37 protein-coding genes and 1 pseudogene (1 of these 38 running past the window's edge) are annotated in these 46,331 nt (G+C 44.5%); 21 read left to right on the top strand and 17 right to left on the bottom strand.

What is annotated here, in order from left to right; genetic code table 11:
• From AAA943_RS21895 to AAA943_RS12750, 3 genes and pseudogenes are all read left to right on the top strand, one after another.
• Window positions 1-163, top strand: a pseudogene (locus AAA943_RS21895) (IS30 family transposase); the annotation flags it as partial.
• A gap of 96 nt (window positions 164-259) precedes the next feature.
• Window positions 260-1,354, top strand: a complete 1,095-nt coding sequence (gene hisB / locus AAA943_RS12755; RefSeq protein ID WP_338224642.1) for a bifunctional histidinol-phosphatase/imidazoleglycerol-phosphate dehydratase HisB — start codon at window positions 260-262, stop codon at window positions 1,352-1,354.
• A gap of 85 nt (window positions 1,355-1,439) precedes the next feature.
• Window positions 1,440-2,237, top strand: a complete 798-nt coding sequence (locus AAA943_RS12750) for a tetratricopeptide repeat protein (protein ID WP_338224641.1) — start codon at window positions 1,440-1,442, stop codon at window positions 2,235-2,237.
• Between the two features lie 2 nt (window positions 2,238-2,239).
• Here AAA943_RS12750 and AAA943_RS12745 read toward each other — a convergent pair whose 3' ends face one another.
• Window positions 2,240-3,121, bottom strand: coding sequence for an ATP-grasp domain-containing protein (locus AAA943_RS12745; RefSeq protein ID WP_338224640.1), 882 nt, complete (start codon window positions 3,119-3,121; stop codon window positions 2,240-2,242).
• Window positions 3,122-3,221: 100 nt separating this feature from the next.
• Here AAA943_RS12745 and AAA943_RS12740 point away from each other — a divergent pair, with 100 nt between their 5' ends.
• Complete coding sequence (locus AAA943_RS12740) at window positions 3,222-3,968, top strand: polyprenol monophosphomannose synthase (protein WP_338224639.1); 747 nt, start codon at window positions 3,222-3,224, stop codon at window positions 3,966-3,968.
• Here AAA943_RS12740 and AAA943_RS12735 read toward each other — a convergent pair.
• Window positions 3,952-5,169 (bottom strand): ABC transporter permease, encoded by a 1,218-nt coding sequence (locus AAA943_RS12735; RefSeq protein ID WP_338224638.1) that lies wholly within the window; start codon window positions 5,167-5,169, stop codon window positions 3,952-3,954. The two genes, AAA943_RS12740 and AAA943_RS12735, sit on opposite strands and share 17 nt — an antisense overlap.
• A 44-nt stretch (window positions 5,170-5,213) precedes the next feature.
• On the opposite strand from AAA943_RS12735, the gene AAA943_RS12730 reads away from it, so the two are divergent.
• From AAA943_RS12730 to AAA943_RS12695, 8 genes are all read left to right on the top strand, one after another.
• Complete coding sequence (locus tag AAA943_RS12730; RefSeq protein ID WP_338224637.1) at window positions 5,214-6,392, top strand: exo-beta-N-acetylmuramidase NamZ family protein; 1,179 nt, start codon at window positions 5,214-5,216, stop codon at window positions 6,390-6,392.
• A 50-nt stretch (window positions 6,393-6,442) separates the two neighbouring features.
• Window positions 6,443-7,327 carry a protein adenylyltransferase Fic gene (gene fic, locus AAA943_RS21890; RefSeq protein ID WP_420915604.1) on the top strand — a complete coding sequence of 295 codons (885 nt, stop codon included), beginning with the start codon at window positions 6,443-6,445 and terminating at the stop codon, window positions 7,325-7,327.
• A 114-nt stretch (window positions 7,328-7,441) separates the two neighbouring features.
• Entirely contained in the window at window positions 7,442-8,386 is a 945-nt protein-coding gene (fmt, locus tag AAA943_RS12720; RefSeq protein ID WP_338224636.1) for a methionyl-tRNA formyltransferase, read from the top strand.
• A 69-nt stretch (window positions 8,387-8,455) separates the two neighbouring features.
• Window positions 8,456-9,298 (top strand): DUF4412 domain-containing protein, encoded by an 843-nt coding sequence (locus tag AAA943_RS12715; RefSeq protein WP_338224635.1) that lies wholly within the window; start codon window positions 8,456-8,458, stop codon window positions 9,296-9,298.
• A 103-nt stretch (window positions 9,299-9,401) separates the two neighbouring features.
• Window positions 9,402-9,905, top strand: a complete 504-nt coding sequence (locus tag AAA943_RS12710; protein ID WP_338224634.1) for a dihydrofolate reductase — start codon at window positions 9,402-9,404, stop codon at window positions 9,903-9,905.
• Window positions 9,902-10,687, top strand: a complete 786-nt coding sequence (locus AAA943_RS12705) for an SDR family oxidoreductase (RefSeq protein WP_338224633.1) — start codon at window positions 9,902-9,904, stop codon at window positions 10,685-10,687. Before AAA943_RS12710 ends, AAA943_RS12705 begins: the two co-directional genes overlap by 4 nt.
• An 89-nt stretch (window positions 10,688-10,776) precedes the next feature.
• Window positions 10,777-12,033 carry a competence/damage-inducible protein A gene (locus AAA943_RS12700; protein ID WP_338224632.1) on the top strand — a complete coding sequence of 419 codons (1,257 nt, stop codon included), beginning with the start codon at window positions 10,777-10,779 and terminating at the stop codon, window positions 12,031-12,033.
• An 87-nt stretch (window positions 12,034-12,120) separates the two neighbouring features.
• The gene (locus tag AAA943_RS12695; RefSeq protein ID WP_338224631.1) at window positions 12,121-13,422 is read left to right on the top strand and encodes a dihydrolipoamide acetyltransferase family protein; all 1,302 of its coding nucleotides are present in this window, start codon (window positions 12,121-12,123) and stop codon (window positions 13,420-13,422) included.
• A 194-nt stretch (window positions 13,423-13,616) separates the two neighbouring features.
• On the opposite strand, the gene AAA943_RS12690 is transcribed toward AAA943_RS12695, so the two are convergent.
• The 5 genes from AAA943_RS12690 to AAA943_RS12670 all read right to left on the bottom strand — a co-directional run bounded on the left by AAA943_RS12690 (window position 13,617) and on the right by AAA943_RS12670 (window position 21,839).
• Window positions 13,617-16,472 (bottom strand): response regulator, encoded by a 2,856-nt coding sequence (locus tag AAA943_RS12690; protein ID WP_338224630.1) that lies wholly within the window; start codon window positions 16,470-16,472, stop codon window positions 13,617-13,619.
• Window positions 16,472-17,476: a hypothetical protein gene (locus tag AAA943_RS12685; RefSeq protein WP_338224629.1), complete on the bottom strand. Its 1,005-nt coding sequence runs from the start codon at window positions 17,474-17,476 to the stop codon at window positions 16,472-16,474. The genes AAA943_RS12690 and AAA943_RS12685 overlap by 1 nt, the downstream gene beginning before the upstream one ends.
• A gap of 26 nt (window positions 17,477-17,502) precedes the next feature.
• The gene (locus AAA943_RS12680; protein WP_338224628.1) at window positions 17,503-17,742 is read right to left on the bottom strand and encodes a hypothetical protein; all 240 of its coding nucleotides are present in this window, start codon (window positions 17,740-17,742) and stop codon (window positions 17,503-17,505) included.
• The gene (locus tag AAA943_RS12675) at window positions 17,742-18,161 is read right to left on the bottom strand and encodes an OsmC family protein (protein WP_338224627.1); all 420 of its coding nucleotides are present in this window, start codon (window positions 18,159-18,161) and stop codon (window positions 17,742-17,744) included. The genes AAA943_RS12680 and AAA943_RS12675 overlap by 1 nt, the downstream gene beginning before the upstream one ends.
• Before the next feature lie 300 nt (window positions 18,162-18,461).
• Entirely contained in the window at window positions 18,462-21,839 is a 3,378-nt protein-coding gene (locus AAA943_RS12670; protein ID WP_338224626.1) for a methylmalonyl-CoA mutase family protein, read from the bottom strand.
• 257 nt (window positions 21,840-22,096) lie between these two features.
• Between AAA943_RS12670 and AAA943_RS12665 the strand changes: the two genes are divergently transcribed.
• Complete coding sequence (locus tag AAA943_RS12665) at window positions 22,097-23,440, top strand: sugar porter family MFS transporter (RefSeq protein WP_338224625.1); 1,344 nt, start codon at window positions 22,097-22,099, stop codon at window positions 23,438-23,440.
• A complete protein-coding gene (locus AAA943_RS12660; RefSeq protein WP_338224624.1) occupies window positions 23,433-24,311 on the top strand; it encodes a carbohydrate kinase family protein in 879 nt (292 codons plus the stop codon). Before AAA943_RS12665 ends, AAA943_RS12660 begins: the two co-directional genes overlap by 8 nt.
• Window positions 24,312-24,315: 4 nt before the next feature.
• On the opposite strand, the gene AAA943_RS12655 is transcribed toward AAA943_RS12660, so the two are convergent.
• Window positions 24,316-24,783 (bottom strand): SixA phosphatase family protein, encoded by a 468-nt coding sequence (locus AAA943_RS12655; protein ID WP_338224623.1) that lies wholly within the window; start codon window positions 24,781-24,783, stop codon window positions 24,316-24,318.
• Between the two features lie 156 nt (window positions 24,784-24,939).
• On the opposite strand from AAA943_RS12655, the gene topA reads away from it, so the two are divergent.
• Window positions 24,940-27,267 (top strand): type I DNA topoisomerase, encoded by a 2,328-nt coding sequence (topA, locus tag AAA943_RS12650; RefSeq protein WP_338224622.1) that lies wholly within the window; start codon window positions 24,940-24,942, stop codon window positions 27,265-27,267.
• 1,006 nt (window positions 27,268-28,273) lie between these two features.
• On the opposite strand, the gene AAA943_RS12645 is transcribed toward topA, so the two are convergent.
• The 9 genes from AAA943_RS12645 to AAA943_RS12605 all read right to left on the bottom strand — a co-directional run bounded on the left by AAA943_RS12645 (window position 28,274) and on the right by AAA943_RS12605 (window position 38,945).
• Window positions 28,274-30,607: an OmpA family protein gene (locus AAA943_RS12645; RefSeq protein ID WP_338224621.1), complete on the bottom strand. Its 2,334-nt coding sequence runs from the start codon at window positions 30,605-30,607 to the stop codon at window positions 28,274-28,276.
• A 4-nt stretch (window positions 30,608-30,611) separates the two neighbouring features.
• Window positions 30,612-31,781 carry a hypothetical protein gene (locus AAA943_RS12640; RefSeq protein WP_338224620.1) on the bottom strand — a complete coding sequence of 390 codons (1,170 nt, stop codon included), beginning with the start codon at window positions 31,779-31,781 and terminating at the stop codon, window positions 30,612-30,614.
• Between the two features lie 6 nt (window positions 31,782-31,787).
• The gene (locus tag AAA943_RS12635; protein WP_338224619.1) at window positions 31,788-33,266 is read right to left on the bottom strand and encodes a hypothetical protein; all 1,479 of its coding nucleotides are present in this window, start codon (window positions 33,264-33,266) and stop codon (window positions 31,788-31,790) included.
• A gap of 233 nt (window positions 33,267-33,499) precedes the next feature.
• Window positions 33,500-34,288, bottom strand: a complete 789-nt coding sequence (locus tag AAA943_RS12630) for a hypothetical protein (RefSeq protein WP_338224618.1) — start codon at window positions 34,286-34,288, stop codon at window positions 33,500-33,502.
• Between the two features lie 546 nt (window positions 34,289-34,834).
• Window positions 34,835-34,963 carry a hypothetical protein gene (locus AAA943_RS12625; RefSeq protein ID WP_338224617.1) on the bottom strand — a complete coding sequence of 43 codons (129 nt, stop codon included), beginning with the start codon at window positions 34,961-34,963 and terminating at the stop codon, window positions 34,835-34,837.
• A 1,389-nt stretch (window positions 34,964-36,352) separates the two neighbouring features.
• Window positions 36,353-37,156, bottom strand: a complete 804-nt coding sequence (locus AAA943_RS12620) for a GIY-YIG nuclease family protein (RefSeq protein WP_338224616.1) — start codon at window positions 37,154-37,156, stop codon at window positions 36,353-36,355.
• Window positions 37,157-37,178: 22 nt separating this feature from the next.
• Window positions 37,179-37,814 carry a hypothetical protein gene (locus tag AAA943_RS12615; protein WP_338224615.1) on the bottom strand — a complete coding sequence of 212 codons (636 nt, stop codon included), beginning with the start codon at window positions 37,812-37,814 and terminating at the stop codon, window positions 37,179-37,181.
• A gap of 535 nt (window positions 37,815-38,349) precedes the next feature.
• Window positions 38,350-38,763: a hypothetical protein gene (locus tag AAA943_RS12610; protein WP_338224614.1), complete on the bottom strand. Its 414-nt coding sequence runs from the start codon at window positions 38,761-38,763 to the stop codon at window positions 38,350-38,352.
• A complete protein-coding gene (locus AAA943_RS12605) occupies window positions 38,760-38,945 on the bottom strand; it encodes a hypothetical protein (protein ID WP_338224613.1) in 186 nt (61 codons plus the stop codon). The genes AAA943_RS12610 and AAA943_RS12605 overlap by 4 nt, the downstream gene beginning before the upstream one ends.
• A 174-nt stretch (window positions 38,946-39,119) precedes the next feature.
• On the opposite strand from AAA943_RS12605, the gene AAA943_RS12600 reads away from it, so the two are divergent.
• The 6 genes from AAA943_RS12600 to AAA943_RS12575 form a co-directional block, all read left to right on the top strand.
• Window positions 39,120-39,818, top strand: a complete 699-nt coding sequence (locus tag AAA943_RS12600; protein ID WP_338224612.1) for an SIR2 family NAD-dependent protein deacylase — start codon at window positions 39,120-39,122, stop codon at window positions 39,816-39,818.
• A 517-nt stretch (window positions 39,819-40,335) separates the two neighbouring features.
• On the top strand, window positions 40,336-41,676 hold the full coding sequence (locus AAA943_RS12595) for a flavin-containing monooxygenase (RefSeq protein ID WP_338224611.1): 1,341 nt from the start codon (window positions 40,336-40,338) through the stop codon (window positions 41,674-41,676).
• 4 nt (window positions 41,677-41,680) lie between these two features.
• Window positions 41,681-42,793, top strand: coding sequence for a serine hydrolase domain-containing protein (locus tag AAA943_RS12590; protein ID WP_338224610.1), 1,113 nt, complete (start codon window positions 41,681-41,683; stop codon window positions 42,791-42,793).
• On the top strand, window positions 42,790-44,124 hold the full coding sequence (locus tag AAA943_RS12585; protein WP_338224609.1) for a YfcC family protein: 1,335 nt from the start codon (window positions 42,790-42,792) through the stop codon (window positions 44,122-44,124). Before AAA943_RS12590 ends, AAA943_RS12585 begins: the two co-directional genes overlap by 4 nt.
• A gap of 22 nt (window positions 44,125-44,146) precedes the next feature.
• Window positions 44,147-45,166: an L-glyceraldehyde 3-phosphate reductase gene (gene mgrA / locus AAA943_RS12580; protein ID WP_338224608.1), complete on the top strand. Its 1,020-nt coding sequence runs from the start codon at window positions 44,147-44,149 to the stop codon at window positions 45,164-45,166.
• On the top strand, window positions 45,166-46,331 hold the 5' portion of the coding sequence (locus tag AAA943_RS12575; RefSeq protein ID WP_338224607.1) for an MFS transporter. It continues 10 nt past the right edge of the window; 1,166 of the gene's 1,176 nt are visible here — the first part of the coding sequence; the start codon lies at window positions 45,166-45,168; the stop codon falls past the right edge of the window. The genes mgrA and AAA943_RS12575 overlap by 1 nt, the downstream gene beginning before the upstream one ends.

Raw genomic sequence — 46,331 nt, 5'->3', positions numbered from 1 at the left:
GATTAGAGCTTTCTTACCTAAAAAAACTGACCTCAATGAAATCTCAACAGAACAAATACAAGCAATCGAAGCTAAAATCAATAACAGACCCGTTAGAAAGTTTAATTACCTTAGTCCAATACAAAAACTCAAACAAAAATTAGGTGTTGCACTTATAAGTTGAACATGGCAATTATTTTCCTTCTTGTGATAGACTAAAAGTATGGGAAAAGGCCTGACCTCCAAATCCAGGTCGTAAATCGAAATTCTTAAATCGTAAATGAAAAAAGTACTCTTCATAGATCGGGACGGTACGATCATCAAGGAACCCCCTACCGACTTTCAGGTAGACAGCTTGGAAAAATTGGAATTCCTCCCAAAAGCCATTTCCAACCTTCGGAAAATTGCTGAGGAAACAGACTACGAACTCGTCATGGTCACCAATCAGGACGGTTTGGGCACGGATTCCTTTCCAGAAAAGGACTTCTGGCCGGCACAATACAAAATGCTCAAAACTCTGGAACAGGAAAATGTCTTTTTCAAGGCTATTCACGTGGACCGGACATTTGAGCATGAAAATGCTCCTACCCGCAAACCACGTACGGGGCTTTTGACCGAATACTTTAACGATGAATATGATTTAGCTAATTCATACGTGATAGGGGATCGGTTTACCGATGTGCAGCTTGCGCAAAATTTGGGAGCCAAAGCCATCTTTATCGGAGATCCAAATCCCGATGCCGCACTTTCCACCAAAGACTGGGATGAGATCTATTCATTCCTAAAAATGCCTCCTCGACAGGCAGAAGTCAAAAGAACCACTTCTGAAACAGACATCTACATCAAATTGAACCTCGACGGAAGTGGAAAATGCGACATTTCCACAGGCTTGCATTTCTTCGATCACATGCTGGAGCAATTGGGCAAGCATGGAAGTACTGACCTGGAAATCAAGGTGAAAGGGGATCTACACATTGATGAGCATCATACGATTGAAGACACGGCTTTGGCTTTAGGTGAAGCCTATCTAAAGGCTTTGGGAGATAAAAAAGGCATTTACCGCTATGGATTTATGCTTCCAATGGACGATGCTTTGGCACAGGTAGCTATTGATTTCGGAGGACGCCCCTGGATTGTGTGGGATGCCAAATATACCCGCGAAAAAGTTGGAGATATGCCCACGGAGCTCTTTTTTCACTTTTTCAAATCCTTCACTGACACAGCAAAGTGCAATCTGAATATCAAAGTGGAAGGAGACAACGAACATCACAAGATCGAGGCTACCTTCAAAGGTCTCGCACGAGCCATCAAAATGGCCGTAATGCGGGATGCAAGGAATATCAACCAACTCCCAAGTACCAAAGGAGTGCTGTAAAAAAGGAAAGCTGCCAAGGCAGCTTTTTTTGTGTCTTTTAAGTAATTTTTATTCCATTTTTGAAATTGTTTTTGTTTATTTCGTTATGAAACGATTTCATCATATTCTTACGGGTTTAGCTATTCTTTTACTGATCTCCTGCAGTGCCGACCCTGCCGAGATTGAGGCCTTGTACCAAAGCGGTCAATATGAAAGAGCAATTGAGGCCATCAATCGTAGGCTATTCCTCCATGTCAACGAAATCAAATCCATTCATATCCGGGCTAGGTGTTATGAGGAATTGGGAAAAACCAAAGAAGCCATAGCAGACTACGAAACGATCATTTCCATCGATCCAGCTTATGCTCAGGCTCATGCAGGGATCGGAAAAATCCTTTTCGAAAAAGAATACTATAGACAAGCAGAGCTCCCAATACTCAAAGCTTCAAGCCTGGACCCGGAGGACTTTGAAATCCTGTATTTGGCAGGCAGATCTCAGCTGATGGTCAAAAACTGGGAGAGGGCCGAAAATTTCCTCAAACTGGCCCAAACTATGAATCCGGACTTTGCAGAAACCTACTACTACATGGGAATGGCAAGAGCAGGTCGAGGAGACATCTATGGAGCAGCCGCCTCCTTCAACACCTATTTGAAGAAGGAACCTGACAACATTACTGCACGATATAACCGGGGTTTTGCTTTGCTCAAGATCGGTTATTTGTCATGGGCTTTGGAAGATTTTGACTTTGTGCTCAAAAACCGTCCTGACCATATCGAGGCTTTGGGCAAAAAAGGAATTTGCATGGCAAGAATGGGAAACCCAGAAGGATGTCAACTAATCAAAGAAGCTGCTGATAAAGGAAGCGACTATGCTCTGAATAAAATGGAAGAGTATTGCTCTTGAACTTAACTCAAAAGTCGCTCCCGGACCGCTTTTTTATAGTTTGATAGGGCATCCTTGGTCAAACCAAGAAACAAATAAGGCTCGATCAATTCGAGTTCCATCAAATGAAAAACCCCTTCAATTAGGACTCCATCCACTCGCCCGTAGAGGGTATTTTTCCCAAATTCATCGATCAGTTTTTGGGCTGGATTCAGCAAATCCGGACCCGGGTGAACCACTTGAATCGTACCTCCAAAATAATGCTGTACCCGGAAATCTTCCTTAGCTGGAGTCTTTAATACCGCATGCGAAAAAGCACCATTGAAGAACAGTAAGGAATACTCTCCCACCTCAGCCACTTCTTTCACAAAAGGTTGAGCCAAGAATTCTTCCTGCTTCAGGAGTTGGATCACCTGATTCTCAAAATCAGCCCATCTGTTAACAGGAATCTTCAGTGTATTTTTCGCTCCTCCGCTTACCACAGGCTTAATGACCAAGGTATCTGTCTTGATTTTTTGCATGATCCTACCCACATCTGGCTTTGAACCTTTTTCCAACAAAACACCTGCGATTGTAGGAAACCCCTTGGACTCGATCTCCATAAGATATCTCTTGTCGGAATTCCAACGGATCAGATCCAAATCATTTAATACCGGAAGCCTTAAAGCCTGTATTTGATCCATCCAAGCCAAAAATTCGGGATAATAATCAAAGTAATCCCAGACAGATTTGATCAATAAATGGGAAAAATTGGACCAATTCACTTCAGGGTCAGACCAAGCGACGATTTGATGAGAAAGCCCTAATTTCTTCAAAACTTGAGAAAGAAGTTGGTCTTCATCGATGGTATTGGCATCATAAGCACCGATGGAAAAATAGCTGACTATGGCAATATGGGGGTTCATAAGGGTAAATTTTGCCGCAAAACTAGATGATCTCCAAGATTCAAGTCCACCACTCCTCAAAAAATCCACCTGAACTCTTACTTTTGAGCTTTGAAGCACTATGAACCACCGAAAACTCGTCATCATTCCCACCTACAATGAACTGGAGAATATCCGGGAAATGGTGCTTGCTGTAATGGGACTTGAGGGAGAATTTGAACTCCTGATCATTGACGATGGATCTCCTGACGGAACCGCAAGTGTGGTAAAAAATCTTCAACAAGACTTTTCAAACAGACTTCACCTTTTGGAGAGAAAAGGAAAGTTAGGCTTGGGAACGGCTTATATCACCGGATTTAAATGGGCTTTGGATAGAGAGTACGATTTCATTTTTGAAATGGACTGCGATTTTTCCCACAATCCAAAAGATTTGATCCGACTATACGATGCCGTAAAAGATCGAGCTTTTGACCTTGCTATTGGATCACGCTACATCACGGGAGTAAATGTGGTCAATTGGCCGATAGGCAGAGTTTTGATGTCCTATTTCGCCAGCGTATATGTCAAATTTATTACAGGTCTTCCTATCAAAGATGCCACGGCTGGTTTTAAGTGCTATCACAAAAGTGTCTTGAAAGGAATCAATTTGGACGAAATTAGATTCATTGGCTATGCCTTCCAGATCGAAATGAAGTTCACAGCTTGGAAACTGGGATTCAAGTTGATCGAAGTTCCGATCATTTTCACGGACCGAACCAGAGGAGAATCCAAGATGAGCCCAAAAATCTTCAAGGAAGCGGTTTTTGGCGTGATTTGGATGAAAATCAAAAGTATTTTTTCCCCCTTTCGCCTCAATCAAAGCGAATAGACTTAATCGGGTCAACTCTGGAAATCACCAAAACAGGAATCCATAGTACCAAAGCAGTTAAAATCGCAATCCCAATATTCAACAGAATAAATACTGGCCAATTCCAATCAATGGGAACATAGCTCATATAGTAATTGGTCGGATCTAGTGGAATCAAGCGAAAGGTATCCTGCAAAAAGCCGATCCCTAAGCCAATAACATTTCCAATCACGAGCCCTCTTCCCAAAATCTTCATCCCATTCCAGAAAAATATTCTCCGGATTTGGGCATTTCGGGCTCCCATGGCCTTCAGCAATCCGATCATTTGAGTTCGCTCCATGATCAGGATAAACAAAATTGCTCCCATATTGAAAATGGCCACAAAGCCAATCAGAGAGATAAATACCACTACATTGGTATCAAGAAGGCTTAGCCAGTCAAAAATTTCCAGAAACCGATCCCGGCTATCAATCAACTTTAAGTCAAAATCCAATTTATTTTCTATCAAGGGCAAATATTCATCAGCCTTCAATGCATCATCCACAAAAATCTCCAGACCGCCCACTTGGTCCCTGTTCCATCCGTTGAGATTTCGGATAGTCTGAAGCTCCCCAATGACAATCTTTTCATCAAAATTCTCCAGATACGTCTCAAATATCCCAACCACTTCCACTCTTCTGAAGCGGGGAGGATCTTGGACAAAATAAAGGGTCACCCGATCACCTACATTCAGCAAGAGCTTATTAGCTACCAACTTACTCAGCATGACCTCATTACTAACACCGGAATCCGGAATAGTCAGTATCCGGCCTTCAACCAAGTATTTCTTAAATTCAAGCGTATCAAAATCCTTCCCTACCCCTTTCATCAGGATTCCTTCCACCTCTTCCTCTCCTTTCATCAGGGCTGCTTTATGTCCAAAGGACTGAATTCGCTGAATAAAGGGAAATTGATCTGAAGATTGAGTGAATTCTGACTGAAAAGAAAAAGGCGCCTCCTCAAAGGCATTGCTCATCTGAAAGCGCTGCACCTGAAAGTGTCCGGTAAAACTATACACCCGATCGGAAACGGTCTTTTGAAAGCCGCCCAAAATCATAAAGGCCAGAATGGCCACTCCTAAGCCCAAACCTAAACTGCCGACTGCAATGCGATGAATGGTCCCAGAAAAACCCCCGGCCTGTTTAAAACTGATTCTTTTGGCAATGAAATAGGAAAGGTTCAAGGGACTCGGTTAAATTTGTTTTTCACAACTCCCCGCAAATTAGCATGAAGCAAGCGAAAAATTCACTTCTGATCGGTTTTTTGGCCTTTTTTACTCTAACCCTGTTTACCCAAACTACCATTGCCCAGCAAGTTCTTGTAGGAGCTGAGCAATCCCACCTATACCTTCCCATACTTCAGGGAAAAAAGGTGGGATTGGTCGGCAACCAAACCTCCATCCTTCCCCAATCAGCCAATAAACATGTGGTAGATTTTCTTCTGGAAAATGGAATCGAGGTCAAAAAAGTATTTGTGCCGGAGCATGGATTCCGAGGCACGGCTGATGCGGGAGAAAAAGTAGACAACAGCGTAGACCAAAAGACCGGACTGCCTATCATTTCCCTATATGGAAACAATAAAAAGCCATCTGCTGAGCAGATCAAAGATCTGGACGTGGTGATTTTTGACCTTCAGGACGTGGGAACCCGCTTTTTCACTTACATCAGCACCATGCACTACGTGATGGAAGCCTGTGCAGAACAGGGAAAAAAGGTCATCATCTTTGACCGACCCAATCCCAACGGAGGCTACGTCGATGGTCCGATGCTGAAAAAAGGCTTTGAGTCCTTTGTGGGAATGCACCTTATCCCTGTAGTCCATGGACTTACCGTTGGCGAATTGGCTCAGATGATCAATGGGGAAAAGTGGCTCAAAGGAGGTTTGACCGTGGACTTGGAAGTGATTCCGGTTAAAAATTGGATCCATGCTCAAGCTTACAGCCTTCCCGTGAAGCCTTCACCAAATTTGCCGAGCGACTTAGCAATCAAACTCTATCCCAGCACCTGCTTTTTTGAGGGCACGGTGATGTCTTTGGGACGGGGCACCTATGATCCATTTCAGATGTACGGCTATCCCGATCCCAAATTCGGGACCTTCACCTTCACTCCTGTGAGTATCGACGGCATGTCCAAAACACCTCCTCACCAGGACAAACTTTGCTACGGTGTGGACCTTCGAGGAGAGTCTTTGGACCATCAATTCACTTTGAAATACATTCTTGATGCATATCAGAAATCAGGAATGAAAGAGAAGTTTTTCAATAATTTCTTCAATACCCTTGCTGGCACAGATGAGTTGAAAAAGCAGATTTTGGAAGGAAAAAGCGAAGCAGAAATCCGGGAAAGCTGGAAAGCAGGTTTGGAAGAATTCAAAAGGAAAAGAGAAAAGTATCTGATTTATAAGTGATTTCAAAATCAGAATTATAAACCCTAATCTCTGAACTAACGAATTTCCCCATGACAAATCCTCAAAAAATATCCATTCGATTTTTTGACGACCGGGAAGTGCGTGCCCTTTGGGATGAGACGAATTCCAAATGGTGGTTTTCTGTGTTGGATATCATTGCGGTACTGACCAATCAGGACGATTACAACAAAACCCGTAACTACTGGAAATACCTGAAATCCAAACTCAAGAAAGAAGGAAGTCAAGTGGTTAGTGATACTACCCAGTTGAAATTACTTGCACCTGATGGAAAAAAGCGACTTTCCGATATGCTTGACTACGAGGGAATTATTGCTTTGGGAAAAACCTTTCCTGGGACAAAAGCCAATCGATTTATCGAATGGTTTACCTACAGCGAGGAGACCATCGACGGCAAAAGCAAAACAAAAGCCTATGCCCTTTTTGGAAGTTCATTCATCAATGGCATCGAAGTAGGTACTACGAAGGGTCTGCAGCAAATCCATGCCTATCTGTTTGGAGGATTATATGATTTTGCAGGACAAATCAGACAAAAGAATATCTCCAAAGGCGGATTCCAATTCGCTATGGTGCAGTTTCTGGAGGCCACTTTGAAGCGAATAGATGAGATGCCCGAGCGTACCTTTGATGAAATCACAGACAAATACGTAGAAATGAATGTGGCCCATCCTTTCATGGAAGGTAACGGCAGAAGCGCACGCATTTGGCTGGATTTGATTTTGAAAAAACGTCTAAAAAAATGCGTGGACTGGAGTAAAATCGGAAAAACAGAATACATAAGCGCCATGATACTAAGTCCTGTCGATTCCACCCCTTTAAAAAACCTGCTTGAAAACGCCCTGACCGATGAGATTGACAGCAGAGAGATGTTTATGAAAGGAATTGATTACTCCTATTACTATGAGGAAATTGATTGACAAAGACTGCCTGAAAATTTGAATCCAAGCAGACAGATAAATTTTAATATTAACTACTATTTGGATTGAGGTCTTTTGAAAATCCAAAGTCCAAGATCCAACACCGAACTCCGAATGTCGAATAAAGAAGTAAAGTCAAAAGAAGACCTACGAATCATCTACATGGGCACGCCCGAATTCGCTGTGCCTGCATTGGAAAAACTGGTCAAAGCTGGATGGAATGTGGTCGGAGTCATTACAGCTCCAGATAAGCCTCAAGGCAGAGGCCAGAAACTAGTAGGTTCCCCAGTCAAGCAAGCTGCCGAGCAACTCGGACTTCACATCCTCCAACCGACCAATCTCAAAAATCCGGAATTCCAGCAGGAATTAAGAGACTTGAAAGCTGACCTTCAGATAGTAGTTGCCTTCCGGATGCTTCCTGAGTCCGTATGGAATATGCCGCCCTTGGGGACTTTCAATCTTCATGCTTCTCTTCTCCCTGATTATCGGGGTGCCGCTCCGATCAATTGGGCGATTATCAACGGAGAAACAGAAACCGGCGTCACTACCTTTTTCCTCAAGCATGAGATTGATACCGGAAGTATTATTTTTCAGGAAAAAGTAGCTATCCTCCCCGAAGACGATCTGGGTTCGCTCTATGAAAAATTGATGACCATCGGCTCTGAACTGGTGGTCAAAACGGTAGAATCCATTTCCAAAGGTGATGTTAATCCTTTGCCCCAAGAGGAGTCAAAGGCCCTTCATCATGCACCCAAGATCTTCAAGGAAACCGGGAAGATCGATTGGCATCAATCAGCGGAATCCATCCACAATTTGGTCAGGGGGCTATCACCCTATCCGGCAGCATGGACCGAGTTTCAGGGAAAGATCTGTAAGGTGTTCAAAACGGAGGTCTCAAAAAAAAGCCTTTCTGGCAAAGAACCGGGAATGTGGGAGTCCGATGGGAAAAGCTACTTGACCTTTCAATGTGGAGATGGAAGTCTGGAAGTAAAGGAACTTCAACTGGAAGGCAAAAAACGGATGAAAACCGAAGAGTTGCTGAGAGGATTAAAGTGGTGAAGTTTCTTTTAGCTATTTACTTTTTATCTGATTTTTAAGACATTGCTATAGATTTTTAAATTAAAAACTATGAAAAAGCTAATTTTAATCTGCACCATGGCAGGATTTGCCACTATCCTGCCGGCCCAGGCCCAACTCTTAAAGAAAATCCAGAGTGCGGCACAGAACGCAACTCAAAATGCCACAAGCCCAAAAACGGAAAAAGAGGGCAAATCTCCAATGGAAGGACTTTTGGGAGGCATGATGCAAGTAGCCGATACCGAATCAGCCTATGATTTCACCGGGTACATGATCATGGAAGTCACTTCAATCAGTAAAAAAGGTAAAGCTGAGCCGCCATCCCGGATCAATTACCTGCTGAGTGACAATTCGGAATTTATGGGAATGTCCTTCTCTGACCCAAAAACGCCCGAAAATATCACCACTACCATCATGGATGTGAAGAACCAAGCCATGGTCATATTGATGGATAATGAGGGGCAAAAAACCAGCCTTGCCATGAAAATGGACTACGACCAAATTCAGGCCCTAGTAGACGAGGAAGCTGACGATCAAATGGAAGAAGAAAACTATTCCATGACCAAAACCGGAAATAAAAAAGACATTCTAGGCTATGCCTGCGAAGAATACCTGGTCAAATCCGAAGACGGGCAGGGAAATTATTGGGTAACTGAAGAGCCAATTGAGGGATTTTCGATGTTTTCTCCCCAAAGCAATCCCATGGTTTCCAACAAAACAGTGGAAAAGTACCAATCCTACTTCTCTAACGCGCCTAAAGGAACCTTTCTGGAAATGATTTTCACTGACAACAACGGAGAAGTCACCGATATGAAAGTGGTGGAAATCCAGACTCGATCTCCCAAAAAATTCGATATGGCCTCCTATCCCAATGCTATGGCGGGCATGAACTAATCGGACTTTTCAGAATTTTCGGCATCTAAAGGGCAGATTTTTCTGCCCTTTTTCATTTTTTGAAAAGCAAGACTGGTAAATTCAGGAATCAAAACAAAACCAAGTGAAAATCATCCTTATTGCCGCTGTAGCCAGCAACCAAGTCATCGGTAAAGACAATCAACTCATCTGGAAATTATCCTCTGATCTTAAGCGGTTTAAAAATTTGACTTCAGGTCATTATATTTTGATGGGAAGAAAAACCTTCGAATCCCTAGGGAAACCCCTTCCCAATCGAACCCATTTGATTGTAACCAGAAACCCGGAATTTCATGCTCCTGAGGGACATTACTCCTTTCCCAACCTAGAGGAGGCAGTTGTCTTTTGCAACAAATTGGAGGTGGAAAAGCTTTTTATCATCGGTGGAGGGGAAATCTACAAACAGGCTCTTTCATTTTGCGACACACTAGAAATCACTGAAGTTCATGCTTATCCTGAGGGGGATACCTTTTTTCCGACCATTGATCCCAAGGATTGGGAAGAAACGGAAAGAGAAAACTTCACGGCCGATGAAAGAAATGAATTTCCCTACTCCTTTGTCACCTATGAAAAGAAAGCCAAGCCATGAATAAGCCAGTGATTTGGATTACAGGCGCTTCATCCGGGATCGGTGAGGCTACTGCCAAAGTATATTCCAAAAAAGGATTTGATGTTATTATTTCGGCCCGAAAGGAAAAAGAACTGGAGCGGGTAAAAAGTGAATGCCAGCATCCCGAAAGTATACGGGTTCTCCCACTAGACTTGACCGAAACCTCCCAAATGGATGCTAAGGTAAAGGAAGCCATCTCTTTTTTCGGAAAGATTGACATTCTCCTGCACAACGGGGGCATCAGCCAACGCTCCCTTGTACAGGAAACCAACCTTGAAGTGGACAGACGGCTCATGGAAGTGAATTTCTTCGGAACTGTGGCTTTGACCAAAGCGATTTTGCCCCATTTTGTTCAAAAAAGGAGTGGACAGTTTGGCGTAGTTACCTCTCTTGTAGGAAAGTTTGCCTCACCCTATCGGTCCTCTTATGCTGCTTCCAAGCATGCGCTGCATGGTTTTTTTGACACTCTGAGAGCCGAGCATCACCAAGACGGTATCGCCGTAACACTAATCTGCCCGGGATTTATCAAGACTCAAGTCTCCGTAAATGCACTCACCGGGGATGGATCTTCTTTGGGAAAAATGGATGAAGCTCAAGCCAAAGGGATGAGTCCTGGAGCTTGTGCGGTGGAGATTTTTTCAGCGATTTCCAAGAAGAAAGAAGAGGTACTGATCGGAGGAAAAGAAAAGTATGCCGTGTACCTCAAGCGATTTTTTCCTGGTATTTTCTCAAAAATTCTACGCAAAGCCAAGGTCAGGTAATCAAAAAGACATTCTCAATTTTTCCAAGAACCTATTCTCCTCAAAAGAATCAAGCATTAAAACATCACCCTAAATAACAAAGCGAGTAAATGAAACTTGTACGTGCTGAAATCATCGCAATCGGAGATGAACTTCTCTATGGACAAATCATGGATACCAATTCCCATTGGATCAGTCAAGAACTGGATTTGGTCGGAGTAAAAGTGGTCAGGAAAACCACGGTGGGAGATAATCGGGCAGATATTCTCGCTGCTTTTGCGGCTGCCGAAGAAAGAGCCGACCTGATATTGATCACGGGGGGATTGGGACCGACCCAAGATGACCTGACCAAGCCACTTTTGGCAGAGTACTTTGGCTGTGAAGTTGTAGAATTTCCCCAGGCAGTGGAAGCTGTCACTTCCTTTTTTAAGCGAAGAGGTAGAGAAATGACCCCACTCAATATTCTGCAAGGCCATCTTCCCTCCTGCTGCACCTATGTGCCCAATGAGGTGGGGACTGCTCCGGGAATGTGGTTTGAGCGAGGAGGGAAATACTGGATGTCTATGCCGGGGGTGCCTCATGAGATGAAGAAGCTCATGAAGGATTTTGTTTTACCCACTTTACCCAAAGTGGTGGCATTGCCTGTTATCTATCACAAAGTAATCAAGACGGTGGGCATTGGTGAGAGCTGGCTTGCTGACCTGATCAAAGATTGGGAAAACAACCTTCCGGAACATATTCGGCTTGCCTACCTTCCCTCCTTGGGTCATGTCAAATTGCGATTGACTGCCTTTGGAGACAATCTGAAGACCCTCGAGCAGGAGGTAGAAGTGCAAATCAGGCTGGTCATTCCGATCATCGATAAGTATGTGTATGGCTTCAATTCCGAAACCTTGGAGACTGCCATTGGAAAACTTTTGAAGAACGCAGGGAAAACTCTAGCTTTAGCCGAGAGTTGCTCAGGAGGCTATGTTTCCCACTTGGTTACCACTGTACCAGGCAGCTCAGCCTACTTTCAAGGTTCGGTTGTCCCCTACCACAATCAGTTCAAGGAGTCCGTTTTGGGAGTAAAATCCAAAACCTTGGAAACCTTCGGGGCCGTAAGTGAGGAAACTGTGCAGGAAATGGCAGCTGGAGTCAGAAAGCTGTTCAATGCTGATTTTGGTCTTTCCAGTAGCGGAGTAGCGGGCCCGGATGGTGGCTCTGAGGAAAAGCCAGTGGGGACCGTTTGGATTGCCTGTGCCGGAGAAGATTTCATGGAAACCAGAAAACTTCAATTGACTCAGGACAGAATGTTGAATATCCAACTGACCGGTGTGGCAGTCTTGAATTTATTGAGAATGTGCTTTTCCAGAAAAGACAAATAAAATTTTATAAGAAAGGTTTGGGAAGGTATTCGATAAAATTTAATTTTAAAACTTGAATATAAACCCAATTTAATTACCAAATACGATATGGCAAGTGTAGAAATGCTAATGCCCAAAATGGGTGAAAGTATCATAGAAGGCACCATTTTGACCTGGCTTAAAAAAGAGGGAGACCCCATCGAGGCGGATGAGTCTGTCCTGGAAGTAGCTACAGACAAGGTGGATACCGAAGTACCTGCCACCCATGGTGGGGTTTTGAAAAAAATTCTTGCAAAAGAAGGAGATGTAGTAGCTGTAGGCGCTCCAATAGCCATTATTGAGACCAACCAAGAAGTAGAAGCTTCAGCTCCTAAATCAGAAGCCCCATCTTCAGCAAAAGAAGAATTGGTAGCTGCTGCACCTGCGCATACTGCTTCTTTGATTTCCAAAGCCGAGTCAGAAACCACAGGTCCGGCTGAAGACGGAAGATTCTATTCCCCCTTGGTCAAAAGCATGGCTAAAGAAGAGGGGATTTCTGCTTCCGAGCTTTCGGCTATCCCAGGAACGGGCAAGGATGGTCGTGTCACCAAGCAGGATATGGTGGATTACCTCAGCAAAAGAGGAGAAAAGGCGCCAGAACCAATCCCAGCTTCACCAGCACCATCCATTTCTGCTCCAAAGGTACAAGTCAGCATTTCGGCTTCCGACGAAATCATCGAAATGGATCGCATGCGAAAAATCATCGCGCAGCGAATGGTCGAATCCAAGCGAATTTCAGCTCATGTGACCTCATTCGTGGAGGCGGATATGACTGCCATTGTTCTTTGGAGAGAAAGAAACAAAGAAGCATACAAAAAGAAATATGGAGAAGGAATCACCTTTACCCCATTCTTCATCGAAGCAGTGGCCAAAGCCATTCGTGATTTCCCAATGATCAATATCTCCGTGGATGGAGAGCGAATCATCAAGAAAAAAGACATCAATATCGGGATGGCAGTAGCCTTGCCATCAGGTAATCTGATTGTCCCGGTCATTAAAAATGCAGATCAGCTCAACCTCGTTGGCATATCTAAGGCAGTCAATGACTTGGCCAACAGAGCCAGAACCAATAAGTTAACAGCCGACGACCTTTCAGGAGGAACCTATTCCGTATCCAATGTGGGTTCCTTCGGAAATGTGATGGGTACTCCGATCATTCCTCAGCCTCAGGTAGCCATCTTAGCTGTGGGTGCTATCGTCAAAAAGCCTGCAGTGATAGAAACTCCAACCGGGGATGTGATTGCGATCCGACATAAAATGTTCCTATCTCACTCCTATGACCACCGGGTGGTAGACGGAGCATTGGGAGGAATGTTTGTCCGCCGGGTAGCGGATTACCTTGAAGCATTTGACATGAATACCACTTTGTGATTTGATTAAAAATCAGACCTAAAAGAGGCTGTCTAAAAAGTAGGGGTTGTCACATTGAACACTTGAGAAACGAGAGTTTCGAGATCCAAATGTACTCCAAATAACTGGAAATGGCCTTCGACTCCTGTCACCCTGAGCGAAGTCGAAGGGTCAGGCTGACAACGAAACGATTTATTAGACAGCCTCTTTTTCTTTTAGGAGATTTCTTCTCCTCTGACTTTCCTGAAGTAAAACTCCAGCTTGTCGGCTAGGACCGCGAGTCGGATGGGTTTGGTGAGGTAGTCATCCATCCCTGCCTTCAAGGCCTCTTTTTGATCTTCTTCAAAAACATTGGCTGAAAGCCCAATAATAATCAGTCCTTTCTTGTCTTTGAGCTTTCTGATTTCACGGGTAGCTTCCAATCCGTTCATATCGGGCATTTGCACATCCATGAGCACCACGTCAAAATCTCTATCCTGTACTTTTTCTACCGCCTCTTTCCCGCTTTTTACGGTCTCATATTGGAAGCCCAACTGTTCAAACATCAAGGTCATCAACTGCTGATTGAGTTCATTATCCTCCGCTAAAAGCACCCGAAGAGGAAATTCCGCCCCCATTTCTTTGACATCTTTCCAAGTCAATCCCTGATTGCCTCCGGGATGCACTTCCTTTTCTGATTTTTTGACCATAATCGAGAAGGCAAACTTGGAGCCATGGCCGAGTTTGCTTTCGATTTTCAATTCACCACCCAGAAGTTCGATCATCCGCTTGGCTATCGCCAAACCCAGACCTGTACCGGGAAAAATCTTGGAAATGGAGCTATCTACCTGGTAGAAAGGCTGGGTTAAATGGTGAATATTTTCCTCCGAAATCCCAATACCCGTATCCTGAACCTCGTAACTTAAAAAATACAAATCCGACCCAATATCCTCCATGCCCAACTGAACCGTCACCTGACCTCCTTCCGGGGTAAACTTGAGCGCATTTCCTATCAGATTGAGAAGTATCTGGTTGATCTTATTCTTGTCTCCTTCAAAGACCAAATTTTTGGTATAAGTAACCGAAACGTTCAAGTTGATCCCTTTTTTCTTTGCCAATCCAGAAAGCATTTCTTTCTGAACATGAATTTCTTTTGCCGGATCAAAGATCTCTTTATTAATCTCAATTTTCCCTGACTCGATTTTGGAATAGTCCAAAATATCCCGAATAATATCCAAAAGGGTGTTGCCAGAGTTTTTGATTATTTCCACATACTGCTTTTGGATTTGGCCCAATTTGGTTCCTTCGAGCAAGTCGATTATCCCCAAAAGTCCATTCATCGGTGTGCGGATTTCATGACTCATATTGGCCAAAAACTGGGACTTGGCCTGACTGGCTTGGTCTGCTGCATTCATCGCTTCTACCAATCCCTTTTCCCATATTTTCTGACTGGTAATATCTCTGGATAGGGACATGACCTGATTGTCATCCAAAAAGAAAAAACGCATCTCGTAGTGTTTTTCACCCATTGGAGAATTCCAAAAGACCTGAACAGTCTGAATTTTTCTGGTTTGAATAGCTTTCTTGAATGCTCCGGTGACGAGCTCTCCCTGATTGTGAGGTACGATTTCAGAAATATTTCTTCCCAAGGTTTCTTTGGCTGTAGCCAAAAGTGCCTCAGTATCCATGACATGAAAGTCCACCACAATTCCTTCTCTGTTGTAAATGAAAATAGTGTCCGGTATATTTTTAATCAGGTTTTTCAGACGAGTCTCGCTCTGCAGGATTTCTTGCTGAGCCAAATACTGCTTGGTAATATCAATCCCTAGCCCGAAGCCTCTTTCAAATCTTCCCTCATCATTAAAAATAACTTTGGTGAATACCCGAACTCTGATTTTTTCTCCGTTTGGCTTGACAAAATCCGATTCCAAATCAACAAGATCTTTACCCTGAGCCACCAACTCCATCACCTTGGCTTTTACCTGGTTAGCCTCGGGATGATTGGAGTCTTTCTTGAAGGAAAAAATAAAGTCTTCTCTAGTGTGACCTAATATTTCCTCCACCTGCTCACTTACTTCCGTAATCTGTCCTAGGTAATCATGAAAAAACACAAAACCCTTCAATTCTTTCAAAAGGAGGTTCTGCTGCTCGAACAGAGAGGAAATTTCCTCCAAGTTCTTTTCCCGAAGTCGGTCTGCCTTAAATTTACTTTTAAGAGAAAAAATAAACACGGCGATCATTCCAACCAGGAGAAATGCTAGAATGAAAAAGACAAAAAGATAGGTGGAATATATCCCTGAAGTGAGGTTCTCGCTAGGCACCAAAAAGATCAGTGCAGCATTTCCCATGGATGGGGAAAAATTAAATGGGTATTGGGCAAGAGTACCGGAGACCTTGCCCTTAACCCCATCATTCCAGGTAGCTGGATAAATCCCCTTTAAGCCGATGGAAATATCTTCCATAGCCAACCGAACTGCTTCTTGGTCAGAAGACAAAAAGATACTGTCTCTTCCTTGATCCAGAGAAACCAAGTTTTCATCGAAATACAGAAACTTTTCCCCTCCCTGATCCAAATAGAATATCGAGACATACCCTCTGGAAAACTTGGGCAAGTTCAAATTAAAAACGAACTCAACGCCTTCCCGCTCGAGGTGGATGAAGCTTTCAAGTCCTCCTGATTTGGGTAATCCTTCTGAGACTTTCTGTGCCAAAAAGTCATTTCGGGAAGTCAGAGAAAACAACAAAACCGAGTCTCCCAGATCCATCCATAGGTTATCGATCATTCCAGGAAATGCATTAAACAGCTGCCGGGTAGTTCTGACCAAGCGATCCGGGTTAGCCTTCAACTCATTCAAACGATCTGCAACGTTATCCGCAAAAAAACCGGTCTCTGACAAAAACCTGTCCACTTCCGATTCCAGTCCTCTTGAAGCCAAGGCCGTCTGTTGACTCAAAAAATCCTTTCTCGATTGCACTTGAGTTTGATAAATGGCATTGAAAAAGCTAAACCCAAGGAAAATCACCATAAAAATCAAGGTAGAACCCACAGCAGTGAGCAAAAAGAAATTAGAGCGTTTCAGGGGACTGGCCATCAGCTATTGGGTATGATTTGGATCATGTACCAGTCAATTTCCTCAAATGGAAGACAAAGGGCTACTTTCAGGTTTTTTTCTTCATTGAATTCGAAAACCTTTTTTTTGTTCAATAGAAACTCCTGAGCCATTTTCCTGACTTCTTTGCTTCTGCTTTGAAAAAGATTGAAGTCGGATACCCGAAAATTCTCTGATTTGACTGTCTCCCGATAGACATGATTCTTAAGCGGAGGCATGCTGATCGTCTCAATAGCTCCTGCCTTACCCGCAACGATATCTCCCTTGGCATTGACCAAAAGATACTCCCCATCGTAGTCCTGCAAATAGGTATAAATCACATCATCAACCGTAAAATCCACGCCTAAAACTGCAAAAAGGGAGTTGTCTTTATAAATGGGATGGACTAAGGAAACAATCCACCCTCTGCCTGCCGGATCTACATAGGCATCGGGAATCCAGACCAAGCCTTTGTTTGGATTGTTTATCTCGTTGGCCGCGTAGTAAAAATTAAATTGGGTGACGTCAATGTTCGGATCTACAATATTTTTATGGTCATAGCAAGGGTACACCCTGCTGACTTGGAGTGCAGAGTTGCTGTAAACCTGAGCCACCAGCTCATTTCTTTTGACAAATTGTGCAAAATGGACATCCAAAAAGTTGGTGGCCGCCACTTCCTGAAGGGCCTGCTCCCGATCGGAGGTTGTATTTAAGATAATTATAGAGCTTTTGGTTGAGTCCAAGCCAGGAGTGGCCGTGGAAAACGGACCTTCAATCAGATACTTATCGTAATCCGCAAAGGTCAACAAGGAATCAAATCTGGCAATTTGATCCTCATAAAAGTGGGCCAGCGAATCCAAGCTCTGACTCATGAAAGCCCCCTGATCTTCCAATCGATCCACCATTTCTTCCAGATCCGAAAATTCTTCTTGAAAAGATTTCTGGGGCAAAAAACTGCAGGAACAAACTCCAAGGCCCAAAAACAAAAGATTCAGGTAATTTTTCATATTCCCCCGCTTGCGTGAAAGGGAAATTATAAATTTTCCACTTGGGCACGAAAGGTTTTTCCCATTTCTTCAAATCTTTGAACCACTAAGTCGAAAAAGGTACCCTTCCAAAAAGCCTCCAAATCGGACTCATCCAGAACATCCATTTCACTCAACTTGAAAGTCTGCTCAAGTGGCCCCAACTCAAATTTGATCAGATACTTATTATTCCAGGAGAAAACGCTGACTCTAACCTCTTCCTTCAAAAATTCCTTGACTACCCTCATTATTGCCTCCTGACTTCAGATGTGAAAGTAATTGTGGATTTGAGTGAAGAAGCCACAGAGCAGTATTTTTCTACCGATAACGCGATCACTTTGGCAAACTCTTCCTCTGTGGCGTTGGGAGAAACAATCACAAATTTCAATTCAATATCTGTGAAAAAAGCAGGCACCCCCTCATTTCTGATTCCCTCTACCTCGACAAAGAAATCGACGATTTCTCTGCGCTTCTTTTTCATCATCAATACGGCATCCACAGAAGCACAGCCTCCCAAGGCTGATAGCAGCAAATCCATGGGGGATTGAGCATGCTTATGCTCAGGATCATACATATCGATATTGACCAAGTTTCCCTGAGGATTACGGGATTCATATTCCAAGTCCGCCTTCATACGGACGGTGACGTTACGTTTGTTTCCAGCCATTTTTATTTACGATTTACGACATTTTCGATGTCGGAATTTTGATTTCGGAATTTTGATTTCGGATTTCGGATTTTGTAGAAATTTTAAATCCCAAATTCTATTTTTTAAAGTTTAAAAGGTAATTCCTGCTTTCGAAAAAGCGGGATAACCCTTGTTTAGTTTTGCTGTTTGTTGTGCTGCTTCTTCAGAAGTAGCACTCGAACAATATTCTAGCGTCTTCTGCCTAACGTCTTGTATCTAGACTCTTGTTTCTTAATTCAGCCCTTTTTCTAATTTCAGACTTCAGCCTTCTGCATTGAATTACATATTCCTTCGATACTGACCACCTACTTCATACAAAGCATTGGTAATCTGCCCCAAGGAACAATACTTTGCCGCTTCCATGAGCTTTTCAAAGACATTCTCATTTTGGACTGCGGCCTTTTTGAGTCCGGATAGTTGCTCTTTTTCCTTGCCTGAATAGGCCTGATGAAGATTGTTCAAGGTTTGAATCTGAGCTTCTTTTTCTTCCAAAGTGGCACGGATTACCTCTCCCGGGATAATCGTCGGAGAGCCCTCACTAGAAAGGAAAGTATTGACGCCGATAATGGGATATTCACCGGTATGCTTTAGCATTTCATAGTGCAAACTTTCTTCCTGGATTTTGCCCCGTTGATACATGGTCTCCATCGCTCCCAAAACCCCTCCTCGCTCAGTGATGCGATCAAATTCCAAATACACAGCCTCCTCGACCAAATCGGTCAATTCTTCAATGATGAAAGAACCCTGAAGCGGGTTTTCATTTTTGGCCAGACCCAATTCCTTATTGATAATCAATTGGATAGCCATCGCACGGCGAACCGATGCTTCAGTAGGCGTTGTAATCGCTTCGTCGTAGGCATTGGTGTGCAGGGAGTTGCAGTTGTCATAAATCGCATACAATGCCTGGAGCGTAGTCCGGATATCATTGAAATCAATTTCCTGCGCGTGAAGTGATCTACCTGAAGTCTGAATATGGTATTTCAGCATCTGAGAACGCTCATTGGCACCATACTTAAGTTTCATGGCTTTTGCCCAGATTCTTCTTGCCACCCTGCCGATCACTGCATACTCAGGATCGATTCCGTTGGAAAAAAAGAAGGAAAGGTTGGGAGCGAAATCATTGATATTCATTCCTCTGGATACATAATACTCCACATACGTGAACCCATTGGAAAGAGTCAATGCCAATTGGGTGATCGGATTCGCTCCTGCCTCGGCAATATGGTAGCCTGAAATGGAAACGGAATAGAAATTCCTGACCCTGTTTTCAATAAAATATTGCTGCACATCTCCCATCAATCGAAGTGAAAACTCCGTGGAGAAAATACAGGTATTTTGTGCCTGATCTTCTTTGAGAATATCCGCTTGGACGGTTCCTCTTACTTTGGAAAGGGTGTCTGCCTTGATCTTTTGGTAAACATCCGCAGGCAATACCTGATCTCCGGTCACACCCAAAAGCATCAATCCCAGCCCATCATTTCCTTCCGGGATCGGGGCATTGTACTCAGGTCTTGGAAGGCCTTTCTCATTATAAATCGCTTCAATTTTAGATTCAACTTCGGCTTCGAGTCCATTGGCTTTGATATAGACTTCGCACTGCTGATCAATGGCTGCATTCATAAAAAAGGCTGTCATCGTAGCTGCAGGTCCATTGATCGTCATGGAAACTGAAGTCATAGGGTCAACCAGATTAAATCCGGAGTATAACTTCTTGGCATCGTCCAGGCAGCAGATATTTACCCCGGAGTTCCCGATTTTCCCATAGATATCCGGACGGTAATCCGGATCCTCTCCATACAAGGTCACCGAATCAAAAGCGGTAGAAAGACGCTTGGCAGGCATATCCTTGGACACATAGTGAAAGCGCTTGTTGGTTCGCTCTGGACCGCCCTCACCTGCAAACATCCGTGTTGGGTCTTCTCCCTCTCTTTTGAAAGGAAATACGCCGGAAGTGTAGGGAAACTGACCGGGAACATTTTCTCTCAAGCCCCATTTGAGTAATTCTCCCCAAGCTTCATATTTCGGAAGAGCAACCTTAGGAATTCTGGAATTGGAAAGGGAAGTGCTGTAGGTTTTTACTTTCAACTCCTTGTCACGGACTTTAAACACATAGAAATCATCCGAATACCGGGCCGATTCTGTCGCCCAATCTTCCAACCATTTTTTGTTTTTGGGATCCAGATTAAGCTCGACTTGAGCATAGACCTCCTGCAGTTCCTTCAGAAGGCGGTCCTGATCCCCAACTTTAGCCTTACGAATAGCCTCCATGGACTTTTGTATGGAATAGAGTTGCTGAGCAATTTCTTTTTGCTCCTCTACCCACTTGTCGTAGTTGCGGTTTACTTCCGTGATTTCGCTGAGGTACCGGGTGCGCGCAGGCGGGATGATGTAAATCTTCTCAGATGTACCCGCTGTGAGTTCAAATGTGCTTTCCCAACCCGGGAATTTATCATTGACCTTGCCTATGATTGCCCGATACAGCTGATTCATTCCGGGATCATTGAATTGGGAGGCAATCGTGCCAAAAACTGGAATGTCCTCATCGGCAGTTTCCCAAAGGTTATGATTGCGCTTGTATTGCTTTTTCACATCCCTGATAGCGTCCAAAGCTCCCCGCTTATCAAACTTGTTGAGGGCGATCACGTCAGCAAAGTCCAGCATATCGATCTTTTCCAATTGGGAAGCCGCTCCATATTCAGGAGTCATCACATAGAGGGAAAGATCAGAATGCTCGATAATCTCCGTATCGGACTGTCCTATCCCGGAGGTTTCCAAGATGATTAGGTCAAACCCAGCAGCCTTTACCGTATCTACTGCATCCTGAACGTACTTGGAAAGAGCCAAATTGGACTGCCTCGTAGCCAAAGAGCGCATAAACACCCGGGGATGGTGGATAGAATTCATTCGGATTCGATCGCCCAAGAGTGCTCCACCGGTTTTCCTTTTTGAAGGATCCACAGAGATGATCGCCATGGTCTTGTCCTCAAAGTCAAGGATAAATCGTCGTACCAATTCATCTACCAGAGAGGATTTACCCGCTCCACCCGTTCCGGTTATTCCCAATACAGGTGTATTTTTTGCTTGGCTTTCTTTTCTCACCTGCTCCAGCAGTCCTGTAGAACTCTCAGGGAAGTTTTCAAAGGCAGAGATGGCTCTTGCCACACTTCCTTTGATCTCTTTATTCAGCTCAAAATCCTTTGCCAACTTATCCCCAATAGGAAAATCGCACTTCTGAACCAAATCATTGATCATACCCTGCAAACCCATGGCCCTTCCGTCATCGGGAGAATAGATGCGGGTAATACCATAGCCATGCAGTTCTTTAATTTCCTCAGGAAGGATGGTTCCTCCTCCCCCACCAAAAATCTGAATGTGTCCAGCTCCTTTTTCTCGTAACAGATCATACATGTACTTGAAAAATTCTACGTGACCTCCCTGATAGGAAGTGATGGCTATGGCCTGTACATCTTCCTGAATGGCACAATCAACGATTTCCTGCACAGAGCGATTATGTCCAAGGTGAATCACCTCGCAGCCTGTGGATTGGATGATTCTCCGCATAATATTGATCGCTGCATCATGCCCATCAAAGAGCGATGCTGCGGTCACTATCCGGATGTGATTTTTGGGTTTGTAAATCTCAGTTGGTAAAGTCATGATTTTGGGTTTCTATTCGGAATAGACAGTATTTAGGGCAAAAAACAGATCAGTTTCTGCGCCTGCGAATATAAGGATTTTCACTCATGCAGGATTTTCCGGATATGTAAAAACAGAATTTTATTTGGTTTTGAAGAAAAATTTTATCCTAGGAAATCGATTGATTTTTCCGGATGAGGACCAGAACCGTCCAAACCTGTTTTGAAATAGAAACCTTCTCCTTAGTTTAGTAAGGCATTCCACCCAAAACATAGCCTATGTCATCCAAAAACTACGCTTTTTTTGTCTCCATCACGGCCGCGTTAGGCGGCTTTTTATTTGGCTTTGATACCGCAGTCATCTCGGGAGCTGAGCGGGATATTCAGGAAGTCTGGCAGCTTAGTGATTGGATACATGGCCTGGCCATTGCCTCTGCACTCTACGGCACAGTGATCGGGGCGTTGTTTGGGGGTATTCCGGCTGACCGAATGGGCAGGAAAAAGAGCTTGCTTTGGATTGGTCTTTTCTACTTCATTTCTGCTTTGGGTTCTGCTATTGCTTGGGACATCACTTCCTTTACCCTTTTTCGATTCTTGGGTGGTTTGGGCGTAGGGGCTTCCTCCGTGGTAGCTCCGATGTACATTTCTGAGATAGCTCCAGCCAAAAACAGAGGTTTGCTGGTTGCGCTTTATCAGTTCAACATTGTATTTGGAATCGTCATGGCCTATGTGTCCAATTACCTGATCGGAACGGCCGGATTGGCAGAGGACTGGAGATGGATGCTGGGTGTGGAAGCGATTCCCGCCTTGATCTATAGCTTGATGATTTTCAGTATTCCGGAAAGCCCGAGATGGTTGATTGCCAAGTTCAACGATCAGATCAAAGCGAGAGAAATCCTCACCCGTACAGACCCGGAAGGTGTAGATGAAGCGATCAGACTGGCAATTGCCGAAGAAAAAAACATAAGGCAAAAGGCTGGTTTCGGTGCTTTGTTCAGTCCCAGATTCTTTTCCAGCACCTTACTGGCCGTTTTGATCGCCTTTTTCAACCAAGTATCCGGCATCAACGCCATCATCTACTTTGCTCCGAGAATCTTTGAGATGGCCGGTATTTCCACCGAAAATGCCCTGATCTCTACTATAGGAATCGGCTTGACCAATCTCTTTGCCACCTTCTTGGGACTGTATCTCATTGACCGACTAGGTAGGAAAAAGCTCATGTATATCGGCTCCTTTGGCTACATCATTTCTCTAAGCTTGATGGCCTATAATTTTCTCGGTCCGGGAATTCCTTCTTTCTGGCTTCCGATTTTTGTTTTTGGGTTTATCGCATCTCACGCTGTAGGACAGGGATCGGTCATTTGGGTATTCATCTCAGAGATGTTTCCGAATGAGCTAAGAGCCTCCGGTCAGTCATTGGGCTCGTTTACCCATTGGATTTTGGCAGCGGTCATCGCCAATGTTTTCCCCTTCTTTGCCAACAGGTTTGGACCGGGGTATATATTCGCTTTCTTCTGCGGGATGATGATTCTTCAATTGCTTTGGGTTTGGCTGAAAATGCCTGAGACCAAAGGAAGATCTCTGGAAGAAATTCAACAAGACTTACAAAAAAACCATGTCTAATTGCGTCGTAGTTTTCGGAGAAATGCTTTGGGACTGCCTGCCTTCCGGTCCAGTAGCTGGAGGAGCTCCCATGAATGTTGCACTTAATTTGCACCAGTTGGGCATGGATGTCCGGCTGATTTCAGCCGTGGGCGAGGACGAAGACGGAGATCGTCTCTTGGAATTTCTCGGCTCTTTCGGACTTCCTCTGGATTTTATCCAAATCAAAAAAAACCACCCCACCTCCAAGGTACTGGTAGACGACTTTGATCCAGAAAATATCAAATACAACATCCTTACCCATGTGGCCTGGGACTACCTGGAGTGGTCAGAGCAGCTAAGCCAGGCAGTAGAAAAGGCCGATGCATTTGTTTTTGGAACTTTAGGAGTTAGAAATCCCGAAAGTCTAAAAACACTACTCAAGCTGCTCCATCATAAGACTTTACGGGTTTTTGATGCCAATCTTCGTCCTCCATTTTATGATTTTGAGGTGATTGAGACCCTTTTGGGTTTTGCGGATATTTTGAAAATCAATGAGGATGAACTGGAGATTTTTGCAGACTATTTCAAAACAGAACCGACGATCTCCGGACTTTGTGAATACTTGGATCAGCATTTCCCCATCGACCTCATCTGCGTTACCCGTGGATCCAAAGGAGCTGTCATTTACCAAAAAGGAAAAATCATTGAGCATCCGGGATATCAGGTGAAATTTCAGGATTCCATCGGAGCCGGAGATGCTTTTTTGAGTGGTTTTGTAAAAAAATATCTGGAGAAATCCACTCCCGAGGAAACTTTGGACTTTGCCTGCAAACTCGGCGGATTCGTTGCTACTCAAAAAGGTGGAACTCCGAAATACACCGAAGAGGAAGTCCTTCGGACAATAAAGTAATTGGCTATTGCAAAACCTCCTTTAGCGTTGCGGTATGCATTCCAATATGGTACCAATCGGATATCTCTAGCTCCAATATTCCCATCATTCCGGGACTCAAGCCCCTGTAATCACCGTCCGAAAGATGGGCCATCAGCAAACTGATCGTGGGATTGTGACCTACAAGAAGGCAGGTTTGGACCTCAGCAGGTGTGTTTTCAAGCAAATTGACCAACACTTCCAAGGAGGCTGAATAGATTTCCTTCTCATAGATTTCCTCATGTATCGGAAGGTATGCCTTAATGATTTCCGCCGTTTCCCGGGTTCGAGTGGCAGAAGAACAGTACATTCTGTCTATGGTCAAGCCTTTGGATTGGAGCAGAATACCAAGACGATGCAGATTTTCTTTTCCCCTTTGAGTCAGCTGACGCTGAAAATCTATCCCATCAGAAAATCCCGCTTCACCATGACGTAAAAGAATTAATTGCTTCATATTAAATTCGGTTTTCCTTAAAAATCAGTGAATTCAAGTCACAAATATCCAACCAAAACGGATCCCTTGGGATTTATAATATTTGGAGGAGAAATAAAGGCCTTCTATTTTTAGCCCCTGATGACCGATCTCTCGGTATCTTAAATTTAGCTTTTTATGTCAAAAAATCTTGTAATCGTCGAGTCTCCCGCCAAAGCCAAAACCATTGAAGGCTATCTGGGCAAAGACTTTAAGGTAGTCTCCAGCTATGGACATGTCCGGGACCTGCCAAAAGGAGACAAAGCGATCGATATCAAAAACCGATTTAAACCTACCTACGAGGTCACAGCAGATAAAAAAGAGGTAATCAAGAACCTTAAAAATCTGGCCAAAGACGCAGAAATGGTCTACCTCGCAAGTGACGATGACCGGGAGGGAGAGGCTATTTCCTGGCATCTCAAAGAAGTCTTGAAGCTAGAAGAAGACCGAACCAAACGGATTGTTTTTCGGGAGATCACCAAAAACGCCATCTCCAAAGCCATAGAAAACCCAAGAGGTATTGACTATGACCTCGTCAATGCACAGCAGGCCCGCCGAATCCTCGACCGATTGGTGGGGTTTGAGCTTTCTCCTATCCTTTGGAAAAAAATCAAAACCGGTCTCTCAGCCGGTCGGGTGCAGTCAGTCGCAGTTCGCCTGATTGTGGAAAGGGAGCGGGAAATCGAAGCCCACCAAGCTAAATCCTCCTTCCGAATCACTGCGATTTTTGAAGTAGAAGGAAAAACATTCCAAGCCGAACTGCCAAAGAAATTTGAGACAAAAGCAGAGGCTGAGGAGTTTCTGAAAAACTGTCTTCAGGCTGAATTCTCCGTTGCCAATCTAGAGAAGAAGCCAGCCAAAAAATCTCCTGCTGCTCCATTTACCACTTCCACCCTTCAGCAGGAAGCGTCCAGAAAGTTGTACTTTTCTGTGGCACAAACCATGTCAGTAGCCCAAAAGCTTTACGAGGCGGGGAAAATCACTTACATGCGAACCGACAGCACCAACCTCTCTCAGGAGGCATTGTCAGGCGCCAAAAATGCGATTGAATCCGCTTTTGGGTCTTCCTACCACAAATCCAGGCTGTATTCCACCAAAAGCGAAAGTGCTCAGGAAGCTCACGAAGCCATTCGCCCCACAGACTTTTCTCAAAGTCAGGTTGCTGGGGACCGAAACGAACAGCGGCTTTACGAACTGATCTGGAAAAGAGCCATCGCCTCGCAAATGGCGGATGCCGAACTTGAACGAACCACTATCACAATCGGTATCTCCAACTCCCAGCTCAATTTGGTAGCCAATGGAGAAGTGATCAAATTCGATGGATTTCTGAAGGTATATCTGGAAGACACAGACGACGAACCGGAAGAGGAAGATGCAGGTGACAAGTCTTTGCTTCCTCCTTTGAGCATTGGTCAAGATCTAAAGCTGAGGGAAATGAAAGGCCGGGAGTCCTTTACCCGGGCTGCGCCGAGATATACAGAAGCTTCCCTGGTCAAAAAACTGGAAGAGTTGGGCATAGGCCGTCCATCTACCTACGCACCGACCATTTCCACAATTCAAAAGAGAGACTATGTCGTAAAAGAATCACGGGACGGTACGCCGAGGAATTATGTGGAGATGATCATTTCCGGAGGAAACTTCAAAGAGGCTACCAAAACCGAAAATACAGGAGCCGAGAAAAACAAACTCTTCCCCACCAATATCGCCATGGTAGTCAATGACTTCCTCGTTGAGCATTTTCCCAATGTGATCGATTTCAACTTCACTGCGAAGGTGGAAAAGGAGTTTGATGAGATTGCAGCCGGGGGACAGGATTGGCAGGATATGATTGATGGGTTTTATGGGAAGTTTCACCACAGCGTGGAAGAGACCGAGCAAGTCTCCCGTCAGGATGTCAATACCAGTCGCCTGATCGGTAAGCATCCAGAAAGCGGTAAAAATGTCTATGCCCGTTTGGGTCGTTTTGGTCCACTCGTGCAGATCGGAGAAAATGAGGATGAGGACAAGCAGTTTGCAAGTCTGAAAAAAGGGCAATTTATCGAAAATGTATCCATGGATGATGCCCTCGAGCTCTTCAAACTTCCTAGAGAGGTTGGCTATTTCGAAGACAAGAAGATGACCGCTGCCATTGGAAGATTCGGCCCTTACATCCGGCACGACAACGCCTTTTTCTCCCTCAAAAAAGAACAGGATCCCCTATCCATCACTGAGGAAGAAGCCATCGAACTGATCCAAGCCAAGCGGGAAGCAGATGCCAACAAACACATCAAAACCTTTGATGAAAATCCGGATATCCAAGTGCTCAACGGAAGATGGGGACCTTACATCAAGTTTGGCAAGAACAACTACAAGATCCCGAAGGGCAAAGAAGCCGAAAAGCTTACCTATGCGGAGACGATAGAGATTATCGAAGCCCAACCCGATGCAGGAAAGAAAAAAGGCAGGTTTGCCTCCAAGAAAAAATAAATGCAAAAAGAGCGGCCCAAATTGAGTCGCTCTCTTTTTTGAATTTATAATCTGATTATCCGCAATCCTGCCAGTTACCGAATTTTATATGGTTTCACCTCGACTTCGCTCGGTGACCGTTTGTTTTCTAGGTTGGGGAGGGGAGAAAAAAGGGGCGCGGCCCTTTTTTCTCCCCTCCCATAATTACTCCAAATCTGGAGGCCGAGCCCGGTTACTGAGCTTGTCGAAGTGTCGAGGCCATTTTGATCTACTGGTATCATTGCAGATAATCATAATTTATAAAATTGAAAACTGAATCCCGACTGGTTCAAGCCCGCCTGGAGGACGGACAGGTCTCCTGACCTGCCCGATGCAGGCGGGACTGTCCGATGCAGGCGGGCCTGCCCGACGCAGGCGGGCCTGCCCGACGCAGGCGGGCTTGGACCTCCATGCAACTCCTACCAAGCCACACCAGAGGGACCCAGGCTGAAAGCCTGATTTATGATAGCCCGGAGCGGATAAGCTCCGGGGTAAGGTAATTGATCCACATAGATTATGAGGTCTGTAAGACCGAATTTGTTAATCATTTTTGATTTTTAAGTCCGGGCCTTCAGGCCTAACTGAGATCATGAGGGCCGCAAAACCCAGCCCTGGCGGACTGGGTTGGTATAAATCGGCCTTACAGGCCTGACTGATGATCAATTGGTTCAAGGAATGGGCTCAAGCCGAATTCCTATTCATATGTCAATTTTATTTGAATTATGTTACCTCCTGCTTCAGCTGGAGGCTGAAATAAAGAGAAAAAAATTTGATGGGCTTTAGCCCAATTGGTTCAAGCCCGCCTGGAGGACGGACAGGTCTCCTGAACTGCCCGATGCAGGCGGGCCTGTCCGATGCAGGCGGGCCTGTCCGATGCAGGCGGGCTTGGACCAATCAAATCCAAATCGAAAGACATGACTAACCTAAAAAAAAACAAAAAGAGCGGCCCATCCTTCCTGAGCCGCTCTCATGTTGAATTAATCATCCATCAATCTGATTCATGAAGCCGAACTTCCACTTTTCTATCCTGATCCACCGAACCTTTGCTTGTTCCTCTCAATATCAGTCCACCCACATCGGTCAGGATTTTTGATTCAGGGATTCCTTGGGAAATCAGGTAGGCCTTGACTGAATCCACTCTTTTCTTGGAGATTTGAAGATTGTAAGAGACCGAACCGGTGTTGTCTGCAAAGCCAACTAATTCAACCTTCATCTCGGGATCCCTATCTAAGATCCCTTTGATCTGATTCAATTTGGCCTTTTCAGTCTCTGAAACATCCGCCTGATTTACTCCAAAGTAAATTTCCACCTTGCTGGAGTTCAAAAGCACGACTTTTTCATTGACCACTGTATCCCTAACCACCGACTCATTGGCAGTCGGTCGGTTGGCCAATTCGGTCTGCAAACTGTCAATCAACAAAGAATCCTGAAGAATTTGAGCCCTGAAGAGGGAATCCTGTTTTGCCTGTGCTGCATCTTCCTTCTTATCTCCACTGTTGTTGATGGCTGAAGTTGCAGCTGCAGTCCCTCCCACAAGCAAGGCGTCCTTCAGCAATTCATTGTTTTTCTTTTCCAGCTTTTCCTGCTTTTTTCTGTTTTTCTCCAGCTTCTTGGCTGTTTTGTCGTCCATTGCTTCGGTATTCACCTGGATTTCCTGAGCTTCTGGCTGAACTGGTTCATACTCCCTCTGCTCCGGGATTTTTGAGGCAAAGGCCATTATCATGGCAGAATCTCTTTTAGCCTGCGCCTGAAGCATTTCAGAGCGGAACTTATCCATTTCCTCCTCAAATTCATCCCGGGTCATATTGCCATCGACCGATCTTGCACTAGCCGAGGATTTTGTAGTAGTGCTATCCAGATAGAGCTGCGTTTGTCCAGAACCCGAATACATGATTCTGCTTACCTGACCAGGATAAATCAACAATTCCCTGGACAAAGCAGCACTGTCCAAGACTTGGGTTTGCCCCTGCCTTTGAATAGCCCTTAGAGAATCCATTTTGAACTGAATCTGAGAATCCAGGGAATTCAGGCTGGTCATTTTTCCCATTTCGGTAGACCGGCTATTTTCCAAACCACTAATCCGAGTGGCCGTAACTTCCTGGGATACCAAAGTATCTCTTCTTGCCATTGCGATGGTTTCATCGTACTCCTGAAGTGCTTGCTGCGAGCGAAGAATTTCAGCTTGTAGTCTTTCCCTCTCCCTTCCCAAAGAATCCTGCAAACTGACCAGTTGGGCCATACTCGCAGAATCCAAGGCTGTACTGTCTTTCCATGCTTGATTGGCTGTCCAAGAAGGTAACTGAATCACCGTAAAATAATTGTTGGTTACTCCGGAAGCTTTGATCGTCTGAGCTGAATCGGACTCCGCCATTTGCTGTTTTGAAAGCGCTGAAGGCACAAACGTGTAGCGCTGACTGACCACCGGAGGAACAAAGGATTCTTTTCTCGCCCCCAGGCTGAATTTCACTCCGATTCCATGATAGATATACCAATCTCCTCGGCGGTTTTCCAGACCCCGATTATCACCGGGCCCGGCTACATTGGTTCCCGGCTTGGCCGCATATTCCTGAAAATCGCTGACATAGGAAGACCTATAGACTCCTGAGACGTCATCCAAATAATCCGTAGCCGCCCGTTTGAAATCCGATTGAGCAAAGATCTCTATTCCCTCCGCTACTCTAAACCGAAACCCTAGGCCGAGATGGGCATACAGGGTGCCTTTTTTATACCCACCATCCAACTCTGTCTCCAACTCCCTAAGGCTCGTCTCGAATGTCCCGTCGGGAATCACTTCAGGATCTGTGTAGTCGTATGGGTTTCCATCCGCATCCAACAGGTCTCCAAAAACATTGAAGGTCTGATAGCCTAAACCTAAAACAAAATAGGGAGCGAAAAAGGAGTTTCCAGATAAGATTCGGTTGTTATCGGGTTTGAAAACAAAGGAAAGGCCTGCGTCATACAAATTGGTCTGAAAATTCAAGGCCCGATCAAAGTTCTGACCTTCAAGGAAAAGCGTTCCGTCGTTTTGGACAAATCGATCCCCGGATCCAAACTGATAACTACCCGCCGTCAGCATCAATCCCACAGAATTTCCAAGGGCATATTCTGCAGAAATCTGGTAGGAAAGATTCTCAGAATAGTGCGTATACCGCTTATAGAGCTTGGTAAACTGGTCAAAGTTATTGATCCCCAAGGGTCGGATATCCCCAAAATAATTGGTAGTCCCTGCACTGGCTCCAAACCTCCATTTGTACCCATATTGCTGTGAAAATGCCGGATAAAGACAAGTAAGGGCAAGCAAAACTGTAAAAAACTTTTTCATCTGCTTATCTTTTATTTCCTAAGCCCAACCAAATTCTAAACTCCGCACTGATCCCAACAAAAGGATGAAAAGACTGCGATTGAGAACCATCCAATCTCTCGGTAGTAAGGAAGGTACCGCCAGCATTGAGCCTGAAAAACCGGAAGAAATTATACCCTAATCCCACATACACAGGGCGGTCCAATAAGGGTCCGGTAATTCTTTCTCCCCGTGAATTTTCTATGTTCCCGGAGATAAATGCCCCTGTGCTTAGGGATACGTTGCTCATGAATCGGGCAAAGGTCCTATTGCCAAGAGGAAAGGAAAGTCCGACGTAAGGGCTGTGCACAAACTCCTGCTGAGGGAGGTTTTTGGAAAGAGAAATCGCACCGTAACCCGCGTTGATCAAGATGGAATTTGGCTTCTTTTCGCTGGGATAGTTTTGAAAAGATTTTTCTCCCACTCTGACTAGCATATTGGTGGTCAAAAACTGATCGATTTCTGCAGTGGCAATCGCGAGCAATTCATCCAAGTATTGCCTGGCATAGACCGCCCGAGCATTGTCTCCTTCAGCCACTCCGGTGGCATTGTACTTGGCTTTTCCCATTTTGAGCTTTTTCCTTTGCTCGAGTTTATTTCTGGTTAAATCTGAAAAACCCGGAAACTGCACTCCATTCGGGGTTTCAAAATAATAAGCACCCCGCTCCACAATGATCCCCATATTACTCAAAACCTGCTCATCGGAATCCTCAAATTGAATCCCGCCTTTCTTCACTATGGTAATCGTGTTGAGATAGGTACTGATATTGGTGGCAATCAGGTCCCTCAACTCTTTCACTTCATTCACTCCAGCCTTTTGGTAAAATCCAAAATCCATATGATAATCTTCATTGGACCGGAGCTCATCCTCGACAAAAAGCTGAAAATCAAGCTTTTTGTAACCGAAAGGCGGAGTCCAAAAATAAGTCTTCCCTGATTTATCCGACTTTTTGGAAGGATAAATGGACACTTTGACCATCTCTATCTGCTCAGGAATAGCTCCTCGGATATAGAATTTCTCTTCCGAAGGTAATGGTTTCCCGCCGTTGACTTTATTCTGAATCAGATCCAAACTAATCGTGGTGAGGGATTCCTGTCCAAGAGAAACCCTCCCGACCATACTGCAGAATAAAAGGAGTAGTAGTGTTTTTCTCATACTCTATTAATTTAATTTTTTAAAATAAAAGCTGTAGCCTATCAACAGGCCAATATTGGAATACGCAGCCTCGGTAATGATGAGAGATCCTTCAAGCGGTGGATTAGGATCTGAATCTGAAAAACTGTTTTCCTGGAAATAACTATCCGTACTGCCAAAACTGTAGACAAGACCTAAAGTCAGGTTGCTCTGATTCTTATTGATGATGCCCCCGAAAGTAATATGGAATATATCCCATTGGGTAAATTCAGTGGTGATCTGGGTACCTAAGGCAGGCTCTGGATCATAAAAACTGAAATCAGAGCGAAAACTCCCCATCAAATCCAAGACGGGATTGATCCTCCGCTGCAGTCCTAACGAGAAATTGGTGACAGCCTGCATGGCCGTTTCCACATTAAGAAAATCGGAACTGCTTATCCCCGGCAATAGGTCAGGCCTGATCAAAATATTGGGCTCAACTTCAATAATCCGGTAGGGATCAATTGCCGAAAAATGGGTAACATTCAGACTGATTGTATTTTTCCCCCAAGTTTTGTGCGCACCTAACCCAATTTCAAATGGTGACTTGTACTTGGCCTTAAGCTTTTCCTGCCGGTCTGAGGCATAGGCAGATTGCCTTTGGCCTGTTTGAGGATTGAGAACATTCACTAGCGTCAGGTCCTCAGAGATGGTCCCATTTCCAAGCCAACTCAGGCCGGGACTGGTCACAGTCAACCCCAGCCCTAAACCCTCCCCCTGATAGTTGAGCCCTGCCTTGAGTGCAGTTCGGACAGTAAAATAATTGACAAACTCATGCTGACTTCTGGAGATTAGTAAAGGAGTGGATTGGTTGGTGAGGGTTTTCCCTGAAAAACGATAAGAATAATCCACGGATCGAAAGGTGTTGAGTAGAGATAGGCCGATACCGAGATTGGAGTTTATTTTTTTGCTGATGCCCAAAGCCAGGGTAGTCTCTTGGAGTCTATTGGAAATCGCCGACTCTGCCAAAATTTCCTCCTGTCCAGGGCTTTCTGCTTCCTCGATGAGATCACTGAGGCGATCGATCCGGGCTACTCCATTAAACTTAAAATTGACCGGAGTCAATAAGCCGTAGTTGATCTGGAAGCTGTTTTTGAGACGAAAAGCCCCACTGATGAGAAGTGGAATCGTATTGAATTGAAGCCCTTTGAAATCTGCCTGCTCTCCCAATGCATTCTCCACCCGGATATTTTCCAACCCGTACAGATTGGCATTCAAGGTAAGGGTAGTCGTATCCAAGAATGCCAAATTGCCTGGGTTGTAAAATACCCCGGCATTGTCCACGGTATCAGTCAAAACAGCCCCTCCTAACAGAGCCGCTCTTGTACCAAATTGATTGCCCCAATGATGCGTATCCTGGGCCAAGGCAGGGGAGTGAGGCAGTCCCGCTAAATAGGTGGTCAAGAGAAAGAAAAGTACTCCCAATTTCACCTTACCTCCCACTACAAATTCTAAAAGATCTATCATAAATGATTAGAAAAATTCAATTTATAACTAAACTACTGAATAAAATCGAAAAAAAACCACATAAAACAAATAGAAATTCTAAAGCCATTCCTGATTATTCCAGCTAGATGGGTCAGGTTAAAACCCTCTGACTACTGAATATTTCATCCTAATCCGTATAGGCCACAGCTAAATTCAATTAAAATTAGCTTATCTCCTTCAGAATAATTTGACTTCGAAAAAGAGTTTTGCAATCATTTAGGGAAAAGCAACACAAATACCGCTCTCCAGCCCCAGTCGGCCTTGCCTCCTTCCGGTGCTGCCAGATTCAGTCTGGGACCGACAGCAAACTGAATTTTTTGAGAACCGAGCGCAGTCACCCCACTAACCGTGGGATTGAGCCAAAGGGTCGTTTGGTCGGAAATCCAGTTTTGCGTCCATTCCAGATTTCCACCCAATCCTGCCCCTGAAGCCCAGTTGTAAACCAAAAAGGGCTGAACAAACAGCTGACTGACCTCAGACCTATCCGGGTCTCCGGCTACAGACCACAATTGATTGGCCAATGCGCCGATAGTCCATCCATTGATTTGTTTTAAAGCCACTGCTGTAGGGCCCATTCCAAATTGGTTTGTAGTCAAAAAATCATTAGTGCCCACAGGAAGCAAAAAGGCAGGTCCTACTCCCCACGTTAGTTTTTCTGAATTCTTGGGGGAAAAGAAAGCAGAAAGCACGGCATCTCCCAGCCCGGATTGCTTTTGCCCCTCCCCGGTGATGTTGTATTGAGTGATGATCGGCAGAACTACCCGGGTGATCATGTTCAGATTTTTGCCTACGGAAACGGGGACCACCGGCTGAAAATTGAGCGTATTTCGAGTACCACCAAAAGTTCCAATCCCATAGTCAGTGTTATTCTGAAAGGGAACCGAAATCAGAGAGGAAACCGGATTGGCGAGTTTTTTGGCCAGTTCGGCAGCGTCATCCTGAGCGAAGGCGGGAAGTGCAAAAATCAGAGAAAAGACAAAGAAGCTTAGCTGTTTTTTCATAGGTGGGAAAGAGTAATTAGTATTCAAGATAGCCATTTCCGACTTCTTCTTTATGAAAAGAGTAAAAATAGACCTTACAACTTGCCTGCTCTTTTCAATTCGTTACACCTTCGGATTGATTTATTGGAAAATTGAAAAATTCAAGGTTGAAAAGTGGGAAAGTTGAAAAGTTGAAAAGTGCTTTCATTTAAACTTCTGGTTCAAGTCTCCGGATGGTTTATTGAAAAATTGGAAAATTTGAAGATGTAAGGTTGCAAAGTGGGAAAGTTGAAAAGTTGAAAAGTGCTTCCATTAAAACTTCTGGTTCAAGTCTCCGGATTGTGTATTGAAAAATTGAAAAATTTAAAGATTGGAAGATTCAAAGTGGGAAAGTGGTAAGGTTGAAAGGTGGGAAAGAGCTTCCAATAATACTACTGGTTCAAGTCTCCTGACCTGCCTTCATCAGGCGGGCCTGCCCGACACAGGCGGGCCTGCCGGACACAGGCGGGCCTGCCCGACACAGGCGGGCCTGCCCGACGGAGGCGGGCTTGGACCTCCATGCAACTCCTACCAAGCCACACCAGAGGGACCCAGGCTGAAAGCCTGATTTATGATAGCCCGGAGCGGATAAGCTCCGGGGTAAGGTGGTAGATCCACATAGACCATGAGGTCTGTAAGACCGATTTGGTTTGTCATTTTTGATTTTTGTCGGCCCTTCAGGCCTAACTGAGATCAGGAGGATCGCAAAACCCAGCCCTGGCGGACTGGGTTGGTATAAATCGGCCTTTCAGGCCTGACTGATGATCAATTGGTTCAAGTCTCCTGACCTGCCTTCATCAGGCGGGCCTGCCCGACACAGGCGGGCCTGCCCGACGGAGGCGGGCTTGGAACCAACATAAAGGATTTTTTTGGCTAAAGCCCCATTGGAATCAAAACCTAAGAAAGGAATGGGCTAAAGCCGCATTCCTATTCAAATGCCAATTTTATTTGAATTGTGTTGCCTCCTGCTTCAGCTGGAGGCTGAAATAAGGAGAAAAAAATTTAATGGGCTTTAGCCCAATTGGTTCAAGTCTCCCGACCTGCCTTCAGCAGGCGGGCCTGCCTGTAGCAGGAAGGCTTGGACCAATTATCGCTTAGATTAAGTGCCAAAGGCCTGCCTGACCGTCAGGCAGGCACGACCTGTAAAAGCAAGGAATGGAATGCCTTGCCCAAGATTGAACTGAAAAGTAGAGCCCTGTAGGGGCGACCTATACTGATCGCATCTACAGGTGTTTTACCCTCGGCGTCACTGCGAGCCTGTCTGCCGACAAGGCAGGGAGGAACGACGAATCAGTCTTCAAGTAGTTGGGCAAGCAATCCTTAAAGTTCGACCCTCCCGAAATCGCTGCGCTGATCGGGACTGTGGCTTCGGGGTCGGGAGAACCTTGAAGATTGATCTATGATTTCCACGGGTTGGGGTTCGCAAACTTACCCACCAACCCGCGGCTATTGAAAAGTTTGACCCCTTATCAGGGGTCGGATACGAAACCAATGATAGAATTCAGATCGATGTCCACGAAGTGGTCAAACTTTTGAACAGCCCCCGGTAGAACCGGGGGTTGGAATGAATGGTCGTTTTTGGCTTGGGCAACCCTGCAAGGGTTGAACTTATGGAAAAGGGAATTTCATCCCGACAGTTGTACGGGATCCAAAGGATATAAAAAGATAGATGCTCCCGTATAGCATTCGGGACTAAGCTTAGACCGACGCTTAATCTACACTCAGAAGGGGGGAAGTAATGCCACATTCCCATTCATAGCCGATAGGCTTCAAAACCGACCCAGAATGGGTCAAATGTTTATAGGAATCGGAAATAGTAATAGGGTTCGACCCCATCGGGGTCGTATGGAAAATCCACAGGGCATTGGCTATAAACATTCAATCCCTTCGGGATTAGGATGGAATTACAAATTCAACCTGCGTCCACAGAACCTCAAAGTTGATTGGCAATAGACTAAGCCGAGGAGGGGGATCCAAAGGATATAAAAGCGTAGATGCTCCTGTACAGCAGTCGGGACTAACCTTAGACTATCGCTTAATCTACACTCAGAGGAGTCTTGCATCAATCATTTCAAAAGTTTTCATCTTATGATCCAATTCTTCCAAATCGGCTGCCCTTAGATCAAACCATTCCCCTCTTATATTTTTTATTTTAAATTTTTCCTGAAGGATGGTCTCCATTTCTGGTGGTGAAATCCAAGCTGTCAAAATATTAATCATTGGGTCATTGGCTCGTATTGTAGATTCCGAAACTCCCTTTAATCTCATTTCAAGCTTCTTTTTAGTCCTTCCTATTTTTACTTTATCCTCTCTTCTATCATACATAAGATAAATTTTACTTTCACCGTCATTATTTGGCCCATATTGATCTCTTTCAAAAAATGACCGGTAAAATTCTAAAATGTTAAACCTCAAGACATAATCGATACCCTTTTTATGTGATGGCATTACAATGGATGCAGACTCAAAGTCCAAGACATGTTTTGGAATACAAATTATTCCAAATGTTTCATAAAGCTGGATAATTTTTGATTGAAAAGTATTGAAGATTACAAGTTGATTAAGATCGGAGAAATCTTGCTCTAATATTTTGGAAAATCTTAATGTTTGTAAATCTCTATCTTTTAAATTTCTACCTGATTTCAATATTACACCTTTAAGCTCTTTTTCATTTGAAATAAATAATAGAGAATAGGAATCGATGGTATTGATATTTTCAAGAATTAATCCAAAAAAATACTTTTCAAATCCTTCAACAACATTATTAAGTTCAGGATTATTGGTTTCTCTTAAAAATCTCAGAATGGTTTCTTCAGAGATTAAGTGAATTATTTCATCAAGATTATCCATAGGATTTTTTTTGTGTAAAATATCATTCAAGATAACCCCGATAAAAAAGATCATTAACCAAATCTTCCTCATTTTTTTCTGAAACATACCAAAATTCTGGACCTTCTGATTGTTTAAGTAAAAATTCTTTTAATTCTAGAAAGGATTGTTGTCTATCTTTTATTCTTTTAAAATAGTGCTTTGAATTATAAATTCCATTATCTATGTTCTCAGAAAATGCTGATTTTAATAAAATGTAATTTACAATTGACACAATAATTGAAAATAAAATGGTAACTGACAAACTTGTATAATGGCTTTTTTCAAATTCAAAATCTTCAAAAAGGATTCCTGTTAATTCAAAAACGGAGATTCTGTCAATCCAAAACAAAAACAAAAAACTAACAATACTTGGAACAAGAATTAAAAAAATTAAATTAACTTCCAATCTCACACTATAGTACAATGATTTATATAATCCAAAATTTCCATATTTATCTTTTTTTACAAGATAGTTAATCATTAAAATTGTACACAACAATCCTATCGAAATTAAAACATTAAATAATAATGTTAAAAAAGACAAAATTAATGCACATAAAAAGACAAACAAACCTTGCTTAAACAAGAATAATTTTAAGTCCATCTTTGCTTTACTTATAAAATTCTTCTTTCCCATATTAATGTTTTTTTATGAAGCCCCCACCCCATCAATTTCCTTCATCACTCTATCTGTCTCGACCAATGCCTTTATAATCCGCTGATAGTGCATGATATCTTCGAAATCGAGAACTCGGCCTTTGCGGTCTTTGAGCCATTTTTGGGCGGGGATATAAGGGCATAATTGTAAAATCCGCCCAGTCAAAGGAATAGTCTATACTCTTTAAGGAGGTTGCTATTTCTTTTTTGGTTTCGAAGGTTTATTTGGCAGTTTGACTTGGCCTTCTTTTAGAGGACGTTTTGGACTAGACGTTTTTTTTGCCATTCTTTTGTTATTAATTAATTTATTTAGATGGTTTAATTGGCTTTGGAGGGATTTTCGGCTGCCCTCCAGTTTTTTCAGGTTGAGGAGTTGATATTATAGGCTTGCCTCTCATAATTACTTTTTGTTGGTATTCGGTTTAGGTGTTGAAGCTGGCTTTTGTGGTAATTTTCCTATTCCTTTTTGAAGTGGAGCACTATTAGGTGTCGTGTTATTTTGTTTTTTTGCCATTTTATAAAGATTTATATGCGAATAAAATAAAGAAGATAATTGCCAAAATCAGGAATCCTAAAGAAATCAAATTTAAGGTATTTGTTATCCTGTCTAATTTATCACTTTTCTCAACCTTACCTAATATCTCTAAATCAATGGATTTCATTGAGGTCAAGTGAGAAATTAGAATCAACAAAAGTGAAACCGTAAAAGAAATCCAAGTTAGCAATAAAAAGCATTTTGAAATTTGATCTATTTCTCCAGTTAATTTCTCAATAAAACTCAACGATAAAGTGAGCCCTCCACCTGATAATATTACAATTAATCGATCAAATTCTCTTCCTGAATATCTTCTTGTTTCCAAGTTGAAATCCTCCCTTTTATCCTTTTCCTGAATCTCCTTCAATTGAGATTTTAATAATTTCTTTTTCACCCCTCACCCCCTTCCACAATCCTAATCTCCTCCTCCGTCAATCCATACAACTCATACACCAAGGCATCGATCTCCCAGTCGATGCGGTCAATGTCGGCTTGGAGGGCATGGAACTTGCTGAATCTTCTTCCGACGGAAGAGATTCGCCCGCATAATGAATTCTGAAAAAAGGTTTGGTTCATTTTTTATCCAGTTTTTCGGGTCTTTTAAAAATTACTTCCTAAATATAAAACATCGCTGAAAACTAAAAAGTAGGAATTTACAAAACCGTCAAAAAACTTGTCGCTTGCTGTCGGGCATTGGTCCTTCACGGGGATATTTTGCTATTTTTCAGCTCCAATCCTATCTCTTGGCCCATGCCCCGAAAAACCCTCCTTGTCCTCTCCGGTGCCGGTGTCTCTGCCGAAAGCGGCATCCGGACCTTTCGCGATTCCAATGGTCTCTGGGAAAACCATGACGTGATGGAAGTGGCTTCCCCCGAGGGCTGGAGAAGAAACCGGGCCCTGGTCTTGCACTTCTACAATCAGCGGAGAAAGCAGGCCCGGGACTGCCAGCCCAATGCCGCTCACCTAGCCCTTGCCCGACTAGAGCAGCACCTCCAAGTCAAAATCATCACCCAAAACGTGGATGACCTCCACGAGAGGGCGGGTTCCTCCACGGTGCTCCATCTGCACGGGGAGCTCCGCAAGGCCCAAAGCACGCTTGACCCCAAATTGGTCTATGACTTGGATCATTGGGAAATCAAAGAGGGAGACAAATGCGAGAAAGGGAGTCAGTTGAGGCCTTTTATCGTCTGGTTTGGGGAGGCTGTGCCCATGATGTATCCGGCTATGGAGTGGATGGAGCAGGCAGATTTCATGCTGATCATTGGCACCTCTATGCAGGTCTATCCCGCAGCCAGTCTGATTGACTATGCTCCGGCTCATGCCAAAAAGTACCTGATCGATCCCAATCCTCCGGGGAGTTATTTACGATCAGTTGAGGTAATCCCAGAACCTGCCACGGTGGGAATTCGGAGGTTTGAGGAGAAGATATTGAGGGAAATTGAATCTTGATTTGCGATTTACAAGAATATTTCGAACTCCAGCCATTTATTGGTATAGATCGAACTTTTTAACCCCCCTAGCCCCTCCCGAATCAAGTTCGGGACAGGCTCTAGAGGGGGGAGTTGCCCAATACTGCACCTCAGGCCTATTCTTACAACTTTTCAACTTTTCAACTTCGGTCTCCCGTCTTCGGTCTCCCGTCTTCGGTCTCCCGTCTTCCATCTTCGGTCCCAATCATCGGTCATCCGACATCGGACATCGGACTTTTTAACCCCCCTAGCCCCTCCCGAATCAAGGCCGGGACAGGCTCTAGAGGGGGGAGTTGCCCAATACTGCACTTCAGGCTTATTCTTACAACTTTACAACTTTACCACTTTTCAACTTTACCACTTTTCAACTTCGGTCTCCCGTCTCCGATCTCCCATCTCCCATCCGCCATCATCCAAATCTTCCCCTTTCAACCTTCCACTCTTTCAATCTTTTTCCCTAGATTAAATGCCCAAACCCAAAGTAAATACTGAAAGAAATGAAGCGGAAAGTAGCGGTAATCGGAGCAGGACCCTCTGGAATCACTGCCCTGAAGAATTTGCTGGATCAAGGAATAGAAGCCGTAGCCTTTGACCGAAATAAGGACGTAGGCGGAAACTGGATCTATTCGGAAGACGAAAGTCATTCGAGTGTCTTTGAGACCACTCACATCATCTCTTCCAAGACGCTCTCACAATATGCCGACTTTACCTTTGACGAATTTGACCCGGAGGCAGCGGATTATCCATCTCACGACACGCTGAGAAGGTATTTTCAGGCCTATGCGGCTAAATTCAACTTATATCCCCATATCCGCTTTGGCACTATGGTCAAACACTGTCGATGGATAGATGAAAACACCTGGGAAATCACTACCGAGAAAGACGGAGTCATCAGCAAAGAACTCTTCACCGACCTTGCTGTAGCCAATGGACATCATTGGAAGCCGCGATATCCTGAATATCCGGGAGAGTTTACCGGAGAATTCCTCCACTCCCATCATTTCAAAAAAGCAGCTCCTTTTGAAGGTAAGCGGGTTTTGGTCATCGGTGGGGGCAACTCCGCCTGCGATGTGGCAGTAGAGACCAGCCGGGTATCCGAAAGCACAGCTATCAGCTGGAGAAGAGGATATTGGATCGCACCGAAGTTCTTTTTCGGTAAGCCATCAGACAAAGTGGCCGAAGGCACCAAGTGGCTCCCGGTCAAAGTACGATCCTTTTTCAATGAACTCCTGCTGAAGTTTTTCTGGGGAGATTACAAAAACTACGGCTTGAGGCCCATCACGGTGCCTTTTGGTGCTACCCATCCCACAATCAATGACGAGCTGATGCATAAAATCCGTCACGGGAAAGTCAAACCCAGAATGGATATCAAAAGCTTTGAAGGGAAAAAGGTCATTTTCGAAGACGGAAAAGAGGAGGAATATGACTCTGTAATTGCTTGTACTGGCTATTGGCTAAGCCATCCTTTCTTTGACCCGGATTTTATAGACTATTCCAAAGGCCCCGTGCCGCTATACCTGAAAATGTTCCACCCGACCATCACTAATCTGTATTTTATCGGTATGTTTCAGCCGTTAGGCTGTATTTGGCCAGGGGCCGAGCTGCAAAGTAAGCTCATGGCACAGGAACTCATCGGCAAGTGGAAACGACCAAAAAATATCAAGGAACTCTGTGAACGGGAAGTTTCGCACCCTCATTACCGACAGATCGACACCCCAAGACATACAATTACGGTAGATTATCACCTGTTTGTCAAGGAACTGAAAAAGGAGCTGCCTGCTGATTTTGTGTCCAAAACTCCGGTTTCGGCCCGGGAAAATCTGCTCCAATCCTCCTAATCTTATGAATCGGAAAATCAAATACCTTGGATACGGATTGGTTTTCTGGTTCCTGCTTTTTTTGGTTTGGGAGTGGACCAAAAGTCACCCCAAAGTCAGACTCCAACCGGTAAGTTTTCCAAAAACAGGAGAAGAGAGGCTGGATTCACTTTTTTCCCAAAGTCTAACCGAATACCTAATCCCTGGGCTAGCAGTAGGCATAGTCCTTGAGGGAAAGGTAATTTATCTAAGGGCTTTCGGCTATGAAAATCTGGAAACCAAGGACTCTATGAGTCTAAAAAGCAGAATTCCTGTTGCCTCTGTTTCCAAGATTTTTACAGCGTTGACCCTCGCACAAATCGGGCAGGAAAGAGGATTCTCCATGGATGCCTTGATTGGGGATCTTTTAATCCCAGAAGCAGGAAGGGAGGATAATTTGGGGTCAGTTACCTTGGCACGATTTCTTACCCACACTTCGGGATTTCGGGATCCCGGATTGATTGCCCGGCTTTTACACGGGGAAAAAGACAGACCCCTTGCTCAAGTTTTGAATCAGATTCCCCAAAAAAGGGGACCTGAAGATTCTTTGCACTACGCTGATATCAATTTTGATATTCTAGGCTTTGGATTGGAAAAATTCCAGAAAACACCTTTTGAGCAAGTAGCGCAAGAAGGGGCTCTTTCCATTGCAGGAATGAAACATTCGAGTTTTGTCAAGGAATGGCCCGAGCCCGGAAACTCCATGCAGGGTTATGAAAAGACTTTTCTCTGGAAACGAATTCAGCCCAACAAAATCCGTTTTGAACGTAGCCCCTCTCCATCCTCAGGTTTGGTGACAACCCCGGAAGATTTGGCAATGGCCTTGGTCCATCTGGGAAGAGGAAAAATGGGGGACTTCCAGCAGGAATTGGACTGGTTGACTTTATCCTCCGGAAAACTGGCCGGTTTTCAATATTTTCAGCTCAAGGGACACGAGTTTGGCGGACACTATGGGGGACAGGCAGGTTACAGTTCCTTATTTGCTTTTTCCCATGAATTGGAGCTGGGATTTTTTGTACTTACCAATTCCAAAGACCTCTCAGACCACAGAAAACAAATCGCAGAAAGACTCATATCCACTCTTGCATTAAGCCCATGAAACTCACTTTTCCCGATCCACTTGTCATACTTTTGTCTTTTATCCTCCTTGCGGGAATAGCCACCTACCTCATCCCTTCAGGGAGTTTTGACAGGATTATCAATGAAGAAACAGGCAGAGAAGTCGTCGTGCCGGGAAGTTTTCATCCGATTGATGATATCAATCTCAGCTTGGGAGAAATTATTTTGGCTATTCCTGAAGGGATAATCAACGGAGTGGATATCATTGTACTGATCCTTTTCATAGGAGGTGCCTTTTACATTGTTGAGAAATCAGGGGCTCTGCAGTCAGGAATTGAAGCGTTAATTTACTCCTTCCGTAATTCCCGATTCCTGCTTTTTTACCTTTTGGGTTTGGTGTTTGCCTTTGGAGGGGCTACTATATCCATGCAGGAGGAGATCATCCCAATGGTGCCGATTATGGTGGTTTTGGCCAGAAAGCTGAATTACGATCTCAGGTCCATTGTCGCACTGACTCTTGGGTCTGCCTTAGTGGGAGCGGCTTTCTCTCCGATCAATCCTTTTGTTGGTTTGCTGGCGCAAAAAATAGCCGAATTGGAGCCATTTTCCGGATCAGTTTTCCGGATTGGATTTTGGCTGATTGCTGTCTTGGGATGGATCACATTTCATCGATTGGCAGGCAAAAAGCAAGGAGAAATCAGTCAGGAAAGCGGTCTCAAACCCAGTCCGATCTCAGGCAGCCATGCCCTGATTCTATTCTTGGCCTTCGGTGGAATCGGCCTGATGGCCTATGGGATTACCGTGTGGGATTGGGGATACAATGAAATGTCCGCCCTGTTTTTTGTAGTCGGTATAGCCTGTGGTCTGATTGGAAAAATGGGGTTAAATGGTACTGCAAGAGCCTATGTTCAGGGGTTCAGAGAGATGATTTTTGCAGGAATCATTGTCGGCTTAGCTAGGAGTATTTTTATTATTTTGGAAAAAGGTTCCATTATCGATCCCATCATCCAAGGTCTTTTTTCCCCACTGGAAAACCTTCCCGATTCGGTCGCGGTAATCGGAATGTACCTCAGTCAAGCTATGATCCACTTGCCGGTACCGAGTACTTCCGGGCAGGCTGCATTGACCATTCCTTTGGCGGCCCCACTAACAGACCTGCTTCAAATCAGCCGACAGGTTTCGGTGCTTACCTATCAATATGCCTCAGCACTGATGGACATCGTGACTCCGACCAATGGGGGAATGATGGCGATCATTGCCGCCGGTGGAATCAATTTCAAGGATTGGATAGCTTACATTTGGAAAAGCTGGGTTTTTATCAGCATTTTCGCAATCGCCATCTGCCTTTTGGGCATCCTTTGGTTTGGCTGATTCAAGAAAAATAATCTTACTCATGCATATCAACGACCACGAACCTTTACTCCCTTACCTTCCCCAAGCTGACCGCTACGATCGGATGAACTACCGCTTTTGCGGCAAGAGTGGCCTGAGACTTCCAGAAATCAGTCTCGGTCTCTGGCACAACTTCGGGCACAATGCCGATTTCACTTTAGGAAGAAAAATCCTGAGAAGAGCCTTTGACTTGGGAATTTGTCATTTTGATCTAGCCAATAATTACGGACCACCCTTTGGGTCTGCGGAGGAAAACTTTGGCAGAATCCTCAAAAAGGACTTTCTCCCCTATCGGGATGAGCTGCTCATCTCTTCCAAAGCTGGCTGGGATATGTGGCCGGGACCTTATGGGAATTTTGGTTCCAAAAAATACCTCATTGCCAGCTGTGACCAAAGCCTGAAGCGGATGGGATTGGACTATGTGGACATCTTTTACCATCACCGACCTGACCCGGATACTCCACTGGAAGAGACCATGGGCGCTCTCGCCCAACTGCACCGTCAGGGAAAAGCGCTCTACGTGGGGATTTCACAATACTCTGCCGAAGATACCGCCAAAGCCTATGATATTCTGGCTTCTATGGGTGTGCCATTGCTGATTCATCAGCCCCGATACAGCATGCTGGATCGCTGGGTGGAAAACGGCCTTTTGGATGTCTTGGGGCAAAAAGGAATCGGTAGCATTGCCTTTTCTCCTTTGGAGCAAGGCCTTCTCACAGATAAGTATCTCAAAGGAATCCCTGCTGACTCCCGCGCTGCAAAAGATGGTCGCTACCTCAAACCCGAACAGATCGCTCCCGAGAAGCTCAGTCTCATTTCACAACTGAATGAGATTGCAAAAAAAAGAGGTCAAAGTCTAGCTCAAATGGCTATCGCTTGGCTTCTCAAAGACCCCCGAATCACCTCCGTATTGATCGGTGTGTCCAAGCCTGAGCAACTGGATGATAACGTGGCTTCGGTAGCGAATACGAAATTTTCCTCTGAAGAAACCAACCTAATTCAATCCATCCTCAAAGGCTGATGCCCAAAATTCGCTCACAAAGAAGTGCCCTGATTCTGATCGTTATCGCTCAGTTTTTGGGCACTTCTCTTTGGTTTGCAGGCAATGCTGCGGCTCCGGAATGGGAAGTACTTTTGGGAAAAGAAGGCATTGTGCCCATTCTCACCTCGGTGGTCCAATTGGGCTTTATTTCCGGGACTTTTCTCTATGCTTTAGGGTCCATACCTGATCGGAATTCTCCTGTGAAAGTGTTTTTCTTCAGTGCGATATTGGCTTCTATCTCCAATCTGATGATTTTAGTTTTTCCTTTCTCCTACCCCTCTCTGTTGATTCTCCGATTTCTGGTGGGTTTCTTCCTAGCTGGGATTTATCCTGTGGGGATGAAGATTGCGGCGGATTACTTTGAAAAAGGGCTGGGTGTAGCTTTGGGTTTTTTAGTCGGAGCATTGGTCTTGGGCACCGCATTTCCCTTTTTGCTGAAAGGATTGGGAATCACCATTTCCTGGAAAATCATCCTCTTCGCCACTTCTTTGCTGGCCATCTTAGGAGGAGCATTAATTGGCTTTCTGGTCCCCAATGGCCCCTTTCGCAAGAGTAATCCCAAATTTGACCCAGGCCTCCTTCCCCAACTTGCCAAAAACAATGCCCTGAAAGCCTCCGCCGGAGGATATTTCGGACATATGTGGGAGCTATACACCTTTTGGGCTTTTCTTCCCGCTTTGATCTTGACCTTGACTCAAGAGGCTGTTTCCTCTTCCCAATCTGCCTATTGGACTTTTTTGGTCATTGCCTCTGGAGGGATTTCCTGTGCATTAGGGGGCTGGATTGCACAAAAAAAAGGAAGTCAAGAGGTCGCCCTTTTCAGCCTGTTTGGCTCGGGGCTGTGTGGAGTGCTTCTTCTGATCTTTCCGGAAATCCCGTTGATCTGGGTATTGCCCTTTATGTTGGTTTGGGGAATGTTGGTCACAGCAGACTCCCCGCAGTTCTCCACTCTGGTAGCTCAAAGCGTCTCGCCAGAGCATAGAGGCACAGCCTTGACTTTGGTTAATTCCCTGGGTTTTGCACTCACCATACTGAGTATTTACCTAACGACTTGGCTAATTTCTGAAATTGGGGTCAGAGTGGCGCTCGGTCTGCTTTCCATCGGTCCATTGGTTGGTATTTCCATTTATTCCCGATTCAAAAA

Source organism: Algoriphagus confluentis (assembly GCF_036245625.1).
In the GTDB taxonomy this organism is placed as follows: domain Bacteria; phylum Bacteroidota; class Bacteroidia; order Cytophagales; family Cyclobacteriaceae; genus Algoriphagus; species Algoriphagus confluentis.
Note: the sequence above shows the minus strand (reverse complement) of the source record. Positions and strands in the feature narration are given on the sequence as shown.

Excerpts from the sequence above, each read along its gene's own strand:
- hisB (WP_338224642.1), top strand. The coding sequence starts at position 260 with ATGAAAAAAGTACTCTTCATAGATCGGGACGGTACGATCATCAAGGAA.
- AAA943_RS12750 (WP_338224641.1), top strand. The coding sequence starts at position 1,440 with ATGAAACGATTTCATCATATTCTTACGGGTTTAGCTATTCTTTTACTG.
- AAA943_RS12745 (WP_338224640.1), bottom strand. The coding sequence starts at position 3,121 with ATGAACCCCCATATTGCCATAGTCAGCTATTTTTCCATCGGTGCTTAT.
- AAA943_RS12740 (WP_338224639.1), top strand. The coding sequence starts at position 3,222 with ATGAACCACCGAAAACTCGTCATCATTCCCACCTACAATGAACTGGAG.
- AAA943_RS12730 (WP_338224637.1), top strand. The coding sequence starts at position 5,214 with ATGAAGCAAGCGAAAAATTCACTTCTGATCGGTTTTTTGGCCTTTTTT.
- fic (WP_420915604.1), top strand. The coding sequence starts at position 6,443 with ATGACAAATCCTCAAAAAATATCCATTCGATTTTTTGACGACCGGGAA.
- fmt (WP_338224636.1), top strand. The coding sequence starts at position 7,442 with ATGTCGAATAAAGAAGTAAAGTCAAAAGAAGACCTACGAATCATCTAC.
- AAA943_RS12715 (WP_338224635.1), top strand. The coding sequence starts at position 8,456 with ATGAAAAAGCTAATTTTAATCTGCACCATGGCAGGATTTGCCACTATC.
- AAA943_RS12705 (WP_338224633.1), top strand. The coding sequence starts at position 9,902 with ATGAATAAGCCAGTGATTTGGATTACAGGCGCTTCATCCGGGATCGGT.
- AAA943_RS12700 (WP_338224632.1), top strand. The coding sequence starts at position 10,777 with ATGAAACTTGTACGTGCTGAAATCATCGCAATCGGAGATGAACTTCTC.
- AAA943_RS12695 (WP_338224631.1), top strand. The coding sequence starts at position 12,121 with ATGGCAAGTGTAGAAATGCTAATGCCCAAAATGGGTGAAAGTATCATA.
- AAA943_RS12690 (WP_338224630.1), bottom strand. The coding sequence starts at position 16,472 with ATGGCCAGTCCCCTGAAACGCTCTAATTTCTTTTTGCTCACTGCTGTG.
- AAA943_RS12685 (WP_338224629.1), bottom strand. The coding sequence starts at position 17,476 with ATGAAAAATTACCTGAATCTTTTGTTTTTGGGCCTTGGAGTTTGTTCC.
- AAA943_RS12680 (WP_338224628.1), bottom strand. The coding sequence starts at position 17,742 with ATGAGGGTAGTCAAGGAATTTTTGAAGGAAGAGGTTAGAGTCAGCGTT.
- AAA943_RS12675 (WP_338224627.1), bottom strand. The coding sequence starts at position 18,161 with ATGGCTGGAAACAAACGTAACGTCACCGTCCGTATGAAGGCGGACTTG.
- AAA943_RS12670 (WP_338224626.1), bottom strand. The coding sequence starts at position 21,839 with ATGACTTTACCAACTGAGATTTACAAACCCAAAAATCACATCCGGATA.
- AAA943_RS12665 (WP_338224625.1), top strand. The coding sequence starts at position 22,097 with ATGTCATCCAAAAACTACGCTTTTTTTGTCTCCATCACGGCCGCGTTA.
- AAA943_RS12660 (WP_338224624.1), top strand. The coding sequence starts at position 23,433 with ATGTCTAATTGCGTCGTAGTTTTCGGAGAAATGCTTTGGGACTGCCTG.
- AAA943_RS12655 (WP_338224623.1), bottom strand. The coding sequence starts at position 24,783 with ATGAAGCAATTAATTCTTTTACGTCATGGTGAAGCGGGATTTTCTGAT.
- topA (WP_338224622.1), top strand. The coding sequence starts at position 24,940 with ATGTCAAAAAATCTTGTAATCGTCGAGTCTCCCGCCAAAGCCAAAACC.
- AAA943_RS12645 (WP_338224621.1), bottom strand. The coding sequence starts at position 30,607 with ATGAAAAAGTTTTTTACAGTTTTGCTTGCCCTTACTTGTCTTTATCCG.
- AAA943_RS12640 (WP_338224620.1), bottom strand. The coding sequence starts at position 31,781 with ATGAGAAAAACACTACTACTCCTTTTATTCTGCAGTATGGTCGGGAGG.
- AAA943_RS12635 (WP_338224619.1), bottom strand. The coding sequence starts at position 33,266 with ATGATAGATCTTTTAGAATTTGTAGTGGGAGGTAAGGTGAAATTGGGA.
- AAA943_RS12630 (WP_338224618.1), bottom strand. The coding sequence starts at position 34,288 with ATGAAAAAACAGCTAAGCTTCTTTGTCTTTTCTCTGATTTTTGCACTT.
- AAA943_RS12625 (WP_338224617.1), bottom strand. The coding sequence starts at position 34,963 with ATGACAAACCAAATCGGTCTTACAGACCTCATGGTCTATGTGGATCTA.
- AAA943_RS12620 (WP_338224616.1), bottom strand. The coding sequence starts at position 37,156 with ATGGATAATCTTGATGAAATAATTCACTTAATCTCTGAAGAAACCATT.
- AAA943_RS12615 (WP_338224615.1), bottom strand. The coding sequence starts at position 37,814 with ATGGGAAAGAAGAATTTTATAAGTAAAGCAAAGATGGACTTAAAATTA.
- AAA943_RS12605 (WP_338224613.1), bottom strand. The coding sequence starts at position 38,945 with ATGAACCAAACCTTTTTTCAGAATTCATTATGCGGGCGAATCTCTTCC.
- AAA943_RS12600 (WP_338224612.1), top strand. The coding sequence starts at position 39,120 with ATGCCCCGAAAAACCCTCCTTGTCCTCTCCGGTGCCGGTGTCTCTGCC.
- AAA943_RS12595 (WP_338224611.1), top strand. The coding sequence starts at position 40,336 with ATGAAGCGGAAAGTAGCGGTAATCGGAGCAGGACCCTCTGGAATCACT.
- AAA943_RS12590 (WP_338224610.1), top strand. The coding sequence starts at position 41,681 with ATGAATCGGAAAATCAAATACCTTGGATACGGATTGGTTTTCTGGTTC.
- AAA943_RS12585 (WP_338224609.1), top strand. The coding sequence starts at position 42,790 with ATGAAACTCACTTTTCCCGATCCACTTGTCATACTTTTGTCTTTTATC.
- mgrA (WP_338224608.1), top strand. The coding sequence starts at position 44,147 with ATGCATATCAACGACCACGAACCTTTACTCCCTTACCTTCCCCAAGCT.